Raw genomic sequence first — 55,733 nt, 5'->3', positions numbered from 1 at the left:
GGCCAGGATCTGGTCGCCGAGCTCAAGGCCGAGGTCTCACGCGAGATCAGCCCGATCGCCCGCCCCCGCGAGATCCACATCGTGCCAGAGCTTCCCAAGACGCGGTCGGGCAAGATCATGCGGCGCCTGCTGCGCGACATCGCCGAGGGCCGCGAACTCGGCGACACCTCGACCCTGGTGGATCCCAACGTCTTCGAGGCCATCCGCACCCAGAAGACGAACTGGTAGGCGACCACCGGTAGCCGACGAAAGCCCGGGCGCACACCCGCGCCCGGGCTCGATCCCACTCTCCGAGCCGCGCGAATACAGCTCGCGCGGCGCGTTGCCCACGTCGGTACTCGGCGCGGTCCCGTTCACCGCTAGCCTCTAACGGAAAGAACTCGCGCCGACGGATAACGTTGCCACCACAGGCCCGAGACAGGCCGCCGCGGTCACCAAATCACCGGCGGCCGAGCCGGACAGCACGGACAGGGAGAGGTCGAGCAATTGAGCACACAGGGCGGTAACGGGCAGGGCGCCGATCGCGGCCGGACCATTACCTCTATTCCGCTGTCCGAGGTCGACACGACCCGCAATGCCAGCGTCGGCGACCTGGTTCGCGATGCCACCGAGCAGATGTCGACCCTGGTCCGTGCGGAGGTCGCGCTGGCCAAGGCCGAGGTCACCGGGGAAATCCGCAAGGGCCTGATGGGCAGCGTCTACTTCATCGCCGCGCTGGTCGTCCTGCTGTATTCCACGTTCTTCTTTTTCTTCTTCCTGGCCGAACTGCTGGATGTGTGGCTGTACCGCTGGGCCGCATTCCTGATCGTCTTCGGCATCATGCTCGCGGCGACCATCTTCCTGGCGCTGCTGGGATATCTGAAGGTGCGTAAGTTGCGGGCCCCGGCCAAGACCATCGAATCGCTGAAATCGGCGCGCACGGTGCTGCCGCAGGGGCTGGGGTCGCACGCCGCGCCGGAGGACGTCGACATGGTCGACAAGTCCGCCAGCTGATCGGCCAACTACGCTTTCGGGCGTGTCGTTGAACCCGAGTCCGGATCCGTCGAGCGTGCGCTACGACGGACCATGGACCCACAAGGACGTGCATGCCAACGGCATTCGATTCCACGTCGCCGAGGCCGCACCCGAATCCGGCGTGGCCCCGGACGCGCCGTTGGTGCTGTTGTTGCACGGATTCGGCGACTTCTGGTGGTCGTGGCGGCATCAACTGACCGGCCTGGCCGCGCTGGGCCTGCGCGCGGTCGCGGTCGACCTGCGCGGCTACGGTGACTCGGACAAGCCCCCGCGCGGCTACGACGGCTGGACCCTGGCCGGCGACGTCGCCGGGCTGATTCGCGCACTGGGACACACCGATGCCGTCCTGGTCGGTCATGCCGAGGGTGGGCTGGTGTGCTGGGCGACCGCCGTGCTGCATCCGCGGCTGGTGCGTTCGATCGCGGTGGTGAGCTCCCCGCACCCGGTGGCGCTGAAGCGGGCGGTGCTCCGCGATCGGCGCCAGCGCCGTGCCTGGCTGCCGAACTTCCTGCGCTACCAGCCGCCCCGCACCGGCGAGCGCCTGCTGACCCGGCGCGACGGTTTCGAGGTGGAACGGCTGCTGCGGCAGCGAGCCGGTGGACAGTGGACCGGCTCTGCCGAATTCGTCGACACGGCCAACCGGATGCGCGCGGCGATCCGGATCTCCGGCACCGCGCACTGCGCGCTGGAATATCAGCGCTGGGCATTCCGCAGCCAGTGGCGCCCCGACGGTCACCGGTTCATGGCGATGATGCGCGAGCCGGTCCGCATCCCGGTGCTCTGCCTGCACGGCGAGCAGGATGCCTACATCCTGGCCTCGACCGTGCGCCAGGGGCGGCATCTCTCCCCCGGCCGCCGACTCGTATCCATCCCGGACGCCGGACATTTCGCGCATCAGGAGAATCCCTCGGCCGTGACCGCCGAGATCGCCACGCTGATCGGCTAGGAAGAGCAGTAGATGCGGGTGACGATCAAGTGGCCACCGTCGATCATTTCGTTCGCGCCGAAGTTGCGCCGACCGTACTTCGTCTCAATCCACCCCTGGTGCGTACCTGTGGAAATCTCGACAACTGGTTCGGGCTGGGGGTAGATCATGACCTGGTTTCCTGCAGGACTACACCGCGTGTCGTCGGTGTAGGTGATACAGAGCGGAGCGTCGTCGGCGCTTGCGGTTGCCATATGCCCTGTGATTACTGATGCGCCGAGTGCCGTCGCAGCAGCCATCGCACCGACAATGAACAGTCTTCTCATCGTGTCCCCTCCCCGATTGTCCCCAGATGACTTCCTGGGAAGTCACAATCACGAGGAGCTCACGGTAGCAAGGAATTTCGCTCATTGTCGACGGTCTAGCTCAGCACGCACCCCCCGGTCGGCACCGCGTTGGTCGACCCCGTCGCCGCGTTGAGATCCGACTGCACCTCCGCGAGGGTCAGCACATACCCCGTGTCATCGTCCGTAACGGCCGCGCCGAAGACCACGCCGAGCACCTCGCCCTTCGTATCCACCAGCGGCCCACCGGAATTGCCCGCCCGCACCTGCCCGCGCACGGTATAGACCTCGCGCTCGACGGTCGCGCTCTTGTAGATGTTCGGACCGGTCAGGTCCAGGGTTTCGCGCACGCGGGCGGCACTGGCGGTGTACTTACCGCCGCCGGGATAGCCGAGCACGATCGAGCTCTCGCCCGATTTGGCCGCGCCGGGTGCGAGCGCCACCACCGGCGCCTGAAGACCCGGAACGGCAAGTATCGCAATGTCTTTGGACGGATCGAAGAGCACCACGGTGGCATCCAGCGGCCCCCGGGGAGTATCGACCTGCAGGCTGTTGGTGCCCGCGACCACATGCGCGTTGGTCATGATCCGCTCGGGTGCGACCACGAAGCCCGACCCCTCCAGCATGCGCTGGCAGCTCGACGCGACACCGCGGATGCGCAGCACGCTGTGCTGCAGGTTCAACGCGACGGGGCTGTCCAGCACGCTCGGATCCGGCGGCGCCACCGCGGCGATCGGCGCGCGGCTGAACGGCCCGATGACGTCCGGCAGCCCGGAGGTGTTGAGCAGCTTGGAGAATTCGTTGGGCACCCGGCGCAGCCAGCTCGGCGCGACCTTGTTGACGTTCGAGAGCACCCGCGAGCCGTTCACCGCCGCGGCGATACCGGGCTGCGAGGAGGAGGCCAGCGGCAGCGCCAGCAGCCACGCGGTGGCCAGCACTGCGACCGCCTGCAGGCCCGCGCCCACGACGCTGTCGACACTGCGGACGAAGGGATTTCGCATGCCGCTGCGCGCCGCGCGCCCCAGCACCATGCCGGCCACCTCGCCGACGATGACCAGCGCCACGATCAGCACCACGCCGACCAGGACGCGTTTGCGGCCCTCGCTGATGTGAACCAGGATGTGCGGCGCGATCAGGATCCCGGCGACCGCGCCCAGGATCACGCCCAGAAACGCCAGGGCCGAGGCGACCGCGCCCTGCCGCCATCCCGAGGATGCGGCCAGCAGCGCGATGATCACGACGGCGATGTCGAGCCAGTCCGATGCGGTCACGACTGCACCTCGCTGGCGCTCGGCTCCGTCGTGCCCGAGAAGGGCTGTGTCATGGTTCCCTCGCTGCGCTCGGTCACGACTGCACCTCGCTGGCGCTCGGCTCCGTCGTGCCCGAGAAGGGCTGTGTCATGGTTCCCTCGCTGCGCTCGGTCACGACTGCACCTCGCCGGCGCTCGGCTCCGTCGTGCCTTCGGCGGGCCGGCCTATTGGCTCACTCCGCTTCGCTCCGTTCACAGCGTCATCCCCACGGCCGCCAGCGAAGACTGCAGATCACGCACATCGTGGTAGTCCCACTCCCGTTCCCAGCCCGAGACCGCAAGCAGCCCGGCCAGCACGCCCGCGGTGAAACCCCACACGAGCATGCCGTCGACCGCGAACGCCGGGCCCATGTATCCCAGCGGATGCCGGACCACGAACCGATTGGCCGGGTCGATCAGATCCGCGAGCGGCACCCGCGCCACGCGCGCCGCCTCGGCCTCGCTGACCACTCGCACCGAGCCGGGGGTGCGCCAATACGCGACCACCGGCGTCACATCGAAGCGCGAGGGCGGCACGAAGATCTTGGGCAGCACCGCGATCGGATCGACGCCCGCGCGCTCGAGGCCGGTCTCCTCCCAGGCCTCGCGCAGCGCCGTGTCGATGGGTCCGTGATCGCCCGGCTCCACTCCACCGCCGGGAAATGCGACCTGCCCGCGGTGTTCGCGTAGCGTGGCCGCGCGCTGGGTGAGCAGCACGTCCGCATCGCGCGGCAGCCCGCCCGGCGCGCCCGGATCGGATGCGACGGCGCCGCCGAACAGTACGAGCACCGCGGCCTGACGGGGCCGCAGCGCCGCCGCGGCAACCTGCTTCATAGCGGTTCGGTTCAGCACCGGGTTGATCCCGTCGGGATCGGCGGGCTTGCGCTCGACGACGCCGCGTAGCCATTGCGGGATGCCCTCGGTTACCAGGCCCGGTCTGGCCCGGAACCCGTCGTGGCCCTCGCCCTCACGCACACTGCCTCCTTGCGGCCTCGTCGCCGTATTCGCTACCGACGGCGCGGCATTCACCACCCCCGGTCGAGCCGCCGGGCGTGCGTACACCGGACCGCTCGTTTGCACGGTAATCGCAACCCCGGCCGAGCGCTCGGCGACGACTCGGATCTCGACCAGTAGTCATACCCGGACCCCGAGGTCCGCCGCGACGGTTTCGGCGATATCGCCCGCATTGCCGAACGGTCGCACGATCACCTTGGCGATCGAACCATCGGCGCGGACCAGCACCGAAACCGGGAGCACCGAGGGCGCGCCGACCGCGGTGCGGACCTTCGCCGCGCCGTCCTGCACGCCCGGCAGGTGCACATCCAGGTCGTGCAGGCGCGCCAGGGCCTTCGCCTCGGCCGGATCGCTGTGCACGGTCAGCACGGTGACCGCCGGCCCGGCCCGGTCGGCGAACTGCTGCAGGGCCGGCAGCTCCTGTGCGCACGGCTGGCACCAGTACGCCCACAGATTCACCAGCGCGGGCCGCCCGGCCAGCGCGGCGGCCAGGTCGACCGGGTGGCCGTCGTTCAGGCAGTCGAGGGTGATCCCGGCCAGCGAACCCGCCGCCGCGGCGCCCGTGGGCCGCGGGCAGTCCGCCAGCGCGGCCGCCGCGCGCTCGGCAGCCGTGACGCCGGAATCGGACTGTTGCGCCGATGCCGTCGGCGAGGCGGCGGGGCCGGGTCGCTGCGCGCGCGGCCACAGCGCGACCGCCAGCGCGACGACCGCGATCAGCCCGACGAAGGTCCAGCGCCAGGCCGCGGGAATCGACCTCACCGGCCGGCCAATTCGAGCAGATGTTCGGCCTCGGGTCCCTTGATCAGCGCGGCCGCGGCGGCCGGATCGGTCGGGCCCTCCCCGAAGGAGGGGCAGTCCTTGGCCAGCAGGCACGCGCCGCAGGCGGGTTTGCGGGCATGACACACCCGGCGGCCGTGGAAGATCACCCGATGCGAGAGCATCGTCCAGTCCTTGCGCTCGATCAGCTCGCCCACCGCGTGCTCGACCTTGACCGGATCTTCTTCTGTAGTCCAGCCCCAGCGGCGCACCAGCCGCCCGAAATGGGTGTCGACTGTGATACCCGGCACATCGAACGCATTACCGAGGATAACGTTGGCGGTCTTACGGCCGATTCCCGGCAGCGTGACCAATTCCTCCAGGCTGCCGGGCAATTCTCCGTCGTACCGCTCCAGCAGCGCCTGGCCCAGCCCGATGAGCGAGTTGGTCTTGTTGCGGTAGAAACCGGTCGGGCGGATGTATTCCTCGAGTTCGGTGCGATCGGCCTCGGCATAGGCGCGGGCGTCGCGGTAGCGGGCGAACAGCGCGGGGGTGGTCAAATTCACGCGGACATCGGTGCACTGCGCGGAAAGAATTGTCGCCACGGCCAATTCGAGCGGGGTGGTGAAATCCAGTTCGCAGTGCGCATCCGGGAACGCCAGGGTCAGCGTGCGATTCATGCGGCGCGCGCGGCGCACCAGGCTCAGGCGCGTTTCGGCGGCGAACTTGGCCGCACGCACGGCGGATGCGTTCCGCCGCCGCGGAGTTTCGACGGTTTTCGACGCGGCCCCGTCGCTCCCGGGCGCGGCGCTGAGTCTGGGTTCAGGCACGAGTCCACCTTACGGATACACACCGACACCGAGCCCCCGTCGGGGCCGTCGCGGACCCGAAGACGCCACCGGGTGTGATCCCCCCGGATGACCTCCCGTGTTCCATCCGAGACCTTCTCAGTGTTTACTCCTCCGTATGCAAGGACTCGCTGTGGTGCTCTTCCCGGTGGTGCTGATGCTGTTCGCGCTGTTCATGGAACGCGTCGAAAATCGGCTTCGCAAACTGCTCGAACCGGAAGAAGAGGTCCAGCAATACCTCGACCGCGCCAGCAATGCAGAGGTGAACGAGCTGGCCAAACTCGGCGTGCCCGCCGCCGCGACCCGGATGGGTCCGCGCCGCACACGCGGCGACGAATTGGACGTCGCCCAGGCCAGCTGACACAGCGTTCGATACGGTGTTGGCCGATACCCGCGAACGGGGTTGGTGAGTCGGCGGAGCCGACGGGGTGGGACAACGCTGCGATCGCGGGAACTTTTCGGACATCGCGGTCGTTTCACCAACCGCACATAACGTGGTGTCGGTCACTACGCTGCCCGAATGCAAAGTAGACTGCACTGTCGGCCGTTCGCTTCGGTCCGGCCAGGACCCGGGGCGACAGCGACGGGCCCGCAAGCGGCAGCTTGCGTCGTCACCACGTTGTGGCCCGCTGCCGCTAGTACACCGTCAATCCCATAAGGAGCACATTCGTGGACGAGGCCCTCGCCAGAGCAGGCATCTTCCAAGGCGTCGAGCCCACCGCGGTGGCCGCTCTCGCCAAACAACTACAGCCTGTCGACTTTCCTCGCGGTCACATCATCTTCAACGAGGGTGAGCCGGGCGACCGGCTGTACATCATCACATCGGGCAAGGTGAAGATCGGCCGCCGCTCCCCCGATGGCCGGGAGAACCTGCTGACCATCATGGGCCCGTCGGACATGTTCGGCGAGCTGTCGATCTTCGACCCGGGCCCGCGCACCTCCACGGCCACCACCGTGACCGAGGTCCGCGCCGTGACGATGGACCGCGATGCGCTCAAGTCGTGGATCGATCAGCGCCCGGAGATCGCCGAGCAGCTGCTGCGCGTGCTGGCCCGCCGCCTGCGCCGCACCAACAACAACCTGGCCGACCTCATCTTCACCGACGTCCCCGGCCGCGTTGCCAAGGCGCTGCTGACGCTGGCCCAGCGGTTCGGCACCCAGGAGGCCGGCGCGCTGCGCGTCACGCACGACCTCACCCAGGAGGAGATCGCCCAGCTGGTCGGCGCCTCCCGCGAGACCGTGAACAAGGCCCTGGCCGACTTCGCGCACCGCGGCTGGCTGCGGCTCGAGGGCAAGAGCGTGCTGATCTCCGACTCGGAGCGTCTAGCCCGCCGCGCTCGCTGAGCCGCGCCACCACAACCGAACTCGTCATCCCGGCGTGCTCGTGGCCGGGATCCAGCGTATGGATCCCGGCCAATTGCATGCCGGGATGACGTGTCCCGGCGGCAGTTTCGTCTAGTTCTGGCTGCGCAGATACGCCAGCTGCGCCTGCACCGAGCTGCGCGCGGCGGGCCAGAGCTTCTTGTCGACGTCGGCGTAGACCTTCGCGACGATCTGCAAAGGCTTGGCGTCGGGGCCCAGTTCCCGCAGCGCCGCGCGCACCTGCTCCAACCGCTCCTGGCGATGCTGGATGTAATACCGGATGACGGGCTCGGCCTCGGGGTGATCGGGTCCGTGCGCGGGCAGCAGGGCCCTGCCCGGGGCCACCGCGGCCAGCGTGTCCATCGAGGCCAGGTAGTCGCCCAGCGCGCCGTCGCGTGATTCCAGCACCGTGGTGCCGCTGCCGAGCACGGTGTCACCGGTCAGCACGGCATCCTCGAGCACGAAGCTGACCGAGTCCTGTGTGTGCCCGGGGGTTGCCAGCACCGTGATGCGCACCCCCGCCGCCTCGATGACCTCGCCGTCGGCCAACGGCGTGACCGAACCCCGCAGGAACTCGCGCTCCACCGCACGCACGGACGTGCCGGTCAGCTTCGTCAGCCGGTCGATGCCGCCGGTGTGGTCGTGATGGTGGTGCGTGATCAGGGTGAGGGCGATATTTCCGTTGGTCTCGCGCGCGATCGCCTCGCTGTGCGCGCGGTCCTTGGGCCCCGGGTCGATCACGACGCAGTCGGACCGGCCCGGGGCGCGCAGAATCCAGGTGTTGGTGCCCTGCAGGGTCATCTGGTTCGGATTGTCCGCCAGCAGTACCGATGCGGTAGGTGTGACCGGCCGCAATTGCCCGTACGCGGGATGGGTGAGGGTCATGACAGTGTCCTAACGCGCAGTGCGGTAACAGGTTCCACGACCCACCACCAACTTCCAGATTTACGCGATCTCGGCGATGATCTCCACCTCGACCGGGGTGTTCCGGGGCAGCTCGAAGACGCCGACCGCGGAACGCGCGTGCTTGCCGGCGTCGCCGAACACCTCGCCGAGCAATTCCGAGGCGCCGTTGATCACCAGCGGCTGATCGTTGAATCCCGGTGCGGAGGCCACGAATCCGACGACCTTCACGATCCGCACGACCGCATCGAGTCCGGCCACGTCGTGGACCGCGGCGAGCGCGTTGAGCGCGCACAGCTTGGCGGCCTCCTTGGCCTGCTCCGGGGTGACCTCCGCGCCGACCTTGCCCTCGGCGAACAGCTTGCCGTCCACGAACGGCAGCTGACCGGAGGTGTACACCAGCTGGCCGCTGCGCAGCGCCGGAATGTAGGCGCCCGCCGGGGCAGCCACGCCGGGCAGCTCCAGGCCGAGCCGCTCGAGGTTCTTGCGCCAGATCTCGCTCATCAGCCCTTCACCCGCTTCAGGTAGGCGACGTGCTGTTCGCCGGTCGGCCCGGGCAGGACGGTCACCAGTTCCCAGCCGTCGGCGCCCCACTGGTCCAGAATCTGCTTGGTCGCATGCGTCAGCAACGGGACTGTCGCGTATTCCCATAGGGTCAGATCACTCATGTGCCCGAGCGTATCGGGGTTACGCAGTCTTGCGAACCGTTGGGCTCGACCGGATCCGCATGTGGCCTAGCAGACAGTCGGCGTATCCCGTGCCGGGGTTTTCGCAATGGGTTATAGGCTCGCGAACGTGGGAGTACCGATAGCGGCGCCCGTTTCCACCGAGGAGGGGCCGGAGCTGGGATGGCCGGAGCGGGCGGACAAGGCCCGGCTGCACTACGTCTCCGGGAAGGGCGGCACCGGAAAGTCCACGGTCGCCGCGGCTTTGGCCCTGGCCCTGGCCGCGGGCGGGCGACGGGTGCTGCTGGTCGAGGTGGAGGGGCGTCAATCGATCGCGCAGCTGTTCGATCTGCCGCCGCTGCCTCCGACCGAGACGAAGATCGCCACCGCCGACGGCGGCGGCGAGGTGATGGCACTGGCCCTGGACATCGAGTACGCGTTCCTCGAATACCTGGACATGTTCTACAACCTCGGCTTCGCCGGGCGGGCGATGCGCCGGATGGGCGCCATCGAGTTCGTCACCACGATCGCGCCGGGCCTGAAGGACGTCATCCTCACCGGCAAGATCAAGGAATGCGTTGTGCGGACCGAGAAATCAGGTGGTGTGACCCGTCCGGTCTATGACGAGATCGTGGTGGACGCGCCGCCGACCGGCCGCATCGCCGGATTCCTGGACGTCACCAAGGCGATGGCCGACGTCGCCAAGGGCGGGCCGATCGCCTCGCAGGCCGTGGGCGTGTCGAATCTGCTGCATTCCGAGCAGACCATCGTGCACCTAGTGACCCTGCTCGAGGCGCTGCCGGTGCAGGAGACCGCCGATGCTGTCGCGGAGCTGACCGAGGCCGACTTCCGCATCGGAACGGTGATCGTCAACCGGGCCACCGAGGGGTTCCTGCCCGCGTCGCTGCGCCGGCGGGCCGTGGGCGGCGACATCGATGCCGACGCCCTGCGCACCGGACTGGGTGCTGCGGGAATCGACCTGTCCGACAACGATTTCCAGGGCCTGCTCGAGGAGACCATGCAGCACAGCGCCATCCTGCAGGCCCAGGACGACAGCGCGGCCGAACTGGCCAAGGTCGACATCAACCGGCTGTACCTGCCGACCCTGCCCGACGGCATGGACCTGGGCGGACTCTATGAGCTATCCGAACATCTGAGCGCACAGGGAGTTCGCTGATGACCGTTCCGACCACCGCTTTCCCGCTGGATATCTCGGCGATTCTGTCCGATCCGGCGGCGCGGGTGGTGGTCTGCTGCGGCAGCGGCGGCGTCGGGAAGACGACCACGGCGGCGGCGCTCGCGCTGCGCGCCGCCGAGGCGGGGCGCAAGGTGGTCGTGCTGACCATCGACCCGGCGCGGCGGCTGGCGCAGTCGCTGGGCGTCAGCGATCTGGGCAATACCCCGCAGCGGGTGCCGCTGGGTCCCGAGACCCGGGGCGAGCTGTACGCGATGATGCTGAACATGCGCCGCACCTTCGACGATATGGTGCTCGAGCACACCACGCCGGACAAGGCCGAGCAGATCTTCGCCAACCCCTTCTATCAGACGGTCGCCTCCTCCTTCGGCGGGACGCAGGAGTACATGGCGATGGAGAAGCTGGGGCAGCTGGTCGGGAAGAAGCAGTGGGACCTGGTCATCGTGGACACCCCGCCCTCGCGCAACGCGCTGGACTTCCTCGACGCGCCGAAACGACTCGGCACCTTCCTGAACGGCCGCATGATTCGCGTCATCATGGCGCCGGGCCGGGGCGTGGGCCGCTTGGTGACGGGCGCGATGAGTCTGGCTGTGCGCGGGGTGTCGACGATCGTGGGCGGCCAGATGCTCAAGGACGCCTCGCTGTTCCTGCAGTCGCTCGAATCCATGTTCGGCGGCTTCCAGGATCGGGCCGATCGCACCTACGCGATGCTGTCCCGGCCGGGCACGCACTTCCTCGTGGTGGCCGCCGCCGAACCGGATGCGCTGCGTGAGGCGTCGTTCTTCGTGGACCGGCTCTCCACCGACAACATGCCGCTGGCCGGGCTGGTGCTCAACCGCACCCACCCGGTGCTGTGCGCGCTGTCCCCGGAGCAGTCCACCGCGGCCGCGGACCGCCTGGTTCCGGACGGCTCGACCCAGGATCCCGAGTCCGACCCGCTGGCGTTGGCGGCGGAGGTGCTGCGCATCCACGCGCACCGGGCCACCACCGCCCGGCGCGAGGAGCATCTGCTGCACCGCTTCACCGGCGCGCATCCGCGGGTACCGATCGTCGCGGTGACGGCGCTGCCGTTCGAGGTGTCGGATCTGGACGCGCTGCGCGCGGTCGCCGATCAGCTGACCGGGTCGCCCGCCGCTACCCCCATCGCCTGACAAGCCCCCTTGGCGGACGGGAATAATCGGCGAGGAACCGAAAACGGCCCGAGCCCGCGTCTAGCCGGACTCGGACCGCCGTCGGTTATCGACTCAGATCGCCACCTTCTGGTTCCGCTGGGCGCGGAAGAACTCCGCCCACGAGGTCACCTCGGGATGTTGTTTCAGCAGCGCACGCCGCTGGCGCTCGGTCATACCACCCCACACACCGAACTCGACTCGATTGTCCAGGGCGTCGGCGCCGCACTCCATCAGCACGGGGCAGTGCCGGCATATCGTCGCCGCCTTGCGCTGGGCGGCGCCGCGGACGAACAGCTGGTCGGGGTCCACTTCCTTGCATCGGGCCTGGGAGACCCAGGCGATCCTTGCTTCGGCCTGCTCCACGTCCAATCGAGCGATGGGGGTAGTCATATGCATTTGGTGTGCCCCTTTGCAGTCCGAACACCGGGTCAACGGCGCTCCGGAATCACGAGCAGTCCGCAGCAACCCAACCCCGCTGCGGCCTGCACCACATTCCACTTTGAGTGTTAGCTCTATCACACTGGGTTCTCAATCTAGGTAAAGGTATGGGGCCAGCGCAAGACCGTCTCGAGATTTTCTGGTACGCCCGTCCATGCAAATGCGACAAAAAACCGGGCAGTCTGAACCAAACGGCCGACACGCCCGGGTTTCTATGACAGGACCCGCCGAGATGTGATGGTTCCCACGTCCGGACCGTACACGCAATTCGAGTGTCGCACCGCGACCGCCCGCGCGCGAGGGCTGCCTTTAGTCTGGTGGCGTGCCGATCTCACAAACGCTCGCCAGACTGGCCGGGGCGTGCATCCTGGCGGCCGCCCTCATCGCCGGGCTGTTGTTCCCGCTCGCCGGTGGTTTCGGGTACGTGTCGAACCGCGCCGCCGATGCCGTCGACAACGTCTCCGCCGAAGTGTTGGAGGGCACCGTACCGGCGGTGTCCACCATGGTCGATGCGACCGGGGCACCGATCGCCTACCTATACCAGCAGCGGCGCTTCGAGGTGCCGAGCGACAAGATCTCCAACGACATGAAGCTGGCGCAGATCTCCATCGAGGACCGCCGCTTCCTGAACCATCACGGCGTCGACTGGCAGGGCACCTTCCGCGCGTTCCTGCGCAACACCTCGAGCGGCGAGGTGCAGCAGGGTGGCTCGACCATCGACCAGCAGTATGTGAAGAACTTCCAGCTGCTGGTCGTCGCCAAGACCGACGCCGAGCGCCGGGCCGCGATCGAGACCACCCCCGCGCGCAAGCTGCGCGAGATCCGCCTGGCCCTGACGCTGGACAAGCAACTCTCCAAGGACGAGATCCTCACCCGCTACCTCAACCTGGTGTACTTCGGAAACGGCGCCTACGGCATCCAGGACGCCGCCCAGACCTACTTCAAGGTCGACGCCAAGGACCTGAACGTCCAGCAGGCCGCGATGCTGGCCGGCATGGTGCAGAGCACCTCCAAGTTCAACCCGTACACCAACCCGAAGGCCGTGCTCGACCGCCGGAACATCGTGCTGGACACCATGGTGCAGAACATCCCGAGCCGCGCGGCCGAATTCCAGGCGGCCAAGGCCACCCCGCTCAATGTGCAGCCCGAGCCGCAGGGCCTGTCCAACGGCTGCATCGCAGCCATCGACCGCGGCTACTTCTGCGACTACGCCCTGCAGTACCTGAACGACGCGGGACTGAGCACCGATCAGATCAACAAGGGCGGCTACCTGATCCGCACCACCCTGGACCCGACGGTGCAGAACTCGATGAAGGCCGCGGTCAACGCGATGACGCCGGCCAATCTGGACGACATCGCCGAGGTGTCGAGCATCATCGCGCCCGGCCAGGACTCCCACAACGTGCTGGCGATGGTGTCCAGCCGCACCTACGGCCTGGACGCGAGCATCCACCAGACGGTACAGCCGCAGCCGTTCTCGATGGTCGGCGACGGCGCCGGCTCGATCTTCAAGATCTTCACCACGGCCGCGGCGATGGAGAAGGGCCTGGGCACCAGCGCCAATCTCGACGTGCCGTCGTTCTACGCGGCCAAGGGCATGGGCTCGAGCGGCACTCCCGGCTGCCCGGAGATGACCTACTGCGTCAAGAACGCCGGTAACTACCGCTCGCCGATGTCGGTGACCGAGGCGCTCGCGCAGTCGCCGAACACCGCGTTCGTCAAGCTCATTCAGGCTGTCGGGGTGACCCCGACCGTCGACATGGCGATCCGGCTGGGCCTGCGGTCCTACACCAAGCCCGGCACCTCCGGACACGGCAACACGAGCATGGCCGACATGTTCAAGCAGCAGAACCTGGGTTCGTTCACCCTCGGCCCGGTCGCGGTCAACCCCCTGGAGCTGTCGAACGTGGCGGCGACCCTTGCCTCGGGCGGCAAGTGGTGCCCGCCCTCCCCGATCAAGCAGGTGCTGGACCGCAACGGCAAGCCGGTCTCGCTGACCCAGCAGGCCTGCCAGCAGGTCATCGATCCCGGCCTGGCCAACACGCTGGCCAACGCGCTGAGCCAGGACGCCACCGGCGGCACCGCGGCCGGATCCGCACGTGCGGCCGGATGGCATGTCCCGGTGGCCTCGAAGACCGGAACCACCGAGACCAACCGGTCCTCGGCCTTCCTCGGCTTCACCAACTCGATGGCCGGCGCGGCCTACATCTACGGCGACTCGCCGACCCCGGACCAGATCTGCTCGTTCCCGCTGCGCAACTGCTCGAGCGGCAACCTGTTCGGTGGTAATGAACCCGCACGCAGCTGGTTCATGGGCATCAATCCGGTGCTGGGCAACTTCCCGCCCACCCAGCTACCGCCGTTGGACGACAAATACGTGCGCGGATCCAACAATTCACAGATTCCCGACGTGATCGGCAAGCCCCAGGCCGAGGCCACCGCGACCCTGGTGGGCGCGGGCTTCCAGGTGTCGGCGGTGACGCAGCCGGGCTCCGCGGCCAAGGGGACGGTGCAGGGCACCACGCCCAACGGGTCGGCCATCCCAGGCTCGGTGATCACGCTGTCCATCAGCGACGGCACCGTGCGCGATGCCCCGCTGCCGGACGCACCCCCGGTGAATCTGCCTGGCCTGCCGCAGATTCCGCGGCTGCCACCGATTCCCATACCGATACCGCTACCCCGCTAGACACACCGGAGCCCCGCTGGAGATGTAGTCCAGCGGGGCTCCGGCGTATCTGCGCCACGCTTGCGCGATTCGGCCAGGCAGCGGCCACAGGCGGGAATTCCTTGTCCGCCTGCGGATTCCGGACCGGGCTAGAGGCGGGCCTTCACCGCGGCCGAGATGCGCGAACCGTCGGCGCGGCCGTGGGCCAGGGTGGTGGCGATCTTCATGACCTGCCCCATCTGCCGCACGCCCGGGCGCTCACCGTTCTGCTCGGCGACCTGGGCGATGGCGGTGTCGACGAGGTCGGCCACCTCCGCATCGTTGAGCGGGGTGGGCAGGTACTCGTCGATGATCTCATTCTCGGCGCGCTCGTTGGCCGCGAGTTCGCCGCGGCCCGCCTGCTCGTAGACCACCGCCGCCTCGTTGCGCTTCTTGGCCTCCTTGGCCAGCACCGCGATCACGTCGGCATCGGACAGCTCGCGCGCCTGCGCCCCGGCCACCTCGGCGGTCTGGATGGCGGCCAGCAGCATGCGCAGGGTATTGGTGCGCAGCGCGTCCTTGGCCTTCATGGACGTGGTCAGATCGGCCCGCAGCTTCGATTTGAGTTCCGACATAATGCTCACGGTAACCGGTCCGGACGCCTTGCCCCAGTTGTTTTGCCCCCGCGCCGCACCCCGTCCCGTGCTCGCACGCTGGCGCGATCTGGACCTGTGCCGAATCACACTCGATGTTCGTCACATCCGTCGCCTATCCTGATCGAATGCCCGTACTCTCGTCTCCCGCAGTCCAACGAGCCGCGTTGGGCGCCGCCGGAGCCGCAGTGGCCGGTATCGGCTACGCCTCGCTGATCGAACGCAACGCGTTCGTCCTGCGTGAGGCGACCCTGCCGGTGCTACAGCCGGGGTCGGCGAGCCTGCGGGTGCTGCACCTGTCCGATCTGCACATGATGCCCGGGCAGAAGCTCAAGCAGAACTGGGTGCGGGAGCTGGCACGACTCGAACCGGATCTGGTGGTCGACACCGGTGACAATCTGGCCCATCCCAAGGCGGTGCCCGCGGTGGTGCAGGCGCTGTCGGGGCTGCTGTCGCGGCCGGGCCTGTTCGTCTTCGGCAGCAACGACTATTTCGCGCCGGTGCCGAAGAATCCGCTGAAGTACTTCAAGAAGGACCACAAGCGCGTCCACGGCGACCCGCTGCCCTGGCAGGATCTGCGGGCGGCGTTCTCCGAGCGCGGCTGGCACGACCTGACCCACGTGCGGCGCGACGTCGAGGTGGCCGGAATCAAGATCGCGACCGCCGGGGTCGACGATCCGCACCTGAAGCGCGACCGCTACGACACCATCGCCGGCGCCCCGAATCCGCTGGCGGAGCTGAGCATCGGCCTGACCCACTCCCCCGAGCCGCGCGTGCTCGACCGTTTCGCCACCGACGGCTACGACCTGGTGCTGGCGGGTCACACCCACGGCGGGCAGCTGTGCCTGCCGGGCTTCGGCGCGCTGGTCACCAACTGCGGCATCGACCGTTCCCGGGTGAAGGGGCCCTCGCGCTGGGGTGCACACACCCGGTTGCACGTCTCGGCCGGGCTCGGTACCTCGCCGTGGGCGCCGTACCGGTTCTGCTGTCGCCCGGAGGCGACCCTGCTGACGCTGGTCGCTGCCCCGCCGCAGCGCCCCGCTGCCGCCAGCGGCCACGGCGTGTCGGCGTCGGAGGTCGTGGCCCGGTAGGGGACGGTAGGCCGCGAGGTGGGTGAACACAGGGTCGCTCGCCGATCCGACACGTCAGGCAGGGGACGAGGGTGAGCAACGAGCCGATCAGCGGTGAATCCGGCGATCGGCCGGCCGCCGACAATCGATCGCGCCCGCACCACGCCGCGCATCTGCGCGGGTTGAACCTGCCACATCCGACCTCGCCAGCGGACACCACCGATACCGAGGCGATCGATTTTCGTCCGGCCGGGCCCGCCAGGACCGAGAAGATCCCGGTCGTGGATGCCGCGGTGCCCGCACGTCCGGATGCCTGGGCGCAGCAGGCCGCACCCACGGATCGGATTGCGCAGGTGAGCTTCGGGCAGGGTGGGTCCCCGTCTCAATCGGTGTCGGTCACACCCGATCTCGAGCACGCCGCGCGCGACGGGCGGACCGATCATCTCGGGCTCGTCGGCTCCGATCCGCGCACTAATCCTATTCCGCAGCAGGCAATTTCACCTGCGGCGCCGGCTGCGGCCGAGGGCCGCGCGCAGCCGGGAACCTCACCTCGCGGCGGTGCCCCCGATCCCGCTGCACAACAACAGCCCTCGAGTTCGAACGTGCCGAAGCCGGAGGAGGCATGGCAGCTCGGTGGGCCGGATCATGCAGCACTACAACAGAATTCGGATCAGTCGGCGAAATCGGTTGGCGTCCAGGGTGTATCGCGAACTGCACATGCCCCGGGCGCCTCTAGAGGCATAACGCCTTCACTGCCCGGCGCACCCTATCCCCCTGGGACGCCACAGCATCCGTCCGGGGCGCCGCAGCCGATGGGATCCGCCTCGGCCGAGATTCGCGATTCCGCCCAGACCTTCGGTGGCGCACAGCCGCACGACGCGCCGGCAGCGGCGCAGCCGTGGGACGCGCGGACCGCCGCCCATCCGGTGGACTCGGACCCGACGCCACCGGATGCGGGCCCGTACAAGTCCCGCCACAAGGATCGACCGCTGAGCGCCCGCGAGCGCAAGACCTGGCTCTTCGCCGGGATCGGGGCCGCGGTGGTGGTAGCGCTGGGCATCGGCGTGACTCTCCTCACGGTTGGTGGCTCCGGCAATTCCGCATCCTCGGCCGATTCCGGCTCCTTGGTCAGCGCGCTGACCTCGGCCAAGAGTTCGCCGCCCAGCGCCGCACCATCGACCACCGCGCCCGCCACGATCGCCAATCTGGCCCCACTGATCCCCGGCTACCAGGTGGTCCAGGTCCCGTCCCGCGGCGCAGCCTTCGACGTGCCCCGGAACTGGCAGGTGGACCCGGCGAGTTCCACCGTCTGGGGCACCGCGCCCGACACCGTCGAGATCGCCGGGCTCGCGCAGGACGGCAAGGGCTACTGCCCGAACTATGTGCGCACCAACGCCTTTCTGACCATGTCCGCGAAGCCGGACCCGACCGCGGCGGCTACGGACGTCGCCGCCCACCTGGCCAAGATCGGCTGGTCCACCGCCACCGGCACCACCCCGGGCAAGGCCGTACCGCTCACCTCCCTGGACGGCGAGCTACACGGCTCGTTCGCCGAGGTCGACGGCACCTTCCCACCCCCGGCCCCCGGCTGCGCCGGCTCCTTCGCCGTCTACACGTTCGCCTTCCCCGGCGAGAACGGCAATTTCGTCATGACCATCGCCGCCGACACCGGCGTGGACCGCGCCATCGACCGCCCCACCGCCCAGCGCATCCTCGCCAGCATCCGCCCCCTCCCGGACAAGTGACCTGCGGATTTAACTCCGGAGCCTCCCTTGTTGTAAGCTACTGCAGGTTCACATCACGGGGTGTGGCGCAGCTTGGTAGCGCGCTTCGTTCGGGACGAAGAGGTCGCAGGTTCAAATCCTGTCACCCCGACTCGTGTGTGGAGACACGACAGGGCCCCTGACCAGTACGTCTGGTTGGGGGCCTTACTCGTGGCAGCATCAGCTGGCGCCTGGGCTACGACATCCGCAACGCACGAGGCCGCGCTGTCACCACCGCCGTGATTAACCACATCCAGCGGCTCTCACCCATTCGGCTCGAGTTCCCGGATCGCGGCATCGGTGCGCACTCCGAGGATCCCCATGAGGATCGTCCGGCACGCGGTCATACCCGAGAGGTGCCCGCGCAACGTCAGCACCGCGCGCGCTTCGGTCCGACGACATTCCTGAACGAGCTCGACGAACGCCGGTGGCAATATCCCATGCTGGGGCGCGGGCTCATAGAACACGGTGCCCAGCGCGTATCCGAATGACTCGGCGGCTGCCCGCAGTCGGTCCGCGCCCGAATCCGGGTCGCGGTCACGGAGCATATCGGCGCGTAAGTATCCGTAGGCAAGAGGCAATAGGGGGGTCATCGAATGGTCCAATCTCGGTTGGCACATCTGCCGCTTGCCCTGCGATTCTCGTCCGCTGCGCGCGGTGGCCGGATCGGTAGATCTACACATTTCCCTACCCAGCCGGGTGGGTGAGTCGCCGGGACCCCGGTACATCGGCGCGGCTAGATTGGTCTTGTGCCGAGACGCAAGCCTGCTCGCGTGGCTGGCAACATGCCGTTCGCGATCACCAGCTTCGTCGGACGAGAACGGGATATCCGCGAAGTCCGGAAGCTACTCGCTACTGCCCGGCTGGTCACGCTCACCGGCGCGGGCGGAGTCGGAAAGACCCGCCTGGCCACCGAGGTCGCGGCCGCGGTCGGCCAGTTGTTTCCGGATGGGGTGTGGCTGGTGGATCTGGCCCGCGTCGGCGACGCGGATCTGGTGGCACGGGCGGTGATGACCGTACTGGGAATCAACGATATGTCGAACCGAAGCCCCGAGGAGCAGCTCGTCGACCACCTCACCGCCATGCGCACCCTGCTCGTGCTGGACAACTGCGAGCACCTGCTGGAAAGGTCTGGCGCGCTGTGCGAGCACCTACTGAAATCATGTGCCGAGCTGCAGATTCTGGCCACCAGCCGGGAGGCGCTCGGGCTGGTGGGCGAGCATGTATACCCGGTCCTGCCGCTGTCGATGCCCGCCGCGGGCACGGCGATCACACTGACGGCACTAACCGCTTTCGAAGCGCCTGCACTGCTACTGGAACGCGCCCGGGCAGTGCGTCCGGATTTCACTGTGACCGAAGGTGACACAGAAGCGATTACGCGGGTCTGCCACCGGCTGGACGGCATCCCGCTCGCCATCGAACTCGCCGCATCCCGGCTACGGTCACTGACGATGCAGGGCCTGCTGGAACGACTCGACGACCGGTTCACCCTGCTGAACATCGACGCGCGGGCCACAGTGCCGCGGCAGCGGACGCTGCGGGCGCTGATCGACTGGAGCTACGGGCTGAGCCGACCGGCGGAGCGGCTGCTGTGGGCGCGCCTGTCGGTTTTCGCCGGAGAATTCACCCTGGCCGCCGCGGAGGGCGTGTGCGCCGGTCCCGACCTGCCTCGCGAGGAGATTGTGGACCTGATCGACCACTTGATCTTGCAGTCGATCCTGGTGCTCGCCTCGACCGACGGCCCACCTCGGTACTGGATGCTGGAAACGATCCGGGAGTACGGGGGGCAGCGGCTGACCGAACTGGGTGAGACCGGCGCCCTCCGCAAGCGGCATTGCGATTTCTTCCGCGCGCTCGCCCAGCGGACCGCCGAGGTCTGGGACGGGCCCGGCCAGGCGGCCGGTCTGGCCGAGTTGCGCGCAGAACACGACAACCTGCAAGCGGCACTCGACTGGGCGACCAACGAGCCGGCCGCCGCACCCGAAGCCCTGACCCTCGTCATAGCGCTTCGCTACCACTGGTGCGCCGACACCTTCCTCGGCGACGGACGACGGTGGACCGAGCGAGCGCTGCACAACTCCGACCCGGACAGCCCCAAACGGATCCCGGCGCTGTGGGTCGCGGCCTGGATAATGGTGCTGCAAGGCGATCACGACCAGGCTGACCAGGCACTCGACGAGTGCACGGCCCGTGCGGCCGTCGCCGATCGCCGCGTCATCGCCTACGCGGACAGTCTCCGCGGCACTTCAGCGCTGTTCCGCGGCCGCCTCGCGGAAGCCATCGCGATCTTCGAGCGCGTCCTCGCGGATTCCCCCGACAACGACAACCTGGCCCGGCTGACCCTGTTCCAGCTCGCCATGGCGCAAGCACACGCCCGCGACGACAGAGCGGCGAAGACTGCCCGGGAGGCGATCGACCTGGCCGACAAGTGCGGCGAACAATGGAGCAAGTCGTTTGCCCTGTTAGCACTCGGCTTCGACCGGCACCTCCACGGCGAATACGACGAGGCCGTCACTAGTACCCGTGCCGCACTGGAGATCCAGACCGAGTTCAACGCCCGCGCGGCCACGGCACTAATGATCGAACTGCTGGCCTGGATCGCCGCCGCCCGCGGCGAACACCGGCATGCGGCGCGGCTGCTGGGAGCAGTCGGATCGGAATGGCAGCACATCAATACATCGATGACGGCATTCGGCCCCTACCTGGGAAAACTGCACGCCACCTGCGAGCGAACCATTGCCGCGGCGTTGCCCGAGGCGGTGCTGCGTTCGGAGCGCGCCCGCGGCGAAAGCCTCGATCACGACCAGGCGATCGCCTATGCACTCGATCGTCCCGAGCGTGCCACCGAACCCGCGCAGCAGCACGACACCGTGAAGCAGCACGACACCGTACTGACCGCGCGCGAGCAGCAGGTGGCCGAACTCGTCGCACAGGGCCTCAGCAACCGGCAGATCGCGCAACGGCTCGTGGTCTCGCCGCGCACCGTCGACCGGCACCTCGAAAACATCCTCGGCAAACTCGGCTTCTCGTCGCGGACGCAGGTCGCCGCCTGGACAGCGCGGTCGTCGTCGGTGCGGTAGCCCGACCGGCCCTGGTTCGCCGTTCCGGCTGCGGCGCCGACGTTTCCACACCGTCACGAACAGACCCACCTTCGCCGGCGTCAGCTTGCCCACCCGGAACCTGACCGACCCGCGACCCACGCGGGAGACGAACGCCCCGTACTCAGCGTTCTCCGTCTCCGGAACCGCATCCGAAAACTCCAAACCCAGACGGCGCACAAGATGCCTCGCCTCGGCGACATCGGGATGCTCACCAGCGGAAACCAATCCAACTCCTCACTGAACCGGCTCTCTCCTACAACATCCAACCAGTGCCTGAGGCTGGTTCAGTGCACGGAATCTTCGGTGACGACAGGCCCTGCGGCGGTTGACGCACATGGAAAATGACTGGTCAAGACCAGACTTGAACGACGTTCAAGCTCGAGGTAGGTTGCCGTGTTATGACGAGCGAATTGTTGAATCTCTTGGTAGACAAGGCGTTAGACGGTGCGGCTCCCTCGCGGGCGGAGGCGTTGGCGCTGCTGGCGGGTCCGGAGCCACTGATCGACGTGATCGCCGCGGGTTCGCGGGTGCGGCGTGAGTTCTTCGGGATGCGCGTCAAACTGAACACGATCGTGAACATGAAAAGTGGTTTGTGTCCGGAAGATTGCGGCTACTGCTCCCAGCGCCTCGGTTCGGAATCCGAGGTGCTCAAGTACTCGTGGATTTCACCGGACGAGGCAGCACGGATCGCTGAGGATGCGGTCCGCGCGGGCGCGAAGCGCGTTTGTCTCGTGGCCAGCGGGCGGGGGCCCGGCGAGCGTGACATCACTCGGATCGAAAACACCATCGCCGCAATCAAGGCCGACAATCCGAACGTCGAGATCTGCGCGTGCCTCGGCTTGCTGAACGAGGGGCAGGCCCAACGGCTCGCGGCGGCGGGCGCGCATGCCTACAGCCACAACCTCAATACAGCCGAAGCCCGCTACTCCGAAATCTGCACAACGCACACCTTCGCTGATCGCGTGGATACGCTCACACGCGCCGGCGCGGCCGGACTGTCTCCGTGCTCCGGGGCGATTTTCGGCATGGGCGAATCCGACGAGGATGTCGTCGATGTGGCGATCGCACTGCGCGAACTCGACCCGGACTCGGTGCCGGTGAATTTCCTGATTCCGTTCGAGGGAACCCCGCTGGGCAACCGGTGGGACCTCACCCCGCAGCGCTGCCTGCGCATCCTCGCGCTGTTCCGGTTCTTCTTCCCGGACGTCGAGGTCCGTCTCGCCGGGGGTCGCGAGATCCACCTGCGCAGTCTGCAACCCCTGGCGCTGCACCTGGCCAACTCGATCTTCCTGGGCGACTACCTGACCAGCGAGGGCCAGCCCGGCATCGACGACCACCAGATGATCACCGACGCCGGATTCACCGTCGAAGGCGCACACGAGCAAACACTTCCACAGCCCCGCCACGACCTCGTCGCACTGCGCCGGCGGGGCGCCGGAACGGATTTGCCTGCCAACGCCTGAAGACCGCTCACTGGTCACCGTGGTCGCCGGATACGTGCTGCGTTTGGGGGTTGTGGGCGACTACGCGTCCGGCCTGCATTTATGCGACTGCACCGTTATGAGAGCTGCGTCGCAATGGAGACGCGAAGACAACCGCCAACCATGGCCCCATGGGGAAAGGTTCCGACATGACCAGCATGTCCATCAGAACCCGATCGGCACCGCTTCGGACGATCCCCCGAAGGGGTCACCGGTAAATCGTCCCCGCACAAACTTCGACTCATCACCATCACGTGGAGGCGGCTTCAGAAATGTAATTCCCAGCAGTGGAAGGTCGGCCTGGTGGTATCAGCGCATAAACTCTTCGAATATGACGGTGGCAATGGATGCTTCATGGCGGAATTGGCTTCAGGAAAATCTCGCACGGGGCTGTTCTGTCGAATCGACAGTCGAATCGATGATCAGGGGCGGTTTCGACAAGGATGTGGCCTCGGCGGCGGTGCGCGCTGCGCTGGCGGGAGAGGTCCCAGGCTCCTCGCCCTACGAGTACGACACGTGTCCCGTTTCGCCGGATCGAATTATTCACGCGCACGACCACGAGATCTACTCCGTGTTGCGGGTGGAGCGGCCGCAGCTGATTCTGTTCGGCAATGTTCTCTCCGCCGAGGAATGCGATCAGGTGATCGAGCTGTCCGAAGGTAAATTGCAACGGTCCACAATCGTCGACCCCGAAACCGGGCGTGCGGAGACAATTAGGAATCGCTCCAGCGAAGGCACATATTTCAAGTTGTCCGAGAACCCATTGATCGACCGACTCGATCGGCGGATCTCCACCCTGATGAACTGGCCATTGGAAAATGGTGAGGGACTGCAAATTCTGCGGTACGGGGTCGGGGGCGAGTACCGTCCCCATTTCGACTACTTTCCGCCGGACCAACCCGGGCACGCCGCTCATACCGCTCGCGGCGGACAGCGCACGGCAACACTCGTGGTATATCTCAATGACGTCGAACGCGGCGGTGAAACTGTCTTTCCCGAGGCAGACATTTCGATTTCCCCGCGCAAAGGCCATGCCGTCTACTTCCGATACTTCAATAACCTCGGACAGCTCGACCCGATCACAAAGCACGCCGGAGCGCCGGTCCTCGCCGGCGAAAAATGGATCATGACCAAGTGGATGCGCCGCTACCCCTACTCTGGTTGAGATGCGGCTCGCCATGACACCGGCCGAGTGGGTGGCGTTCGTCCTGCATGATGTCTTCCGTGGTTTGCGGTGGCGAACCTGCACAGTCCGGATTTCCGAACATGTCCCAAATATTGCCAATTAGAGTGGTTAACTTTGCATACCAGGTTCATCGACGGCGTGTACATGAACTGGAACTGGGAGGAAGGCGACCGACAGATCATCCTCGACGCCGCCGGTTCCACCACGCCGTGAGCTTCGCCGGCATCTCCGGCCGCACCAGATCCGCATCCACAGGGGCTGCCGTTGTACGAGGAGGTGAGCAGTTGGAACATCTGCTACGCGGGTCCGGGGCGTATCCGGGCCGCGCGGAGCCATTCGTGGCAGAACGCTGACACGAGCACGGCCGCACTGCCGCCCAATGCGGCGTCGCAACTGGTCGGGCAGGTACGGTAACGACTACCGGGACGGTCTGCAGCTATCACCACGTTCGTCGACGAATCGGATCCACCACCATGGAAAACGATCTTCTCGAGCTCGCGATCTCCACGACCGGCGGCCGCGCGCTGTGGAACACCGTGCGGGGCCTGCGGATCGACATCTCTATCGGCGGCCCGATCTGGGCGCTGAAGGGCTGGCCGCCGGGACGCACTTTCGACCAGATTCTGACATTGGACACCCGGGCCGAACACATCGTGTTCACCCCGTTCACCCGCGACGACCAGCGCATGGTGTTCGACGCGGCCACCGACACCGTCCAGATGCAGACGCTGACGGGGGAATCGGTCCAGGAACTGTCCCCCGCCAGGGCCGGCTTCAAGGGAATGCTCCGCAACAGTGCTTGGGACGCAGCGCATCTGGGCTACTTCCTCGGTTACGCGTGCTGGAACTACTTCGTCACCCCATTCGTATTCGAATACCCGGGCGTGGAAGCCCGCGAGATCGAGCCGTGGGAGGAGGCGGGCCAACTCTGGCGCCGGCTGCTGGTGCGGTTTCCATCCACCATCACCACCCACAACCCCGAACAGATCTTCTATTTCGACGCCGAGGGACTGCAGCGACGCATGGACTACATCGTCGAGATCAACGGCAGCACCCTCGTCGGGCACTACACCAGCCGCTACCAATCCTTCGACGGATTGCGGATCGCCACCCGCCGACGCGTCTTCCGACGCAACCCCGACAACACCGTGAACCTCAATCTGCCATCGATCACCCTCGACATCCACGACGTGGAGTTGATCCACGGCGACGCCGGACAGGTACAGCCATGACCAACACACCCACCTCGATCGATCACCTCAGCCGACGGCTGGTGATCGCCTTGCCGCAGCCCTACGACGAAGCCCGCACGCGCTACGAAACCCTGGTTCCCGCAATCGATGCGGCACGGTTCGCGCAGATGGCGTCCTGGCAGGCCACCCTCGAACTCGCCGAGATCAACGCCCCGCACGGATTCATGCGCTATTACCGCAGCGACATCACCGCCGCCATGGCCGGCTCGGCGTCGATGTGGAAGACCACTCAATACCTCATGGGCAACCACACGATCGCCGAGCGAATGTTCCGCCACGACCCGGCGGTGATGCTGCACGCACCCCTGCGAACGGTGCTGTACGCCGACCCCGACGGCGACACGAAACTCGTTGTCGACCAACCCAGCCTGCTGTTCGCCAGCTACGCCGACCCCGGCATCGCCGAGGTCGGCCGGGAACTCGACGCGTTGCTGGCCGCACTCGTTACCACGCTCGGCGGGAAGGCACCCGCCGAGCTGTCGAACGGAGGAAAACCCTGACTATCCAGTATCTCGTGACCGGCGCCGCCGGCGGCGTCGCCGGCATCAGCAGGCTGGTCGTCGACAAGCTGCTCGGCCACGGTGCGTCGGTGCGGGCGATGGTCCACACCGACGACGCCCGTGCCGACGCCCTGCGCACACTCGGCGCCGACGTCGTCGTCGGTGACCTGACCAATCCCGCCGATGTGGCGACCGCCGCCGAATCGGCCGACCGGGTGTTCTTCAACATGAGCGTCTCCACCCAATACGTCGAGGCCACCGCGGTCGTGTGCTCGGTGCTGCGCATGAACCCGGACCTACAGGTACTGGTCAACATGTCCCAGATGACGGTGTCCCAGATGACTGCGACCAGCACCGACGAATCTCACCAGCAACGCCTGCAGTGGCTCGCCGAACAGGTCGTCGACTGGAGCACGCTGCCGGCGGTGCACATCAGGCCGACGATCCTGTTGGAGAACCCACTGTTCACGATGTTCGCCGCGCAGTCCGTCCGCGACCACGACACGCTGGCACTGCCATTCGGCAAGGGCAAGACGTCCCCGGTCGCCGCCGACGACGTCGCCGCGGTCGTCGCCACCGTGCTGCTCGACCCGAATCCGCACGTGGGCAAGGTGTATGAACTCACCGGCCCGGAAACACTGGACCTCGACCAGCTCGCCCAGCGCTATACGCGCGCCCTCGGCCGCACGATCGTGGCCGAAACCCCGTCCGAGAGTGAGTGGTCCGCGCGCATGGATGCCGAACCACTGCCGCCTCATGTGCGCCAGCACCTCGAGACGATGGCACGACTCCATCGCGACGACCGATACAACCGATCGACCGACACCGTCGAGCAACTCACCGGCCGCCGCGCCCAAACCGTCGACGACTACCTGCGCGCACACCGAGATATGTTCGAGGACAAGCGATGACATCGCAGCGTCGTCTAGCGTGAAGGTATAAGCCGGCCGCAGTCTCGACCGCGTCAACGAAGCCGTCGAGGCGCTGCCCGCCGGCGGCGCGACAGTTCGCGGGGGAACTGCTCGAGGTCGCCGACCCACACGCGGCGGGACGTCTTGCCGCGCAACCGACCGTACGCCACGGCGGCGTCGACGTCGTTTTCGGCAATGCGGTGATGCGCGTGGGACCCGACGACGATCCACGCACGATCGTGCGAGAGTACGCCGAGGTCAACAATTTCGGCACCACCCGCCTGCTGTGCGCGTTCGCACCCATCCTGCGCGACGGGGCACGGCTGCTGATCGTGGCCAGTTCGCCCGAGCGCCCCCCTTGACATCGGCCGGGCGTCGGTCGACTATGGAAACTATGGAAACCAGAAAAGTTTCCTCAGTTTCCGAAGATGGGCAGCGGGCAGAGGTGATCGTGGAGGCGGCCGGTCGGCTGTTCCTCGCGCCGGGTCCGGGGCGGGTGAGTATGGACGATCTCGCCCGTGCGCTGGGGATGAGCAAAAAGACGATCTACCGTCACTTTCCCGACAAGAACAGCCTGCTGACCGCGGTGCTGGACCGGCAATTCGACGTTGTCGAGCGCACGCTGAGCGCGGCGTTGGACAATGAGGAAGGCACGTCGTTCGGCGAGCGGATGCAGCGGTTCCTGCTCGCGGCGTGCGGTGAGTTCGAACGGATCGGCGCGGCTCAGCTCGCCACCGGGCGCGGCGAGGCGGTGCTGCGCCGGCATGTGGAGCAACGCATCGACACGATCGTCTACCAGCGGCTCGACGAGCTGTTCCGGGACGGGCATCGACGTGGTGTGCTGTCGGCGCCGCCCGAACTGCTCGGGGAGATCACTCGCGGCGCGGTGGAGCGGCTACTGAACTCGCGGCTACCGCGCGAACTCGACTACACCGCAGCCGATCTGCTCCGCGCGACCGTGGACACAGTGCTCTACGGGGCGATCTGCCCCGGCAGCGACAGGAAGGCTTACTCATGACCGAGACAACCGGCCGGGTCGCTCTGGTAACCGGTTCCAGCAGCGGAATCGGCGCGGCCACAGCACGACTGCTGGCCGCGCGCGGACTGCGCGTGGTGGTCAACTACCTGCACAGCGAGGCCGCCGCCGAAGAGGTGGTGGCGGACATCGAAGCCAGGGGCGGCCAGGCCATGGCCGCACAGGCCGACGTACGTGAAGTGGCGGCGGTCGATGCCCTCATCGAAAACGTCCGGGCGGCGTGGGGAGAGGTCGATGTGCTGGTGCACAACGCACTGACCCCGTACGCGATCAAACCGTTCCGGGAGATGACCTGGGCAGAGCTGGGCGGCAAGCTCGATGACGAGATGCGCGCGGCCTTCGTCGTCACCAAGGCCGTGCTGCCCGCGATGACCGATCAGGGCTGGGGACGACTGATCTACCTGGGCACCGGCCTGAGCAGCCGGCCCCGGGAAGGCATGATCGCGCTGGGTACGGCCAAGGCCGCGCTCACCCAGTTCGCCCGGTATCTGGCCCAGGAACTGGGCCCGGCGGGCATCACCGTGAACGTCGTCGAGCCCGGCCCCGTCGCCGAAACCAAGATCTCGCATGTACTCGACGAGGAGCAGACGCGGCGCCAGATTGCCGCCACACCGCTGGGCCGCTTGGCACTCCCGGCCGACGTCGCCCAGGTGGTCGCCTTCTACGCCGGCGAGGACAACTCCTTCATGACCGGCACCACCGCCGCGGTCAACGGCGGAATGGCCATGTACTGAACGAAGGTTCGAAAGGAAGGGTCATGCACACCATCGATCTCGCCTTCGTCGGGCGCGGCCTGCACGAGGAACTGGTCGCCTACATCGCCGACCAGGAGGATTTCTACGTCGACGAGAACGTACACGTCGCGCTGCGGGACGGGTGCGCCTGGGACGAGCAGCGGCTGCGTCGGGTCGCCACCATCGGGCTCGGCCGGGCGCTGTTGTCCCGGCTGACCGATGGCGTCCCCTGGGTCGCACTCACCGTCAACACCCAGCGCCCACTGTTCTGGTTCCTTGCCCGCCCGGACGTGAGCTCCCTGGCCGATCTGGCCGGGCGACGGCTCGCGGTACACGAACCACACACCGCGCCAGGATGTTTCGCCCGCATCGTGCTGCGCAGAGCCGGTCTCGACCCGGACCACGATGTCGATTGCGTCGTCCGGCCACCCGGCGACTACAGCATGGACCTGCGTCGATTGCGGGACGGCGAGATCGATGCCGCGTTCGTCGGCAGCACCATGGCCCCGGAGGCGATAGCCGCCGAGTACGGGTGGCAGGTGCCGGACTGGGTCGGCGACTACTTCCGGATACCCACCGTGGGCGTTGCCGTCGACCCCACCCACATCCGGCCGGACGACCCGGCGATCCAGGCCCTCGTACGAGCGCACCGACGGGCTCTGCACGTTATCCACGACGATCCCGACACCACGGTGCGGCACCTCCGGACTTTTCTCGGCCGGCACACCGCGGCTGAGGTCCGCACCCACTACGAGACGTTCATCGCACCATATTTCACGACCGACGGGCTGGCCGACCTCACCGTCGGGGACAGAGCAATCGAGGCCGTCGCCGCCGAACTCGGCGTGCCCGCGACCCTGACGGCAGCCGAGTTCTACCGCACCGCGCCCTGACAAGTCCGCCAGAATCCGCGAAATGGAAAGGGAAGGAACATCTTATGAAGATCTCTGTCTTTGGCACCGGACTCATCGGCTCGCAGGTGATCAGCGACCTGACCACTACCGGACACGACGCGACCGGGTACTCCCGCTCGACCGGTGTCGACCTGCTCACCGGCGACGGAATCGACGAGGCGGTGCGTGGCGCCGAGGTCGTGGTGAATGTGACCAACTCGCCCACCTTCGACGACGCTTCACTCGACTTCTTCCGCACCTCGGTGACCAACCTGCTGGCGGCCGCGCAGGCCGCAGGCGTGGGGCATATCGTGACGCTGTCGATCGTCGGCGTGGACCAGGTCCCCGACATGGCCTACTACCGGGCGAAGACGCTGCAGGAGGATCTGGTCAAGATCGGTCCGATCCCGTACTCGATCGTGCGCGCCACCCAGTTCATGGAATTCGTCGCGCCGACGATGGAATGGACCACCGACGGCGACGTCGTCCGCCTGCCCGCCACCCCGATCCAGCCCATCAGCTCCGCCGAGGTCGCCGCCGCAGTCGCCGACGTCGCCACAAATGCCCCGCTGCGTGGCACCCGCAACATCGCCGGCCCCGATGTCTTCACGCTCGACGAACTGGGCCGCATCACGCTGGAGGCCACCGGCGACCACCGCCACGTCGTCACTGACCCCACCGCTGGCCTGTTCGCCCTGGTCAAAGGTGACGTGCTCACCGCACCTGAAGGCACTCACCTGACCACCACCCACTACCGCGACTGGTTACGGTCACACTGACCCGCCCCGAGCGTCTTCGGTGATCCGGATGCGCCGGCTGCAACGACACCGGCCGCGTCAAGGGAAAGCGCCCCGGATATCAAGCCGCTCAGGATCTTTCGACCGCCGGAGGCGAGCCTCGTCCGGCACCCAACCGCATGTCCCGGCGTCAGCGCAGCTCAACCACCTCGTGGCGCGACGACCGTCAGGCGTTGGTCTCGACGGCCTCCTTCAGTTTGCGCAGGGTGGTCTGCATGCCGTCGGCCATGGCGACGTCGAAGTTGTCTTCACCGCCCAGCCAGTGTTCGACGATGGTGCGGGAGCCCCAGCTGGTGCCCTCCGGGGGGACGGTGCGGCGGTGAGTGACCGTTGATCCGGTGGGGATGGGGGTGATGCCGAAGGACCAGACGCTGTCGTTGCTGAGGGTGCGGAAGGCGAGGGTCTGGTCGGGGGCGAACTGTTCGATGCGCGAGATCGTCGGCCAGTACTTGTGCCCGTGACGGTTCATGTTGAGGGTGTGGCTGCCCATGCGCGGCGAGCCCAGGGGGCGCATGAGGCGGCACTGGGTGCTGAATTCCGGCATGCGGCGCAGGTCGGAGAGGACGCGCCAGACCCGGTCGGGTGCGGCGGCGATGTCGATGGTGGCGGACAGATTCTGCTTGGTCATGTTCGTCTCCTCGTCGAGCGGATCATGTAATCCGATGATTATTCTAGTAATCGATTGATGACAGGGTCAATGCGGAATCGAGCGGCGGGAGTCGAGATAATGGCTCAATGCCCCGCCGCTCCCCGTCGCCCGAGCGCCCCAACCCGCCGCGGGTAGCCGACGCCGAGACCGGCGGATCGACCCGCGAGCGGTTGCGCGATGCGGCGTTGAAGCTGTTCGCCGACAAGGGTTTTGCGGGCACCACGGTGGGTGATATCGAGGGTGAGGCGGGGCTGACCCCGCGCGCCGGCGGGTTCTACCGGCACTTCCAGTCGAAGGAGGAGGTGCTGGCCGCGGCGGTCGACGCGCATATTCGCGAGACCATGACCGGGCAGGCGGCCGTGCTGGGCCTGCTACCGCTGGGCGAGTTGCGTGCGGAGCTCAGGCTCGTGGGGCGCTGGCTGCTGGGTGCGCTGGACGAGCAGCGCGATCTGTTTCGCGTGGTCGAGCGCGACGGCGGCCGCTTCCCGGAGCTGCGCGAGTACTTCCGGACGCACCTGATCGAGGCCGCCCACCAGGCCGCGGTCGACTTCACCGCCCGCTGGGCGGCCGAGACCAGTCATTCCGCCAGGGACCCGCAGGCCTCGGCCGCGGTGATGATCGGCGCGGTACTCAACTACGCCCACGCGCGCCGGACCTACGGGCAGCCGCCGCTGGGCGTGGACCCGGACCGCTTCATCGACACCTGGGTGGACTACTGCCACGACCTGATGACCGGCACCGCGACCTCCACCTGAAGTCGAAATCGTGCCGTGAGAGAAGCCGAGTCACCCAGGCGCCCAGGGAGTTTCGGGCTCAGTACTCGCCCTTGATCACGAAGTAGGAACCGCGAATCACGCCCGCCAGCTTCGACTTCTGGCGCGCGAACTTGAACGCCGACAACTCTTCCGGGACTTCCATGCCCTCGGAGAGCTTGAAGCCCACCGCGCGCTTTCCGGCGTCCGCGATCGTGTACATCACGTTGATGGACAGGCCGGACCGGTAGAAGACGTACGCCATGCGGATGCCCTCGACCTCGAACGAGGTCACCTCGAGCGGCGGCGAGGCGATGACTATGCCGCGTTCATCGGACAGGATGCCAGTCACCCAGGCCAGGGCCTCGGGCTCCTCGGCCGCGGGGACGACCGTGAAGACGTGGTCGTACTTGTTCTTGAAGTAGCGCGCCTCGTTCGCCCGCAGGCCCGCGAGGGCGGCTGCGACCGGGGACGATTCCAAGCCGGCGGTGGAGACCTTGTCGAACTCGACGGCGTACGGCATAGACCCTCCTGATCACGGTGGATTTGCCCATCATCGCAGGCGAACGAGGCTCCCGCGGTGGTCGACACGGGAGCGTGCACCTCGGTTATTCGCGAGCCGGCGACTGCCCGAGGCCGACGAGTTTGGCCAGGAACCGGTCGAGCTGGTCTGCTGCGGGGGGCCAGGGCATGTCGGGTTCGTTGATGCGCTGGGAGAGCATGCCGTTCACGGCGGTGCGCAGGTCGATGGCGACCGTCGTCGCGTCGCCCGCGGGCGCGACGCCCGCATCCATGCAGCGCCGCACCGCATCGACGGTGCGCTCGACCATCACCTCCTTGAACGGCATGCCCAGCCGGCGGTGCACCGAGCTCTCGTGCAGCACCTTGTAGAGGCCGGGATGCTCTCGCGCCCAAGCCATCTGGGCCAGCATGCGCGCGCGCAGGCCGCGGCCCGGATCGGATTCGGCGGCGTCGGCAGCGTCGCCGCGGCCGACCAGTTCCCCGTGGAAGCGCCCGGCCACCGCGAGCACCAGCGAATCCCGGTCGGGGAAGTGCAGATACACCGAGGTGGCGGCGATGCCCACCGAGCGCGCGACCGCACGCAGCGACAGCGCCTCGTCGTCGGCAAGCTCGTCGAGCATCGCCATGGCGGTCTCGACGATCTCCTCGCGCAACACCTCACCGCGTCCGCGGGCGTTCGGGCGGCGGCGCGGGGCCGAAGTTTCCTCCATAACGGCATTGTAGGCGTACGGCCATTGCGCTACATTCATAGCGCTACAGCTGTAGCGCAACATATGTTCATAAGAACAGGAGTGGTCGCAATGACCGCAGTCACCCCGCCGTCTGGCGTCGATTTCGCCGCACTGGATCCGATGTTCGCGCAGATGGGCGCCGCGACCGCCCGGCACGCCAATGCCCTGCCGGGCCTTACCGATCGAGAGAAAGCGCTGCTGCGGCTCACCGCCGACGTCTGCGCCCAGGCGCTCGGACTCCCCTTCGAATTCCACCTGCGCACCGCCCTGCGCGCGGGCGTCACCACCGCGGACGTCCGCGCCCTGCTGTGCCTGATCGCGTACGACAGCGGTTACCACACGGCGCTGGCCGCATTCGACCGTCTCGCCGCACTGGAATCCGCCCTGGACCTACCGCGCCCGGACCGCACGGAGCTCCCCGCCGAATTACTGACCAGCGGACCGGACGCCCCATCCTCCCCGCTCCCGGCCCCGGTGCGCGACAGCCTCCGCGAGCTGGACCCACACTTCCTCGACTACTTCGACCTGCAGTCCCGCATGCGTTCCCCCTCAGGCCCGGACACCCTGTCTGTCCGCGAAAGAGCGTTCGCCACAATGAGTATCGACATCCACTACCAAACGCTCAGCGACACTTTCCGCATCCACATCCAACGGGCCCTGGGCGGCGGCGCGAGCCTGGACGATGTCCGGGATGTGTTGCGGTTCAATGCGCAATTCGGCGCGACGCGAGTCTGGCAGGCGTGGAAGGCATTTCACTCGCACGCCGCCGAGGCCGGATGGAATCTCGGTTGAGGGCCGCGGAATGCCTAGTGGCCGTGGGCGATCGGCACGCGTATCGGGCCTATTGCGGCCCGGTAGAGCGCTCGACCCATTCGGCGTAAGCGTCCGGGCACCATTCGATCGGCGTCGCGGTGATCTCGGGTCCGGTCCACGGATGCAATTGGGCGATGCGCGCCGCGAGCCGATCGCGGACCGCGGCGGTGGTGCGCATCGTCACTCGCCATTCCTTGCCCTCGCCGACCTCGCCGAGGTGCCAGAAGACCGATGTTGCGGGACCGGTGATTTCGGCCCCGGCCGCGAGCCGCTCGGCGACCACGGCGCGCGCGATCGTCCGCGCGTCGTCCTCGCCGGACGTCGTGGAGGTAACCGACCACACTCTCGCTGATGTCATTCAGCCACCATAATTGCGGTGACATGGCGGCGAGCGCGGCATCCCGATCGGCTCCCGGCGCGATGAACCGGGAGCCTCTCGACTACTTCTTACGACCGACACCCGCGGCAATGCACCTGCGGACATCCGCGAGAGGCTCGATAAATGGCCCGTTGGGCCACCATTCATCCGCGACGACCAGGCCGGGCTCGACCATTTCCAGGTTTCCGAACAGGGCCTGGATTTCGGCGCGGGTGCGGAATCGGCCGCTGCCCATGGGGCTGTGGATGAATTTCTCTTCCATCTTTTCGGCCAGGCTGGTGAGTTCCGGGGTTTCGGGATTGAGGAAGTGGCACAGGGCCACGTAGGAACCCGCGGGCAGGGCGTCGATGAAGTTCCGCATGATTTCGGCGACGTCCTCGCCCAGATAGTGATGCAGGGTGCCGTTGTGGATGAGGGCGATGGGACGGTCGAAATCGAGTTCGTCCCGGATCGCGGAATTCGTCAGGACCTCGAACGGCTGGAAGATATCCGAGCTGACGATGCTGGTCTGGAGATTGTCCCCGAGCAGCGCGCGGGCGTGGGCCAGCACCATCGGGTCGTTGTCCACATAGACCACCCGGGCATCGGGCACGATGCGCTGCACGACCTGGTGGGTGTTTTCGGCGGTCGGCAGGCCCGAACCGAGATCCAGGTACTGGTCGATGCCGGCGTGCCCGGCCAGGAAGCGGCAGGCTCTGATCAGGAACTCCCGGTTGGCCCAGGCTAATTCGGCTACCCCCGGTGCCACCGTGCGAACCTGGTCCAGCACCTCGCGATCGACCTCGAAGTTGTCCTTGCCGTTGAGGGCGGCATCGTAGACCCGCGCGATGCTGGCGCGAGCGGTGTCGACCCCGACCGGTACCGCGCTCGGGTAGGCAGCGGAGGGCTGAGACATCGTTGGACTCCCTGGCGTTGTGCGAATCGCTCCGATCACTGCCGAGTTTCCCGCATTTGCGCGGGTCCCGTGGTGGGTCGGTGCGATTTCATACGGGTGTAATCGGCAGGCGCAAGGCCGCGGGCGCGGTCGGTGGAACCGCCGGAGACCGCGGCGCGACGGGCGCGATCCGACGATACGGCTCGCCCGGTGCGGGCCGCGGATCGGGCTCACCCTTGTTGGGCCACAACGCGATTGCGCGCTCGGCCTGCGCGGTGATGGTCAGCGACGGGTTCACACCGAGGTTGGCGGAGATGGTGGAGCCGTCCACAACGTGCAGGCCCTCGTAGCCGTACAGCCGCTGATACGGATCGACCACCCCGGTCTCGGGCGAGTCGCCGATGGCGCAGCCACCGATGAAGTGTCCGGTGATGGGGATATTCGCCAGCTCGGTCCAACTCCCCTGTGCGACACCACCGATCTTCTCCGCAATGCGGCGCGTGACGTCGTTACCCTCGGGAATCCACGCCGGTGGGGCCTGGCCCGTGCCGGGCCTCGTGGTCATCCTGCGTCCCCGCAGCCCGCGTTTGGTATATGTGACAATCGAATTGTCCACATTCTGCATGACCAGCACGCCGACCATTCGCTCCGACCAGCGCCGCGGGTTGTGCAGAAAGAGCAGGTCCTGGCGGCGGCGCACCAGCTCCCGCAGCCCGAGCACCCAGCGCCTCCTGCCCTCCTCGCCGTCGACCATCACCGTCGTCAGCAGGCTCATGGCATTGCTGCCCTTGCCATAGCGCACCGGCTCGATATGCGTGTGGTCGTTGGGGTGGATCGACGAGGTGATCGCCACCCCCTTGGTGAAATCGGTGTCCTTGCGCCGGGACCGCGCCGCGAGCACCGCCTCGGAATTGGTGCGCGCCAGATGCCCGAGCCGGGGCGAAATATTCGGCAGCACACCGCGATCGCGCAGGCTGTGCAGGAGTTGCAGGGTACCCAGGGCGGCTGCGGAGAGGATCACCTGATCGGCGGTGAACCTCGTGCGTCCCTTGCGAATCCAGCGCCCGGTGCGGACGGTGTCGACCGCGTATCCGCCGCCGGGCAGCGGCCGCACCGTCACGGCTGTGGTCAGGGGATGCACTGTGGCGCCGGCCTTCTCGGCCAGGTACAGGTAGTTCTTGACCAGGGTATTCTTCGCCCCGTGCCGACATCCGGTCATGCATTCACCGCAGTGCGTGCACGTGCGCCGCTCGGGCCCCACCCCACCGAAGTAGGGATCGGATACCTCGCCGCCCGCCCGGGAATCCTTGTCCGCGAACAATACTCCTACCGGCGTGCGCCGATAGGTTTCGCCGATACTCATGTCTTCGGCGACCTCCCGCAGCACCCGGTCCGCGGGCGTCGTCGCCGGATTGTCCGCCACGCCGAGCATGCGCCTGGCCTGGTCGAAGTGCGGAGCCAGCTCGGCCCGCCAGTCGGTGATGTGCGCCCACTGCTTGTCCCGGTAGAACTGCTCGGGCGCCTCGTACAGCGTGTTGGCGTACACCAGCGACCCGCCGCCGACCCCGGACCCGCTCATGATGAAGGTGTCCTTCAGCAGCGTCATCCGCTGAATCCCGTAGCAGCCCAGCCTGGGTGCCCACAGATATTCGCGCAGATGCCAGGAGTTCTTCGCGAACTCGTTGTCGGCGAAGCGGCGTCCGGTCTCGAGCACGCCGACCCGATACCCCTTCTCGGTGAGCCGCAGCGCGCTCACGCTGCCACCGAATCCGGAGCCGACGATCAGCACGTCGTAATGCGTCATAGCTGATCACGGTAGGTATTCCGGCGCTGGGGCGAGAGAGCCTAGCGGCCAGAAAATCGAGATATCCGGCCAGCGCCGCCCCATGCATCGACGGATTCCCGCCCCGGACCACCGATGCTCCGGCGGACCCACCGGCCTGCGCACGGAATCCGCCGCGGCCGGACAGCGCTGCGGCCCCGCCCCGAAGGGCAGGGCCGCGGCGACGAAATCAACAGCGGGCGAATCGTTTACGCCCGCTCAGCGAATACCCAACTTCCGCATCATCCGCAGCGTCAGCAGCGTGGTCCGCAGCTGCTTGGCCCACGGCATCGCCGCCCGCGCCGCCATCACCTGCCGCTTCTGCACCCCGATGTGCACGGTGTCGGTGTATTTGAGCAGACCCGAATCTCCGTGCCGGCTGCCGACGCCGGACTGCTTGATCCCGCCCGACGGCGTCATCTTCGAGGAGTAGCTGACCACGAAGCCGTCGTTGACGTTGACGTTGCCCGCTTCGATCCGATCGGCAATCCGCTTGGCGTGGGCCAGATCCCGGCTCCATACGCTGGCGTTGAGGCCGTAGGTGGTGGCGTTGGCCTGCTCGACGGCGTCGTTCTCGTCGCTGAAGCGGTATACGGTGACCACGGGGCCGAAGGTCTCCATGGTCGCGTGCGTCATCTCGGGGGTCACCCCGGTCAGGATCGTCGGCTCGTAGAACGCCGGACCCAGATCCGGGCGGGCCTTGCCGCCGGTCAGCACGGTGGCGCCCTTCACGCGCGCGTCCTCGACGTGCGAGGCCACCTTCTCCATGTGATCGACCGAGACCAGCGAACCGATCTCCGGATCGGTGCCGTAGGAGGCCCCGGCGGTGGCGCCCAATTCCTCTGCGGCGGCGACGAATCGGCGCACGAACTCGTCGTATACCTTGTCGTGCACGTAGATCCGCTCGATGTGCATGCACGCCTGGCCGGTGTTGCCGAACACGGCGAAGACCGCGCCCGGGATCACGTCGTCGAGGTTGGCGTCGTCCAGCACCAGCATCGGATTCTTGCCGCCCAGCTCCAGGCTGCAGCCGATCAGGTTGCGCCCGGCCAGCTCGCCGATGGTGCGTCCGGTAGCGGTCGAGCCGGTGAACATGACGTAGTCGGAGCTCTCGATCAGGGTCGGCCCGACGTCGGGGCCGCCGCCGCACACGACCTGCATCAGCCCGCGCGGCAGGCCCGCCTGGTACAGCAGCTCGACGCCGAACAGCGTGCACAGCGCCGTCTTGTTGTCGGGCTTGAGCACCACGCCGTTGCCCGCGATCAGCGCCGGGGTCGAATCGGACATCGCGATCGCGAACGGGAAGTTCCACGGCGCGATCACCGCGACGACGCCCTTGGGCCGGTGCTGCTCGGTCGAGGCGGAGATGACCGGCATGTAGCCGCCGCGCTGCACCGGCTTCAGCACCCGCTTGGCGGTCTTGATGTAGTGGCTGGCCACCATCGCTGGGTCGCAGGCCTCCTCGATGGCCATGCGCCGGGCCTTGCCGCAGCCGATCTGGATGAGGTCGGCGATGGTCTCGATCTCGGTCAGCAGTAGCTCGTGCCAGCGCTGGAACACCGCCACGCGGCGATCCACCGACCAGGAGGCCCACTCGCGCTGCGCGGCGCGGGCTTGGGCGACGGCCGCGACGACGTCCTCGGGCGAGGACTGCGGTAGCTCGCCGACGACGCCTCCGGTGTACACCTCGATCATCTCGAAGGGCTCGCGCTTCTCGCCGGCGGTGCCCGCGGTCACCATCGCGGTCAGCCGGTCGATCAGCGTCTTCGTGATCCGCGGCGGCAGCGTGGTCGCGCCGCTCTGCGTGGTTGTCTCCATCGAGTCTCCCTAAGTTGCCGCCGCCGTGACGGCTGTCACCATCCTCTAAACTAGAACACGTTATTGTTGTGGACAACGGTCCGGGGTAACTTCCTTCCCGACACGCGAGTATCACCAGGAAAAGAGGGTCGGCGAATGACGACGGCAGCAACTGAAACGGGTAGCACCACCGAGCCCCACGCACTGGTCGAGCAGCGCGGCGCCACGCTCATCATCACCATGAATCGCCCCGCCGCCCGCAACGCGCTGACCGGCGAAATGATGGACATCATGGTCGAGGCGTGGAAGCGGGTCGACGAGGATCCCGAGATCCGCTCCTGCATCCTCACCGGCGCGGGCGGTGCGTTCTGCGCCGGCGCGGACCTCAAGGCGATGAGCCGCAACGACCCGAGCAAGAACATGGGCGAGGGCACCAAGTTCGACCCGACCCGCATCCCCGGCCTGCTCAAGGGCTACCGGGTGAGCAAGCCGCTGATCGCGGCGGTCGAGGGCGCGGCCATCGCCGGCGGCACCGAGATCCTGCAGGGCACCGATATCCGCGTCGCGGGCGAGAGCGCGAAATTCGGTGTGTCCGAGGCGCGTTGGAGCCTGTACCCGATGGGCGGCTCGGCCGTGCGGCTGCCGCGCCAGATCCCGCACACCGTCGCCATGGACATCCTGCTGACCGGCCGCCACATCACCGCGGCCGAGGCCAAGGAGATCGGACTGATCGGCCACGTCGTCCCGGACGGCACCGCGCTGGACAAGGCCCTCGAGCTGGCCGAAATGATCAACAACAACGGCCCACTGGCCGTGCAGGCGATCATGAAGACCATCCGCGACACCGAGGGCATGCACGAGGAGGAGGCCTTCAAGATCGACGCGAAGGTGGGCCTGGCGGTGTTCGCGAGCGAGGACGCCAAGGAGGGCCCGAAGGCGTTCGCGCAGAAGCGCAAGCCGGAGTTCAAGGGACGTTGAGCAGCCCTCGGCGCCGGCCACCCGGCGCCGAGGCGAGTCCCTACACGGTGGGCTTGATCAAGCGAGAGATCTGTTTGCGCAGCAGGTTCGGGACGAAGCGGCGAGCCAGCAGCAGCGGCAGCGCCTGCCCCGGGAAGATGAAGATCGGGTTCTTCGGCTTGGCCAGCGCCCGCTCCATGGCATCGAGGACCTTCTCCGGGGCCATGCCCTTCAGACCGGCGACGATCGCCGGGTCGGCGTCGCGAATCCCGGTCAGCAGTGGGGTTTCCACGTGCGGCGGGCAGATCGACAGGAACCGGATGCCGCTGCCGGCCAGTTCCTGGGCCAGCACGTCGGTGTAACCGACGACTGCGAATTTCGAGGCGGCATACGCGCCCAGCCCCGGCGAGGGCACCCAGCCCGCCACCGAGGCGAACAGCACCACCGTGCCCGATCCCGCCGCCTTCATGGCCGGAATCACGGCCTGGCACAGGTTGATCGTGCCCAGGTAGTTCACCTCCATGACCCTGCGCATCTCCGCGACGTCATGGGTGAGCGCCGAACCCACCCGGCACAGCGCCGCGGCGTGCACCAGGTGCTCGATCGGACCGAGCTCGGCGCGCACCTTCTCCACCACCGCGCCCACCGCGGCGGGATCGGAGACATCGCAGGTGTACGTGCTCATATTCGGTGAGTGCTGGGCGGTTTCGGCCAGGCCGGCCTCGTTGAGGTCGACCGCGGCCACCCGATATCCGGCAGCGGCCAGGCGCTGCGCGGCCATCCGGCCCATACCGCTCGCTGCGCCGGTCACCAGGGCTGTCTTGGTCATTTGATCTCCTCAGCATCCTCGAAAGTCATTCGCAGCGAGCCGATCTCGCTGGTGAACAGCGCCCGGCTCGGCAGTCCGAGCGTCCGCATCTGCCGGGCGATCGGATGGTCGCCGAGTTCGACCTTGCAGCCGCCCACCCGCATTCGCACATCGCCAGGATTCATCACCCACGGCGTGCTGCGCAGCATACCGTCGAGGTTGGTGTAGGCCGCGATCGAGGCGCCACCGAACCGCGACGGCGCGGGTATGCCGCCGCTGGTCTGCATGGTGACCACCACGCGCCCGTCCACCCGCACCTCGCAGCGCTTGCCGCGCCCGCGCCGGGTGATCCGGATGTCGGCGACCTCCTTGGGGAATCCCCAGATCTCGCGACCTGCCGCGCAGGTGAAACTCTGATTCACCGGCAGCCACGGGATGTAGACCCCGACACTGGACGGGTCGCCCGGCAGGCGCGCGAGCAGGGCGAAGGCGAATTCGTGATACGGGCCCAGATCGCCGTCGACGTACCGCACGAAGGCCAGCGAGCAGATCGCCCGGCCCGCGACGACTACGGCCTCCAATCCGGTGCCCGCCAGTATCTTTCGCGCGGCCTCCGCGTCCGCGAGAAACATGGCCGAGGCCGCGTCGGCGTCGCGGATCTCGACCGGCATCGTGACCTTTTCACCGAGGACAGTGTGCACGGCTGACATCTCCCAAGTAGAACATGTTCTTATTTGATTCGGAGGCGAAAATCGGGTGAGTGATCCCGGTGAGCGGGACGTCGCGCCCCGCGATCTCCGCCTCGTTCCGGTAGGCCCCATCGACTTCCGGGGCGCCTGCACCGCCTGGTCAGCGGACTTCGTGATCGGGCTCGCGACCTTCGGCGTACTCCTTCGCCCAGCGATAGTCGGGTTTACCACTGGGGGTGCGCCCGACCAATTCGGCCACCCAGATCCTGCGCGGCAGCTTGTAGCCCGCGAGATGGGTGCGCACATGCCGGGCCAGGTCCTCGAAGTCGATGCGACCGGGGCCGCTCGCGGAGACCACGGCCGCGACCTGCTGCCCCCAGCGCTCGTGCGGGACACCGATCACCACGACGTCGTAGACGCCGGCGTGCGCCTTCACGACCGCCTCCACCTCCTCGGTGAAGACCTTCTCGCCGCCGGTGTTGATCACCATGTTGCCCCGGCCCAGCAGCGTGACGGAGCCGTCGTCCTCGACGCGGGCGCGGTCGTCGGTGACGACCATGCGGGCACCGTCCACGGTCTGGAAGAGCTTGGCGGACTTGACCGGATCCTTGTAGTAGCCGATCGGCACGGATCCGGTCTTGGCGACCCATCCCTCCCGGCCGGGCCCGACCGGATGGCCCTCATCGTCCACCACCAGCGCACCGCGTCCGGTCTGCACCCGCGGGCCGCGCCCCGGATCGTCGTCCTTCTGGGCGAAACCGATGCCACCGAAACCGGTTTCGGAGGAGCCGATGGAGTCGGTGATGATGGTGTGCGGGAACAGTTCCAGCAGTTCGTTTTTCACCGGCTGCGACAGCAGCGCCGCGCCCGATCCGATGGCGATCATGGAGCCGGTGTCGACGGGCGCGGCCCGATAGGCGTCGATCAGCGGGCGGGCCATCGCATCCCCGGTGATGACCACGATCGCGGGCCGCACCTCCGCCAGCACCCGCCAGATCCGGGCGGCGTCGAAGCGCGGCTCGAACACCACACCGCTGCCGGACCACAGCGCGGTGAAGGTCGGCATCATCGCGGCGGCGTGGATCAGGGGCGGCAGCACGAACCACAGCGCCGGATCGCCCTGGGCGCCGGTGCGCGACTGCTGGAATTCGTCGGCAACCGGCTCACCGGAATAGAAGTCGATACCGCCACCCAGCACCCGCCACATGTCCTCCTGCCGCCACATGACGCCCTTGGGCAGCCCCGTGGTGCCACCGGTGTACATCATGAACAGATCGTCGGGGCTGCGCTCGCCGAAATCCCGTGCGGTCGAGGTATTCTCGAAGGCCACCTCGTAGGGCGTCGAAGTACTGGGCAGCTCGGCCCCGCCCTGATCGTCCTCGACGACGAGGGCGTAGCGGATCGAGGGCACCGACGCGCGAGCTTTCTCGATCGCCGCGGCATAGCAACGGTGATGTATCAGGGCCTCGAGATCGGCATTGTCGAAGATGTAGCGCAGTTCCTCGGGCCCGTAGCGATAGTTGATATTGATCGGCACCGCCCGCAACTTGAAGCAGGCGACGAGCGTCTCGAGGGTTTCGATGGAATTGTGCATCTGGAATCCGACGTGCGCCCCCGCACCGATCCCGGCCGTATTCAGATGGTGGGCCAGCTGATTGGCCCGGCGCTCCAGGTCCGCGAATGTGCTGCGGCGCTGGCCCTGCACCACGGCAATGCGGTCGGGCATGGCGTCGACGGAGTGCTCGAACAGGTCGGCGAAATTATTGGGCATATCCGCGCCTCTCGCAGAATTCGACCCCGCGGGTCTACACGACGGTCAGCGGCAGCGACCGCCGCTCGGTGAAGGTGAATTCCGCTCCGGTGCTGAAGCGGGTGATCGCCACCTCCGGCAGCTCGCGGAATGCGGTTGGCGCGGTAGCGATCTCGAACACGATCTCGGCCTCATCCGCGGCACGGACTCGGGCGTCGAAGCGCGGATTCACACCCCGTGCCATCGCATTGAGCGGCGCGAGGTGATCCGCGTCCAGCAGCGCGGGCCAGCCGCCGTCGCGCACGCCGGGACAGTCGCGCCGCAGCCGCAGCACGACGGTGTCGTGGTACGCGGTGATATCGATGTCGGTGTAGGGCAGCGGATTCCATGCCGGGTGGCAGCGCAGCACCCCGGCCAGCGCGGCCGGATCCGTCCCCAGTCCCAGGGCCCGGCGCAGCCGTTCGGAGGTCAGACCCGCGATGCCGGTGAACTGCTTCCGGGCGATCTCGACCGCCTGTGTCTCTGCGGCGGCCTCCCTCACCCTGGAAGCGTCCTTGGTCACTCCGGCGTGCTCGCGAACAGCAACCATGAAACCCAGCGTCAGCAGGTGTTGTTGCAGGCACACCTCGTCGGCGATGCGCACCAGCGCCGACTTCGAGAAGTCCTCGAACCGGATGTCGCTCAGCAGCGGCCCAGCATAGTCGCCCCGGCCTTCATCGCCGGAATCTATGGGCTCCAGCACGATTCGCGCCGCCTCGGATCCCTCGATCCGCGCCGCGTGCACCGGTACCGGCGGCGGCTCGTGCGAGGGATCGATGACCACGGTCCACGCACACACCGGGACTCGATCCGCCGGATGACGTGGCGGCCGGTGAATGGGCCGCACCTGTGCATGCACATTCGTCGCCAGCGCGGTCGCATCGAACGTCGGGTCCTCGATGGTGTGGCACATCGCGACCACGAAATCCTCGCCCATCGGCTCGACGTCGGCCAGGGCTCCGCAGTGGTCGAGCCAGAATTCGCCGTGGTCGTGATCGGTGACCCGGAATCGGAAGTCCATGAATTGCGGCGGCGCGCCGATATCGAGCTGCAGGCCCTTGAAGATGGTGTCCACACCGTCCCCCGCAATGCCCAGGGCCGTGCGCATGCGGCGGGTGTAGACCGGGCTGGCCAGCTGCCACTCCTCGATCGCGACCTGCGCCATCCCGTCGCGGCCGAACGCCGCGATGGAATGCGCCATCCCGGAGCGGTCGATCAGGTGCCCGCACAGCAGCAGCTCGGGCACCAGCGCCGCGAGCCGGTCCCGGGGCAACTCGTCGAATCGGCTGCCGGACAACGCATTCACCACAGCGAGACCGGGGACTCGCCGACCGGATACCACCCCGGCAACGGCTCGGCGGACATCGAGCGGGCGATCCTCTTCTGCATGCCGTCGGACAGCGCCTTGGCGGACATCATCTCCACGAAAAGCGCCGCCACATTGCCGAAGTCGAAAAAGTCGCGCTGCCAGGACCATTGGAAGTCGCCGCCGTAGCGGAACCAGCTGCCGCCGAGCCCCTCGGGGCTGTAGTTGCGCCCGTCGGGCCGGGTGGCCTCGTTGATCTGCTTCCAGAAGCCGATCACGCTGCCGCTGCGCTCGTCGACGACGAACTCCTGATAGGGATAGGTCCAGCCCTCCAGGCCGTCCATCTCCTGGCCCAGCGCCAGCTCGCGGATCTCCTCGCGCCCGACGGCCATGAATTCCTGCTGCGGACCGTAATTCCAGCCGTAGGTCGCGTCGGGGGTGTACATCTGGGCGAGGGGACGCCAATCCCCCTGGGCCTCACAGCGTTTGTTCTCTTCGACCCAGCGCTCGATCATCTCGTCGAGTTCGTCGCGGGAATATCCGGCCATTGTGAGATTCCTTCGCTATCAGGACTGTTGGCTGTCGGCGCTTTCGTCGTCGACGATCGAGAGCGCCCGGGTCGGGCAGTAGCGGACCGCGGCGCGGGCGGCCTCGAGATCCCCGCCGGGATCGGCCCGCTGGATCTGCACGGTGCCGTTCTTGGGCACCGTGAACAGCGCGGGCGCCTCGTCCTGGCAGACCGCATGCCCCTGGCACAGATCGGTGTCCACCACGATGCGCATCACCGGCCGCCCTTCGCATCCTCGGAAGCACCGGAATCCTTCGGCTCACGCTCGGCCAGTGGCGCTTCCGGCTGCACCTCGACCAGCACCAGATGCGCGCCGCGCGGCGCGCTGACCACCGCGACCACCGCGGCCGCGATATCGGAGGCCCGCAGGAAGTACGGGTGGCGGGCGAAACCCCAGCGGGCCCAGTCGTCCAGCAGCGGGCCCACCACCTCGGGCGAGGCGGTCATCCCCATCCCGGTCCGGGTGGGGCCCGGACGCACGACCGAAGCGCGAACCCCGGTGCCCTCCAACTCCATTCGCATCTGCCGGGCCATCGCCTCGAGCCCTGTCTTCGCGGCGTTGTACGCCCCCATGCGGGGGCGCGGACTGTCGGCGCAGTCCGAGCCGATGAAGACGAAATCGCCGCGGCGCCGGGAGACCATCGCGGGAATCACGCGATGCGCCAGGCGTTGCGCACCGACGAGATGCACCTGCACCTGCCGCAGGAACTGCTCCGAGTCCATCTCGTGCGCGAGGGCGAACTCGAGATCCCCGGCGCCGGACAACACGATCTCCGCGGGCCCGAGGGCCGCCTCGGCGGCGGTGACGAACTCCTCGACCGAGTCTGCCTCGGTCACGTCCAGGCGCAGCGCCACGGCCTCGCCACCATCGGCACGGATCTTCTCGGCGAGTTGTACACAGGTGTCCACACGCCGTGCCCCCAGCGCGACCGGATGCCCCAGCTCGGCCAGCGCGACCGCGGTGGCCGCTCCGATCCCGGAGGAGGCGCCGGCGATCAGCGCCGGTCGTCGCTGCGGATTGGGTTCGAATCTCGGCATCAGTCGGTCACCTCGGCAATCGTCGCAGTGTCTACCCGCCCCGTCGGCTCCGCACGCTCCGCCGCCTTGCCATCCCCGTGGTCGTGTGTCATCGAACACGCACCGTCACAGGGAGTTTGGCGAAGCCGCGGACGTTCGTGGAGTGCACGCGCTCGATGCCCGCGGTGTCGACGCCGTACTCGCGGACTCGATCGGCGAACTCCCGCAACACGATTCCGGCCTCCAGCCGCGCCAGGTGTGCACCGAGGCAGAAGTGCACGCCCCGGCCGAAGCTCACCAGCCCACCCTTGTCCGGGCGTTCGATGTCATAGATCTCCGGATCGGTGAATACGGCCTCGTCCCGGTTCGCGGACCCGATCAGCAGCAGCACCTTCGAGCCCGCGGGCACCGTGCCGCCGTGGTATTCGAGGTCGACCGCGGCGGTGCGGGCGAGGATCTGAGTCGAGGTGTCGTAGCGCAACGTCTCCTCGATCCAGTCGGGCACCAGCTCGGGATTCCCCGCCACCTTGGCGTACTGCGCGGGATCGCGTGCGCCCCAATACAGCGCATTGCCCAGCAGCTTGGTCGTCGTCTCGTTCCCGGCGATCACCATCAGGAACATGAAGCTGAGGATCTCCTCGTCGGACAGGTGGTCCCCGTCCGCCGCGGCGTCCAGCAGGGCGGAGGTGAGATCGCCGGTGCGGGCACGACGGCGCTGGGCGATCATGTCGGCGTAGTAGCCGACCAGCTCGAGCGTGGCATGCACCGCGCCCTCGGGCACGTCGAGCACGCCGTCCTCGCGGTGCACCACCAGATCGGCGAGCCGGCGGATCTCGGCGCGATCCGGCTCCGGCACGCCCATCAGTTCGGAGATGACGTCCATCGGCACGGTGCCCGCGACGGCCTCGATCCAGTCGAAACCGCCCTGCGCCAGTGCGGGTTCCAGCTTTCGCAGCGTCAATTCCCGGATGCGGTCGGCCATCTCGGTGACCCTGCGCGGGGTGAAGCCCTTGTAGACGAGCTGGCGCAGCCGCAGATGCCGCGGATCATCCAGTGCGAGAAAGGACATCATCTTGTGGGCGTGCGGCCCCCAGGCCGCCGGATCCAGCGAGACGCCGTTGGCGCTCGACAGGCGCACGTTGTCCCGGAATCCGGCGGTGACGTCGGCGTGCCGCGACAGCGCCCAGAACCCGAGCTCGGGATTGTGATAGAGCGGAGCCTCAGCGCGCAGCCGCCGGTACAGGGGGTAGGGATCGTCGTGGATGCCGTAGTCGTACGGATCGAAGGTGAGCGGTTCGAGGGAAGCGGTAGTCACCGTGTTCACCTCCGGTTCGAGAACGTGTTCAGTCTCCGAAGACGGCGCGCGGCCATCATGGAAGACACGTAGCTGGACATGTGTCTGGACCGTACCATCGCCCCGCGCGGCGGACAATGCATTCCTCCATTTTTGCAGGCGAGCTGGAGTTGGTCAGCGATTTCACGCCTGCTCGGGCAGGTTCTCCGGCACGACGGCCGCCCGCCGATGCCCACCCGGTCCGCCGCCGCGCCGTCGTCACGCCCGGATCCCCGCGGAAATCTCGACCCCACCGGGGACGGATCAGCCAACTGCAACAGGTTCTTGCGCTGGCAACGATCGCGAACATATAGTCCGTACACGTGTCCAGACAGCATGGGAGTTACTGATGAGCGCGCTCGTCACCCCCGACGGCTCACAACTGCTGATCGGCGGCAAGCTGGTCCCCGGCGGGGCCGGGACGTTCGCCACCGTCAACCCCGCGACCGAGGAGGTGCTCGGCCAGGCGGCCAACGGCGACGCGGCCGATATGGACGCCGCCATCGCCGCGGCCCGCACCGCCTTCGATGCCGGATCCTGGTCCGCCGATCCCGCCTTCCGGGCGCGCTGCCTGCGCCAGCTGCGCGACTCCCTACGCGGGCACATCGAGGAGCTGCGGGAGATCACCATCGCCGAGGCCGGCGCGCCCCGCATGCTGACGAGCGGACCGCAGCTCGAGGGCCCGATCGGCGACCTCGGATATTTTGCCGAGCTGGCCGAGAACTACGTCTGGGAAACGGATCTCGGCTCCGCCGCGCCCATGGGCATCAAGTCCGGGCGGACGCTGCGCCGCGAGCCGGTCGGGGTGGTCGGCGCGATCACCCCGTGGAATTTCCCGCATCAGATCAACTTCGCCAAGATCGGCCCGGCCCTGGCCGCCGGCGCGACCGTCGTGCTCAAGCCCGCGCCCGACACCCCGTGGTGCGCGGCGCTGGTCGGCAAGGTCATCGCGGAGGAGACCGACATCCCGGCGGGCGTGGTCAATATCGTCACCTCCGACGATCACGGCCTGGGCGCCCAACTGGTGACCGATCCGCGCGTGGACATGATCTCCTTCACCGGCTCCACGCAGACCGGGCGCGGCATCATGGCCGGCGCGGCGGCGAGCCTGAAGAAGGTATTCCTCGAACTCGGCGGCAAGTCGGCCTTCGTGGTGCTCGACGACGCGAATATCGCCGCCGCCAGCAGCTATGCGGCCTTCTCGGTCTGCGTGCACGCCGGACAGGGGTGTGCGCTCACGACCCGGTTGCTGGTGCCGCGCGAGTCCTACGACGAGGCGGTGCGGGCGGCGGCCAAGGCCATGTCGGGCATCGTCCCCGGTGATCCCGGAAATGCCGGAACTGTCTGCGGCCCACTGATTTCCGAACGGCAGCGCGCCCGGGTGGAACACTACCTCGACCTCGCTCGCGCCGAGGGCGGCACCGTCGTCACCGGCGGCGGGCGGCCCGAGGATGCCGCGCGCGGCTACTTCGTGCAGCCCACACTCATCACGGGCCTGCCCAACACCTCCACCGTGGCGCAGGAGGAGATCTTCGGACCGGTCCTGGTCGTGATTCCGCACGACGGCGACGAGGACGCTATCCGCATCGCCAACGAATCGCCCTACGGCCTGTCCGGCGCGGTCTGGGGCACCGACCCCGACCGGATCCGGCGCGTGGTGCAGGGCGTGCGCACCGGCACGCTGAGCGTGAACGGCGGAGTCTGGTACAGCGCCGACGCGCCCTTCGGGGGCTACAAGCAATCCGGGAACGGACGCGAGCTCGGCGTCCTCGGATTCGAGGAGTACCTGGAAGCCAAGCTGATCGCGACCGCTGAATAACCTTCCCGCAGAGGAGTTTTCATCATGGCACGCTTCACCGGACGATCCGCGATCGTCACCGGCGCCGCCCAGGGCATCGGCGAGGCCTACGCCAAGGCGCTGGCCGCCGAGGGCGCGAAGGTCGTCGTCGCGGACCTCAACGCCGAGAAGGGCGAGGAGGTCGCCAAGCAGATCACCGCCGACGGCGGCACCGCCGCGTTCCAGCGCGTCGACGTGTCGGATCCCGAATCCGCCACGGCCCTGGCCGAATTCACCATCGCCGAATTCGGCGGCATCGACCACCTGGTCAACAACGCGGCCATCTACGGCGAGATGAAGCTCGACCTGCTGCTCACCGTGCCGTGGGACTACTACAAGAAGTTCATGAGCGTGAACCTCGACGGCGCGCTGAACATGACCCGCGCGGTGTGGCAGCCGATGTCCAAGGGTGGTGGCGGTTCGATCGTGAATCAGTCCTCCACGGCGGCCTGGGTGTACTCCGGTTTCTACGGGCTGGCCAAGGTGGGCATCAACGGCCTGACCCAGCAGCTGGCTACCGAACTGGGCGGCTCCAAGATCCGGATCAATGCGATCGCCCCGGGCCCGATCGACACCGAGGCCACCAAGACCGTCACCCCCGGCACCATCGTGCAGGACATGGTGAAGCGACTTCCCCTGCAACGCATGGGAACTCCGCAGGATCTGGTCGGCGCCTGTCTGTATCTGCTCTCGGACGAGGCGAGCTGGGTGACCGGGCACATCCTCAATGTCGACGGCGGACAGATCTTCCGGTCATGAGCGAGCGCAGCGAGCGATCAATAGGCGCAGCCGACCCGTCGGGCATGACGGAGTCGAGCGCCGGCGAGGTGGAGTCATGAGCGAGCGCAGCGAGCGATCAATAGGCGCAGCCGACCCGTCGGGCATGACGGAGCCGAGCGCCAGCGAGGTGGAGTCATGACCGACACCGACACCCCCCTGGGCTTCATCGGATTGGGCAATATCGGCGCACCGATGGCCGAGCGGCTGCTGTCCTGGCCCGGCGGTCTGGTGGTCTGCGACATGCGGGCCGAGGCGATGGAGAAGTTCGTCGCCGCCGGGGCACAGCGCGCGGCATCGGCGGCCGAGGTCGCCGAGCGGGCGTCGGTGATTTCGATTGTGGTCGTCGACGACGCCCAGGTGCGCTCCGTGCTCACCGGGCCGGACGGGATTCTGCGCACCGCGAAGGCGGGCACCATCGTTGCCGTGCACTCGACCATCAGCGATGAGACCGCCGTCGCGCTCGCGGCCGAATGCGCCGAGCACGATGTGGAATTCGTCGATGCGCCGATCAGCGGCGGCGCGGGCGGGGCCAAGGAGGGGAGGCTCGCGATCATGGTCGGCGGCAGCAGCGACGCCTTCGAGAAAGTTCGCGAACCGTTCGGCCGATTTGCTGAAATGGTCGTGCACGCGGGCGATGTCGGCGCGGGCACGCGAATGAAGTTGGCGCGCAACCTCTTGCACTTCGTCGCCTTCACCGCGGCCGCCGAGGCACAGCGGCTGGCCGAGGCCGCGGGACTCGATATCACCGCGCTGGGCAAGGTGGTCCGCCATTCGGACGCGATCACCGGCGGCCCGGGCGCGATCATGCTGCGCGGCACCACCGCACCCGTCGCGCCCGACGATTTCTGGTTCCCGATCCTGAGCCACGTGCGCGATCTCGGCGAGAAGGATCTGGCGCTGGCACTGGGGGTGGGCGAACGCTTCGACGTTTCGCTACCGCTCGCGCGGCTCGCGCTGGATAACCTCGGTCCGGGGCTGGGCGTCGGGTCCGGCGACACCGCAAAGGAGCAGTCATGACCGACGAAACCGCAGCACAGCGCCGCGCCCGCGGGCTGGCCAAGATGAGCGAGGTGTACGGCTGGGAGTTCAGCGACGGCCCGGGCGAGCACTTCGCGGTCACCGCCGATCACCTGTTCGCCGACATCTGGTCCCGCCCGGGGCTGAGCCTGCGGGACCGGCGGTTGCTGCTACTCGGCGCGCTCACCGCGCAGGGGCTGTTCGATATCGCGGAGATCCAGATCGGCGCGGCCCTGGGCAACGAGGAACTCACCGAGGAGCAGCTGCACGAGATCGCGCTGTTCCTGTGCCACTACGTGGGCTGGCCCGCCGGCACCACACTGGACGGAGTGGTCGGCAAGGTGGCCTCGCAGCGCAGGAAGGCCACGCGAGCAGCAGCGAGTCCCACCGAGTGAACCGCGCAGGCGCCCGCCGCGCTCCCGCGAGCAACTATGAAACGGCCCCTACCGGCAGCGAACCAGACAGGAAACCGCAGACGATGACCGAAAACACCACAGTCCGACCGCAGCGCGCGAGCACGATCACCGAGTGGGATCTCGAGGCCGACGTCGTGATCGCCGGATACGGCGTCGCGGGCGCCTGCGCGGCCATCGAGGCCGCGCGCGGCGGCGCCGATGTGCTGGTGCTCGAGCGCACCGGCGGCTGGGGCGGGGCCGCGTCGATGTCGGGCGGATTCATCTACCTCGGCGGCGGCACCGCGCTGCAGCAGGCGCTGGGCTTCGAGGACACCCCGGAGAGCATGGAGAAGTTCATGGTGGCCGCGCTGGGCCCCGGCGTGGACGCCGCCAAGGTGCACGACTACTGCCAGGGCAGCGTCGAGCACTTCGATTGGCTTGTCGCCCAGGGTGTTCCGTTCAAGGAGGAGTTCTGGGGCGAGCCGGGCTGGGAGCCCGCGCACGACGAGGGCCTGATGTACTCCGGCGGCGAGAACTCCGCCCCCTTCAAGGACACCATCCCGCCCGCCCCGCGCGGGCACCTGCCGCAGATGCAGAACAAACGCACCGGCGAGCAGGGCGGCGGCTACATGCTGATGAAGCCGCTGAGCGACACCGCCGAAAGCCTCGGCGTGCGAGCCGAATACGACATTCGCATCCAGTGCCTGATTGTCGACGACGACGAGCGCGTCGTCGGGGTCGTCGCCAAACGCTATGGCAAGCAGGTGAATATCCGCGCCCGGCGCGGAGTTGTGCTGGCCACCGGCAGTTTCGCGTACAACCAGGAGATGATCGAGACGTACGTGCCGCGGCTGCTGAACCGCCCGGCCGCCTCGATCGAGCAGCACGACGGCATCGGCATCCGAGTGGCCCAGGCCCTCGGCGCGCAGGTCGCCCATATGGACGCCGCCGAGGTGGCGTTCTTCGCCGACCCGCAGATGGTCGCGCGCGGCATCCTGGTCAACGGGCGCGGTCAGCGCTACATCAACGAGGACACCTACTGCGGCCGCGTCGGGCAGGCGACCCTGAATCAGCAGGACAACAAGGCCTTCCTGATCATGGACGAGCCCGCCATCGACGCGGCGAACGCCACCGAGAGCACCGTCAGCTTCTTCCGCCAGCCGCCCAAGTGGGTGGCCGAGACGGTCGAGGAGCTCGAATCCGAGATGGGCCTGCCCGCGGGCGCGCTGCAGACCACCCTCGAGGTCTACAACCGCCACGCCGAGCATGGCCGGGATCCGCTGCTGGGCAAGCAGTCCGAGTGGGTCAAGCCGATCGCGACCCCGCTGGCGGGCTTCGATCTGCGCGAGATGACCGGCGGTTTCACCCTCGGCGGGCTGAAGACCGATCTCGACTCGCGGGTGCTGCACGTGTCCGGGGAGCCGATCGCGGGGCTGTACGCCGCGGGCCGGTGCACCTCGGGCGTGTGCACCGGCGGCTACGCCAGCGGCACCTCGCTCGGCGACGGCAGCTTCTACGGACGGCGCGCGGGTAAGGCCGCGGCCGCCAACGACTGAAAGGAAGACTCGCGCATGCGTTTCGGCATCGTCCTGTTCACCAGTGATCGCGGCATCACCCCCGCCACGGCGGCAAAGGCCGCGGAGGACCGCGGCTTCGCGTCGTTCTTCGTGCCCGAACACACCCATATTCCGGTGAAACGCGAAGCGGCACATCCGCTGACGGGCGATGCCAGCCTGCCCGACGACCGCTACATGCGCACCCTGGATCCCTGGGTATCTCTCGGCATGGCCGCGGCGGTCACCGAGCGCATCGAATTGTCCACGGCGGTGGCACTTCCCACCGAGCACGACCCGATCACGCTGGCCAAGACCATCGCCTCGCTCGATCACCTCTCGGGCGGGCGGGTCAGCCTCGGTGCCGGATTCGGCTGGAACACCGATGAACTCGCCGACCACGGTATTCCCGGTAAGCGGCGCCGCACCGCGCTGCGCGAGTATCTCGAGGCCATGCGGGCGTTGTGGAACCAGGAGGAGGCCTCCTACGACGGCGAATTCGTGAAGTTCGGGCCCAGCTGGGCCTGGCCCAAGCCCGCCCACGAGGTGCCGGTGCTCATCGGCACCGCGGGGACCGACCAGGGTTTCCGCTGGATCGCGAAGTCGGCCGACGGCTGGATCACCACCCCTTACGAGACGCATACGCTGCTCGAGCGTCTGCAGCTGCTGCGCAAGGTGTGGCAGGAGGAGGGCCGCGAGGGCGCGCCGCGGGTAGTGGCGCTGGCAGGCAAGCCGGATCCACAGCAGCTCTCCGACTGGGACGCGGCGGGGGTGACCGATGTGCTGTTCGGGCTGCCGGACAAGCCGGAGGCCGATGTGCTGGCCTATCTGGACCGGCTTGCGGTCAAGATCGGTCTGCGTTCCTGACTCATCCTGTCCCCCAATGTTGTTCGACCACTCGAGAGTGAGCCGAGAACGTGCGTATCGCCCTGCTGTCCTACCGCAGTAAGACCCACTGTGGGGGGCAGGGGGTGTACGTCCGCTATCTCAGCGCCGGGCTGGCCGAGCTGGGGCACGAGGTGGAAGTGCTGTCGGGCCAGCCGTATCCGGAGCTGCTGGACCCGCGCGTGCGGCTGACCGAGGTGCCCAGCCTGGACCTGTACCGGGACGAGGATCCGTTCCGGACGCCGCGGCCCGGGGAGATCCGCGACCGGATCGATCTGCTGGAGCTGGGCACGATGTGGACCGCGGGCTTTCCCGAGCCGCGCACCTTCAGCCTGCGGGCGGCGCGGTTGTTGCGCGCGCGTGCGGCGGATTTCGATGTGGTGCACGACAACCAGTGCCTGGGCTACGGGCTGCTGGACATCGCCCGGCGGCTGCCGTTGGTCGCGACCATCCACCATCCGATCACCCGGGATCGCGCGGTCGATCTGGCGGCCGCGCCGTGGCGGCGGCGGCCGTTCGTGCGCCGCTGGTACGGATTCCTGGGGATGCAGAAGAAGGTGGCCCGGACCATTCCGGATCTGATCACGGTGTCCTCGTCGTCGGCCACCGATATCGCCGAGGACTTCGGCGTTGCGCCGGAACAGCTTCGGGTGGTGCCGCTGGGCGTCGATACGGAGCTGTTCCGTCAGCGCGGGGAGCGGGTGCCGGGCCGGATCGTCGCGGTGGCCAGCGCCGACAAGCCGCTCAAGGGCATCTCGCATCTGCTGCACGCCGTTGCGCGGCTGCGACTTTCGGGTGGACCACTGGAACTGCGACTGGTCGCCAAGCTCGAGCCAAACGGCCCCACCGAGAAGCTGATCGCCGAGCTCGGCCTGTCCGATATCGTCACCGCCAGTGGCGGTCTGAGCGATGCCGAGCTGGCCGAGTTGCTGGCCTCGGCGCAGATCGCCTGCATTCCCTCGATGTACGAGGGCTTCTCGCTCCCGGCGGTGGAGGCGATGGCCAGCGGAACCGCGCTGGTCGCCAGCCGTGCGGGGGCCCTGCCCGAGGTCGTCGCCGACTGCGCGCACCTCGTCGAGCCCGGCAATGTCGACGAACTGACCACTGCGCTGCGGCGGCTGCTGGACACCCCCGCGCTGCGGCGAGAGCTCGAGACCGCCGGGCGTGGACGGGCACTGTCGGTCTACAGCTGGGAAGCCGTTGCCGCACAGACTGTTTCGGTATACGAGCGGGCCATCCACCGGCATGCGGCGGATTCGGGAGTGCCGCAGGGCGTGCGGGGACAACGCCACGCGAGCTTCTCCCGCGCCCTCGAGTGGTCAGCCGAAGGCCCGGCCGCACACCGCGAGGTGGGCTGACCACCGCACTTAGCAGGGCCGAGCAGAACAGGCGGCCGGGCGATCCACAACAGATGGCGCACAATACGAGGAGATTCACACATGTTGACAGTCGACTTCGACCGCCTGGGCGTCGGTCCCGGCACCCGCGTGATCGACGTGGGCTGCGGCCTCGGGCGGCACTCGTTCGAGGCCTACCGCCGCGGCGCGGATGTCGTCGCGTTCGACCAGAATGCCGACGATCTGGCGCAGGTCAAGATCATGTTCGGCGCGATGGCCGAGGCGGGTGAGGCGCCCGGGCATGCCACCGCCGAGGCCGTGCAGGGCGATGCGCTCGCGCTGCCGTATCGGGACGGCGAATTCGACGTCGTCATCGCCTCGGAAATCCTCGAGCACATTCCCTCCGACGAGCGCGCGATTGCCGAGCTGGTACGGATAACCGCGCCGGGCGGCGCGCTGGTGGTGACCGTGCCGCGCTGGCTGCCCGAGCGGATCTGCTGGCTGCTCTCGGACGAATACCACGCCAACGAGGGCGGGCACGTGCGGATCTACCAGGCCGATGCGCTGCGCACCAAGATCGCCGGGCGGGGCATGCGATTCGTGCGCAGCGCGCACGCCCACGCGCTGCATTCTCCGTACTGGTGGCTCAAGTGCCTGGTCGGCGTCTCGAACGAGAACCACCCCGTGGTGTCGGGATATCACCGAATGCTGGTGTGGGACATGATGAAGCGGCCCTGGCTCACCCGATTCGCGGAATCCGCGCTGGATCCGCTGATCGGCAAAAGCGTGGCGCTGTACTTCACCAAGCCCGCGGTGCGGCGTGCGGCATTCTGAACTGCCCTCGGTGCCTGGTGCGGTGAGTGCGGCGCAGATCCGGCGGACCGCTGAATCCATTGCCGCACAGCAGGAATCCGATGGTGCGCTGCCCTGGTTCGCCGGCGGGCACACCGATCCGTGGGATCACATCGAGAATGCGATGGCGCTGACGGTTGCGGGCCTGTACGAGCAGGCGCGCGCGGCCTATTCCTGGTCGGCGCGCACCCAGCGGCGGGATGGTTCCTGGCCCAAGCAGTTTCGTTCGGGTGTGATCGAACATCCCGAGACCGACACCAACTTCTGCGCCTACATCGCCACCGGCGTCTGGCATTACGTGTGCAGCACCGGTGATCGCGCCTTC

General features: G+C 67.7%; 59 protein-coding genes, 1 tRNA gene and 1 pseudogene (2 of these 61 running past the window's edge). 34 read left to right on the top strand and 27 right to left on the bottom strand.

The window, feature by feature from the left end; translation table 11 throughout:
• From acs to KO481_RS03315, 3 genes are all read left to right on the top strand, one after another.
• Positions 1 to 228 carry the 3' end of an acetate--CoA ligase gene (acs, locus tag KO481_RS03325; protein WP_215915404.1) on the top strand. 1,725 nt of this gene lie to the left of the window's left edge, so the window shows 228 of its 1,953 coding nt (coding positions 1,726-1,953); its start codon lies off the left edge, out of view; the stop codon is at positions 226 to 228.
• Positions 229 to 486: 258 nt separating this feature from the next.
• Positions 487 to 993, top strand: a complete 507-nt coding sequence (locus KO481_RS03320) for a phage holin family protein (RefSeq protein WP_245400246.1) — start codon at positions 487 to 489, stop codon at positions 991 to 993.
• 22 nt (positions 994 to 1,015) lie between these two features.
• Positions 1,016 to 1,960: an alpha/beta fold hydrolase gene (locus KO481_RS03315; protein WP_215915403.1), complete on the top strand. Its 945-nt coding sequence runs from the start codon at positions 1,016 to 1,018 to the stop codon at positions 1,958 to 1,960.
• Here the strand turns inward: KO481_RS03315 and KO481_RS03310 are convergent.
• The 5 genes from KO481_RS03310 to nth all read right to left on the bottom strand — a co-directional run bounded on the left by KO481_RS03310 (position 1,957) and on the right by nth (position 6,021).
• Positions 1,957 to 2,265: a hypothetical protein gene (locus tag KO481_RS03310; RefSeq protein ID WP_215915402.1), complete on the bottom strand. Its 309-nt coding sequence runs from the start codon at positions 2,263 to 2,265 to the stop codon at positions 1,957 to 1,959. The two genes, KO481_RS03315 and KO481_RS03310, sit on opposite strands and share 4 nt — an antisense overlap.
• Before the next feature lie 95 nt (positions 2,266 to 2,360).
• On the bottom strand, positions 2,361 to 3,554 hold the full coding sequence (locus KO481_RS03305; RefSeq protein WP_215915401.1) for a MarP family serine protease: 1,194 nt from the start codon (positions 3,552 to 3,554) through the stop codon (positions 2,361 to 2,363).
• 230 nt (positions 3,555 to 3,784) lie between these two features.
• Complete coding sequence (locus tag KO481_RS03300) at positions 3,785 to 4,546, bottom strand: NUDIX hydrolase (protein ID WP_372451890.1); 762 nt, start codon at positions 4,544 to 4,546, stop codon at positions 3,785 to 3,787.
• A gap of 159 nt (positions 4,547 to 4,705) precedes the next feature.
• Complete coding sequence (locus KO481_RS03295) at positions 4,706 to 5,344, bottom strand: TlpA family protein disulfide reductase (protein ID WP_372451888.1); 639 nt, start codon at positions 5,342 to 5,344, stop codon at positions 4,706 to 4,708.
• Entirely contained in the window at positions 5,341 to 6,021 is a 681-nt protein-coding gene (gene nth / locus KO481_RS03290) for an endonuclease III (RefSeq protein ID WP_215915907.1), read from the bottom strand. The genes KO481_RS03295 and nth overlap by 4 nt, the downstream gene beginning before the upstream one ends.
• Positions 6,022 to 6,307: 286 nt before the next feature.
• Here nth and KO481_RS03285 point away from each other — a divergent pair, with 286 nt between their 5' ends.
• Positions 6,308 to 6,550 carry a hypothetical protein gene (locus tag KO481_RS03285; RefSeq protein WP_245400245.1) on the top strand — a complete coding sequence of 81 codons (243 nt, stop codon included), beginning with the start codon at positions 6,308 to 6,310 and terminating at the stop codon, positions 6,548 to 6,550.
• Positions 6,551 to 6,858: 308 nt separating this feature from the next.
• On the top strand, positions 6,859 to 7,533 hold the full coding sequence (locus tag KO481_RS03280; RefSeq protein ID WP_215915400.1) for a Crp/Fnr family transcriptional regulator: 675 nt from the start codon (positions 6,859 to 6,861) through the stop codon (positions 7,531 to 7,533).
• Between the two features lie 111 nt (positions 7,534 to 7,644).
• Here KO481_RS03280 and KO481_RS03275 read toward each other — a convergent pair whose 3' ends face one another.
• From KO481_RS03275 to sp36, 3 genes are read right to left on the bottom strand one after another with little or no spacing between them, the layout of a single operon-like run.
• Positions 7,645 to 8,436 (bottom strand): MBL fold metallo-hydrolase, encoded by a 792-nt coding sequence (locus KO481_RS03275; RefSeq protein ID WP_215915399.1) that lies wholly within the window; start codon positions 8,434 to 8,436, stop codon positions 7,645 to 7,647.
• A 60-nt stretch (positions 8,437 to 8,496) separates the two neighbouring features.
• Positions 8,497 to 8,958: a RidA family protein gene (locus KO481_RS03270; RefSeq protein WP_215915398.1), complete on the bottom strand. Its 462-nt coding sequence runs from the start codon at positions 8,956 to 8,958 to the stop codon at positions 8,497 to 8,499.
• Complete coding sequence (gene sp36 / locus KO481_RS03265) at positions 8,958 to 9,122, bottom strand: Sp36 family protein (RefSeq protein ID WP_215915397.1); 165 nt, start codon at positions 9,120 to 9,122, stop codon at positions 8,958 to 8,960. Before sp36 ends, KO481_RS03270 begins: the two co-directional genes overlap by 1 nt.
• A gap of 127 nt (positions 9,123 to 9,249) precedes the next feature.
• Between sp36 and bagA the strand changes: the two genes are divergently transcribed.
• Both bagA and bagB read left to right on the top strand, forming a co-directional pair.
• Entirely contained in the window at positions 9,250 to 10,296 is a 1,047-nt protein-coding gene (gene bagA, locus KO481_RS03260; protein ID WP_308166279.1) for an ATPase BagA, read from the top strand.
• Positions 10,296 to 11,465: an ATPase BagB gene (bagB, locus tag KO481_RS03255; protein ID WP_215915395.1), complete on the top strand. Its 1,170-nt coding sequence runs from the start codon at positions 10,296 to 10,298 to the stop codon at positions 11,463 to 11,465. Before bagA ends, bagB begins: the two co-directional genes overlap by 1 nt.
• Positions 11,466 to 11,558: 93 nt before the next feature.
• Here bagB and KO481_RS03250 read toward each other — a convergent pair whose 3' ends face one another.
• A complete protein-coding gene (locus KO481_RS03250) occupies positions 11,559 to 11,882 on the bottom strand; it encodes a WhiB family transcriptional regulator (RefSeq protein WP_153408015.1) in 324 nt (107 codons plus the stop codon).
• A 364-nt stretch (positions 11,883 to 12,246) separates the two neighbouring features.
• Between KO481_RS03250 and KO481_RS03245 the strand changes: the two genes are divergently transcribed.
• Complete coding sequence (locus KO481_RS03245) at positions 12,247 to 14,610, top strand: penicillin-binding protein (RefSeq protein ID WP_215915394.1); 2,364 nt, start codon at positions 12,247 to 12,249, stop codon at positions 14,608 to 14,610.
• A gap of 128 nt (positions 14,611 to 14,738) precedes the next feature.
• Here the strand turns inward: KO481_RS03245 and KO481_RS03240 are convergent, their stop codons facing one another.
• Positions 14,739 to 15,203, bottom strand: a complete 465-nt coding sequence (locus KO481_RS03240; protein ID WP_215915393.1) for a GatB/YqeY domain-containing protein — start codon at positions 15,201 to 15,203, stop codon at positions 14,739 to 14,741.
• A 146-nt stretch (positions 15,204 to 15,349) separates the two neighbouring features.
• Between KO481_RS03240 and KO481_RS03235 the strand changes: the two genes are divergently transcribed.
• The 3 genes from KO481_RS03235 to KO481_RS03225 all read left to right on the top strand — a co-directional run bounded on the left by KO481_RS03235 (position 15,350) and on the right by KO481_RS03225 (position 18,166).
• On the top strand, positions 15,350 to 16,312 hold the full coding sequence (locus KO481_RS03235) for a metallophosphoesterase (RefSeq protein WP_215915392.1): 963 nt from the start codon (positions 15,350 to 15,352) through the stop codon (positions 16,310 to 16,312).
• A gap of 791 nt (positions 16,313 to 17,103) precedes the next feature.
• Positions 17,104 to 18,036: a DUF8017 domain-containing protein gene (locus tag KO481_RS03230; protein ID WP_215915391.1), complete on the top strand. Its 933-nt coding sequence runs from the start codon at positions 17,104 to 17,106 to the stop codon at positions 18,034 to 18,036.
• A 56-nt stretch (positions 18,037 to 18,092) separates the two neighbouring features.
• Positions 18,093 to 18,166 (top strand) — tRNA-Pro (locus KO481_RS03225).
• A 151-nt stretch (positions 18,167 to 18,317) separates the two neighbouring features.
• Here the strand turns inward: KO481_RS03225 and KO481_RS03220 are convergent.
• A complete protein-coding gene (locus KO481_RS03220) occupies positions 18,318 to 18,647 on the bottom strand; it encodes a hypothetical protein (RefSeq protein WP_215915390.1) in 330 nt (109 codons plus the stop codon).
• A 180-nt stretch (positions 18,648 to 18,827) separates the two neighbouring features.
• Between KO481_RS03220 and KO481_RS03215 the strand changes: the two genes are divergently transcribed.
• Complete coding sequence (locus KO481_RS03215; protein ID WP_215915389.1) at positions 18,828 to 21,134, top strand: ATP-binding protein; 2,307 nt, start codon at positions 18,828 to 18,830, stop codon at positions 21,132 to 21,134.
• 39 nt (positions 21,135 to 21,173) lie between these two features.
• Here the strand turns inward: KO481_RS03215 and KO481_RS44650 are convergent.
• Positions 21,174 to 21,332 (bottom strand): annotated as a pseudogene (locus KO481_RS44650) (MepB family protein); the annotation flags it as partial.
• A 221-nt stretch (positions 21,333 to 21,553) separates the two neighbouring features.
• On the opposite strand from KO481_RS44650, the gene bioB reads away from it, so the two are divergent.
• The 10 genes from bioB to KO481_RS03160 all read left to right on the top strand — a co-directional run bounded on the left by bioB (position 21,554) and on the right by KO481_RS03160 (position 29,928).
• A complete protein-coding gene (gene bioB, locus KO481_RS03205; protein ID WP_215915388.1) occupies positions 21,554 to 22,618 on the top strand; it encodes a biotin synthase BioB in 1,065 nt (354 codons plus the stop codon).
• A 349-nt stretch (positions 22,619 to 22,967) separates the two neighbouring features.
• Positions 22,968 to 23,801: a 2OG-Fe(II) oxygenase gene (locus KO481_RS03200; RefSeq protein WP_215915387.1), complete on the top strand. Its 834-nt coding sequence runs from the start codon at positions 22,968 to 22,970 to the stop codon at positions 23,799 to 23,801.
• Positions 23,802 to 24,295: 494 nt separating this feature from the next.
• Complete coding sequence (locus KO481_RS03195; protein ID WP_215915386.1) at positions 24,296 to 25,054, top strand: hypothetical protein; 759 nt, start codon at positions 24,296 to 24,298, stop codon at positions 25,052 to 25,054.
• A complete protein-coding gene (locus KO481_RS03190; RefSeq protein ID WP_215915385.1) occupies positions 25,051 to 25,575 on the top strand; it encodes a DUF302 domain-containing protein in 525 nt (174 codons plus the stop codon). The genes KO481_RS03195 and KO481_RS03190 overlap by 4 nt, the downstream gene beginning before the upstream one ends.
• A gap of 14 nt (positions 25,576 to 25,589) precedes the next feature.
• Complete coding sequence (locus tag KO481_RS03185; protein ID WP_308166277.1) at positions 25,590 to 26,486, top strand: NAD(P)H-binding protein; 897 nt, start codon at positions 25,590 to 25,592, stop codon at positions 26,484 to 26,486.
• Positions 26,487 to 26,689: 203 nt separating this feature from the next.
• The gene (locus KO481_RS03180; RefSeq protein ID WP_215915384.1) at positions 26,690 to 26,848 is read left to right on the top strand and encodes a hypothetical protein; all 159 of its coding nucleotides are present in this window, start codon (positions 26,690 to 26,692) and stop codon (positions 26,846 to 26,848) included.
• 32 nt (positions 26,849 to 26,880) lie between these two features.
• Complete coding sequence (locus KO481_RS03175) at positions 26,881 to 27,504, top strand: TetR/AcrR family transcriptional regulator (RefSeq protein ID WP_215915383.1); 624 nt, start codon at positions 26,881 to 26,883, stop codon at positions 27,502 to 27,504.
• A complete protein-coding gene (locus tag KO481_RS03170; protein WP_215915382.1) occupies positions 27,501 to 28,256 on the top strand; it encodes an SDR family NAD(P)-dependent oxidoreductase in 756 nt (251 codons plus the stop codon). Before KO481_RS03175 ends, KO481_RS03170 begins: the two co-directional genes overlap by 4 nt.
• Positions 28,257 to 28,279: 23 nt before the next feature.
• Positions 28,280 to 29,149, top strand: coding sequence for an ABC transporter substrate-binding protein (locus tag KO481_RS03165; RefSeq protein WP_215915381.1), 870 nt, complete (start codon positions 28,280 to 28,282; stop codon positions 29,147 to 29,149).
• Between the two features lie 44 nt (positions 29,150 to 29,193).
• A complete protein-coding gene (locus tag KO481_RS03160; RefSeq protein WP_215915380.1) occupies positions 29,194 to 29,928 on the top strand; it encodes an SDR family oxidoreductase in 735 nt (244 codons plus the stop codon).
• 184 nt (positions 29,929 to 30,112) lie between these two features.
• Here the strand turns inward: KO481_RS03160 and KO481_RS03155 are convergent, their stop codons facing one another.
• Positions 30,113 to 30,574, bottom strand: coding sequence for an SRPBCC family protein (locus KO481_RS03155; protein ID WP_215915379.1), 462 nt, complete (start codon positions 30,572 to 30,574; stop codon positions 30,113 to 30,115).
• Positions 30,575 to 30,681: 107 nt separating this feature from the next.
• Here KO481_RS03155 and KO481_RS03150 point away from each other — a divergent pair, with 107 nt between their 5' ends.
• Positions 30,682 to 31,350 (top strand): TetR/AcrR family transcriptional regulator, encoded by a 669-nt coding sequence (locus tag KO481_RS03150; RefSeq protein ID WP_215915378.1) that lies wholly within the window; start codon positions 30,682 to 30,684, stop codon positions 31,348 to 31,350.
• Between the two features lie 58 nt (positions 31,351 to 31,408).
• On the opposite strand, the gene KO481_RS03145 is transcribed toward KO481_RS03150, so the two are convergent.
• On the bottom strand, positions 31,409 to 31,870 hold the full coding sequence (locus KO481_RS03145) for a DUF8821 family protein (protein ID WP_215915377.1): 462 nt from the start codon (positions 31,868 to 31,870) through the stop codon (positions 31,409 to 31,411).
• Between the two features lie 85 nt (positions 31,871 to 31,955).
• Entirely contained in the window at positions 31,956 to 32,579 is a 624-nt protein-coding gene (locus tag KO481_RS03140; protein WP_245400244.1) for a TetR/AcrR family transcriptional regulator, read from the bottom strand.
• Between the two features lie 90 nt (positions 32,580 to 32,669).
• Here KO481_RS03140 and KO481_RS03135 point away from each other — a divergent pair, with 90 nt between their 5' ends.
• Positions 32,670 to 33,392 (top strand): carboxymuconolactone decarboxylase family protein, encoded by a 723-nt coding sequence (locus KO481_RS03135; protein WP_215915375.1) that lies wholly within the window; start codon positions 32,670 to 32,672, stop codon positions 33,390 to 33,392.
• Between the two features lie 49 nt (positions 33,393 to 33,441).
• Here the strand turns inward: KO481_RS03135 and cutA are convergent, their stop codons facing one another.
• The 4 genes from cutA to KO481_RS03115 form a co-directional block, all read right to left on the bottom strand.
• Entirely contained in the window at positions 33,442 to 33,771 is a 330-nt protein-coding gene (gene cutA, locus KO481_RS03130; protein WP_215915374.1) for a divalent-cation tolerance protein CutA, read from the bottom strand.
• An 82-nt stretch (positions 33,772 to 33,853) separates the two neighbouring features.
• Positions 33,854 to 34,687 (bottom strand): SAM-dependent methyltransferase, encoded by an 834-nt coding sequence (locus KO481_RS03125; RefSeq protein WP_215915373.1) that lies wholly within the window; start codon positions 34,685 to 34,687, stop codon positions 33,854 to 33,856.
• A gap of 88 nt (positions 34,688 to 34,775) precedes the next feature.
• Positions 34,776 to 36,470, bottom strand: a complete 1,695-nt coding sequence (locus tag KO481_RS03120) for an FAD-dependent oxidoreductase (RefSeq protein WP_215915372.1) — start codon at positions 36,468 to 36,470, stop codon at positions 34,776 to 34,778.
• Positions 36,471 to 36,707: 237 nt separating this feature from the next.
• The gene (locus KO481_RS03115; protein WP_215915371.1) at positions 36,708 to 38,306 is read right to left on the bottom strand and encodes a succinic semialdehyde dehydrogenase; all 1,599 of its coding nucleotides are present in this window, start codon (positions 38,304 to 38,306) and stop codon (positions 36,708 to 36,710) included.
• Between the two features lie 135 nt (positions 38,307 to 38,441).
• Between KO481_RS03115 and KO481_RS03110 the strand changes: the two genes are divergently transcribed.
• On the top strand, positions 38,442 to 39,263 hold the full coding sequence (locus tag KO481_RS03110) for a crotonase/enoyl-CoA hydratase family protein (protein WP_215915370.1): 822 nt from the start codon (positions 38,442 to 38,444) through the stop codon (positions 39,261 to 39,263).
• A 40-nt stretch (positions 39,264 to 39,303) separates the two neighbouring features.
• On the opposite strand, the gene KO481_RS03105 is transcribed toward KO481_RS03110, so the two are convergent.
• From KO481_RS03105 to KO481_RS03070, 8 genes are all read right to left on the bottom strand, one after another.
• Complete coding sequence (locus KO481_RS03105) at positions 39,304 to 40,071, bottom strand: SDR family NAD(P)-dependent oxidoreductase (RefSeq protein WP_215915369.1); 768 nt, start codon at positions 40,069 to 40,071, stop codon at positions 39,304 to 39,306.
• Positions 40,068 to 40,760, bottom strand: coding sequence for an acetoacetate decarboxylase family protein (locus tag KO481_RS03100; protein WP_215915368.1), 693 nt, complete (start codon positions 40,758 to 40,760; stop codon positions 40,068 to 40,070). The genes KO481_RS03105 and KO481_RS03100 overlap by 4 nt, the downstream gene beginning before the upstream one ends.
• 139 nt (positions 40,761 to 40,899) lie before the next feature.
• The gene (locus tag KO481_RS03095) at positions 40,900 to 42,510 is read right to left on the bottom strand and encodes an acyl-CoA synthetase (RefSeq protein WP_215915367.1); all 1,611 of its coding nucleotides are present in this window, start codon (positions 42,508 to 42,510) and stop codon (positions 40,900 to 40,902) included.
• A gap of 34 nt (positions 42,511 to 42,544) precedes the next feature.
• The gene (locus KO481_RS03090; protein ID WP_372451886.1) at positions 42,545 to 43,837 is read right to left on the bottom strand and encodes a hypothetical protein; all 1,293 of its coding nucleotides are present in this window, start codon (positions 43,835 to 43,837) and stop codon (positions 42,545 to 42,547) included.
• Entirely contained in the window at positions 43,831 to 44,382 is a 552-nt protein-coding gene (locus tag KO481_RS03085) for a Cif family virulence factor (RefSeq protein WP_215915366.1), read from the bottom strand. Before KO481_RS03085 ends, KO481_RS03090 begins: the two co-directional genes overlap by 7 nt.
• 18 nt (positions 44,383 to 44,400) lie before the next feature.
• Complete coding sequence (locus KO481_RS03080; RefSeq protein ID WP_215915365.1) at positions 44,401 to 44,616, bottom strand: ferredoxin; 216 nt, start codon at positions 44,614 to 44,616, stop codon at positions 44,401 to 44,403.
• Positions 44,616 to 45,440 (bottom strand): SDR family oxidoreductase, encoded by an 825-nt coding sequence (locus KO481_RS03075; RefSeq protein WP_215915364.1) that lies wholly within the window; start codon positions 45,438 to 45,440, stop codon positions 44,616 to 44,618. The genes KO481_RS03080 and KO481_RS03075 overlap by 1 nt, the downstream gene beginning before the upstream one ends.
• A gap of 88 nt (positions 45,441 to 45,528) precedes the next feature.
• A complete protein-coding gene (locus tag KO481_RS03070; RefSeq protein WP_215915363.1) occupies positions 45,529 to 46,734 on the bottom strand; it encodes a cytochrome P450 in 1,206 nt (401 codons plus the stop codon).
• A 367-nt stretch (positions 46,735 to 47,101) separates the two neighbouring features.
• Between KO481_RS03070 and KO481_RS03065 the strand changes: the two genes are divergently transcribed.
• The 9 genes from KO481_RS03065 to KO481_RS03025 all read left to right on the top strand — a co-directional run.
• Positions 47,102 to 48,571, top strand: a complete 1,470-nt coding sequence (locus KO481_RS03065) for an aldehyde dehydrogenase (RefSeq protein ID WP_215915362.1) — start codon at positions 47,102 to 47,104, stop codon at positions 48,569 to 48,571.
• Between the two features lie 24 nt (positions 48,572 to 48,595).
• Positions 48,596 to 49,348 carry an SDR family oxidoreductase gene (locus KO481_RS03060; protein WP_215915361.1) on the top strand — a complete coding sequence of 251 codons (753 nt, stop codon included), beginning with the start codon at positions 48,596 to 48,598 and terminating at the stop codon, positions 49,346 to 49,348.
• Between the two features lie 156 nt (positions 49,349 to 49,504).
• A complete protein-coding gene (locus KO481_RS03055; RefSeq protein ID WP_215915360.1) occupies positions 49,505 to 50,386 on the top strand; it encodes an NAD(P)-dependent oxidoreductase in 882 nt (293 codons plus the stop codon).
• Positions 50,383 to 50,781, top strand: a complete 399-nt coding sequence (locus tag KO481_RS03050; RefSeq protein WP_215915359.1) for a carboxymuconolactone decarboxylase family protein — start codon at positions 50,383 to 50,385, stop codon at positions 50,779 to 50,781. Before KO481_RS03055 ends, KO481_RS03050 begins: the two co-directional genes overlap by 4 nt.
• Positions 50,782 to 50,864: 83 nt before the next feature.
• Complete coding sequence (locus KO481_RS03045) at positions 50,865 to 52,337, top strand: FAD-dependent oxidoreductase (RefSeq protein WP_215915358.1); 1,473 nt, start codon at positions 50,865 to 50,867, stop codon at positions 52,335 to 52,337.
• A 15-nt stretch (positions 52,338 to 52,352) separates the two neighbouring features.
• Complete coding sequence (locus KO481_RS03040; protein ID WP_215915357.1) at positions 52,353 to 53,201, top strand: LLM class F420-dependent oxidoreductase; 849 nt, start codon at positions 52,353 to 52,355, stop codon at positions 53,199 to 53,201.
• A gap of 50 nt (positions 53,202 to 53,251) precedes the next feature.
• Positions 53,252 to 54,577 (top strand): glycosyltransferase family 4 protein, encoded by a 1,326-nt coding sequence (locus tag KO481_RS03035; protein WP_215915356.1) that lies wholly within the window; start codon positions 53,252 to 53,254, stop codon positions 54,575 to 54,577.
• Positions 54,578 to 54,658: 81 nt separating this feature from the next.
• Positions 54,659 to 55,390, top strand: a complete 732-nt coding sequence (locus KO481_RS03030) for a class I SAM-dependent methyltransferase (RefSeq protein ID WP_215915355.1) — start codon at positions 54,659 to 54,661, stop codon at positions 55,388 to 55,390.
• Positions 55,377 to 55,733, top strand: partial view of a glucosidase family protein gene (locus KO481_RS03025; RefSeq protein WP_215915354.1) — the beginning only. The gene runs 717 nt beyond the window's last position; only the first 357 of its 1,074 coding nucleotides appear in the window; the start codon lies at positions 55,377 to 55,379; its stop codon lies beyond the right edge, outside the window. Before KO481_RS03030 ends, KO481_RS03025 begins: the two co-directional genes overlap by 14 nt.

It is taken from the genome of Nocardia albiluteola (assembly GCF_018860155.1).
Lineage (GTDB): Bacteria > Actinomycetota > Actinomycetes > Mycobacteriales > Mycobacteriaceae > Nocardia > Nocardia albiluteola.
Note: the sequence above shows the minus strand (reverse complement) of the source record. Positions and strands in the feature narration are given on the sequence as shown.

Excerpts from the sequence above, each read along its gene's own strand:
- KO481_RS03060 (WP_215915361.1), top strand. The coding sequence starts at position 48,596 with ATGGCACGCTTCACCGGACGATCCGCGATCGTCACCGGCGCCGCCCAG.
- KO481_RS03275 (WP_215915399.1), bottom strand. The coding sequence starts at position 8,436 with ATGACCCTCACCCATCCCGCGTACGGGCAATTGCGGCCGGTCACACCT.
- KO481_RS03040 (WP_215915357.1), top strand. The coding sequence starts at position 52,353 with ATGCGTTTCGGCATCGTCCTGTTCACCAGTGATCGCGGCATCACCCCC.
- KO481_RS03065 (WP_215915362.1), top strand. The coding sequence starts at position 47,102 with ATGAGCGCGCTCGTCACCCCCGACGGCTCACAACTGCTGATCGGCGGC.
- KO481_RS03170 (WP_215915382.1), top strand. The coding sequence starts at position 27,501 with ATGACCGAGACAACCGGCCGGGTCGCTCTGGTAACCGGTTCCAGCAGC.
- KO481_RS03115 (WP_215915371.1), bottom strand. The coding sequence starts at position 38,306 with ATGGAGACAACCACGCAGAGCGGCGCGACCACGCTGCCGCCGCGGATC.
- KO481_RS03050 (WP_215915359.1), top strand. The coding sequence starts at position 50,383 with ATGACCGACGAAACCGCAGCACAGCGCCGCGCCCGCGGGCTGGCCAAG.
- KO481_RS03175 (WP_215915383.1), top strand. The coding sequence starts at position 26,881 with ATGGAAACCAGAAAAGTTTCCTCAGTTTCCGAAGATGGGCAGCGGGCA.
- KO481_RS03030 (WP_215915355.1), top strand. The coding sequence starts at position 54,659 with ATGTTGACAGTCGACTTCGACCGCCTGGGCGTCGGTCCCGGCACCCGC.
- KO481_RS03085 (WP_215915366.1), bottom strand. The coding sequence starts at position 44,382 with ATGGCCGGATATTCCCGCGACGAACTCGACGAGATGATCGAGCGCTGG.
- KO481_RS03075 (WP_215915364.1), bottom strand. The coding sequence starts at position 45,440 with ATGCCGAGATTCGAACCCAATCCGCAGCGACGACCGGCGCTGATCGCC.
- KO481_RS03045 (WP_215915358.1), top strand. The coding sequence starts at position 50,865 with ATGACCGAAAACACCACAGTCCGACCGCAGCGCGCGAGCACGATCACC.
- KO481_RS03055 (WP_215915360.1), top strand. The coding sequence starts at position 49,505 with ATGACCGACACCGACACCCCCCTGGGCTTCATCGGATTGGGCAATATC.
- KO481_RS03135 (WP_215915375.1), top strand. The coding sequence starts at position 32,670 with ATGACCGCAGTCACCCCGCCGTCTGGCGTCGATTTCGCCGCACTGGAT.
- KO481_RS03120 (WP_215915372.1), bottom strand. The coding sequence starts at position 36,470 with ATGACGCATTACGACGTGCTGATCGTCGGCTCCGGATTCGGTGGCAGC.
- bioB (WP_215915388.1), top strand. The coding sequence starts at position 21,554 with ATGACGAGCGAATTGTTGAATCTCTTGGTAGACAAGGCGTTAGACGGT.
- KO481_RS03140 (WP_245400244.1), bottom strand. The coding sequence starts at position 32,579 with ATGGAGGAAACTTCGGCCCCGCGCCGCCGCCCGAACGCCCGCGGACGC.
- KO481_RS03080 (WP_215915365.1), bottom strand. The coding sequence starts at position 44,616 with ATGCGCATCGTGGTGGACACCGATCTGTGCCAGGGGCATGCGGTCTGC.
- KO481_RS03190 (WP_215915385.1), top strand. The coding sequence starts at position 25,051 with ATGACCAACACACCCACCTCGATCGATCACCTCAGCCGACGGCTGGTG.
- KO481_RS03180 (WP_215915384.1), top strand. The coding sequence starts at position 26,690 with ATGCGCGTGGGACCCGACGACGATCCACGCACGATCGTGCGAGAGTAC.
- KO481_RS03310 (WP_215915402.1), bottom strand. The coding sequence starts at position 2,265 with ATGAGAAGACTGTTCATTGTCGGTGCGATGGCTGCTGCGACGGCACTC.
- KO481_RS03150 (WP_215915378.1), top strand. The coding sequence starts at position 30,682 with ATGCCCCGCCGCTCCCCGTCGCCCGAGCGCCCCAACCCGCCGCGGGTA.
- KO481_RS03155 (WP_215915379.1), bottom strand. The coding sequence starts at position 30,574 with ATGACCAAGCAGAATCTGTCCGCCACCATCGACATCGCCGCCGCACCC.
- nth (WP_215915907.1), bottom strand. The coding sequence starts at position 6,021 with ATGAATCGCACGCTGACCCTGGCGTTCCCGGATGCGCACTGCGAACTG.
- KO481_RS03230 (WP_215915391.1), top strand. The coding sequence starts at position 17,104 with ATGGGATCCGCCTCGGCCGAGATTCGCGATTCCGCCCAGACCTTCGGT.
- KO481_RS03200 (WP_215915387.1), top strand. The coding sequence starts at position 22,968 with ATGACGGTGGCAATGGATGCTTCATGGCGGAATTGGCTTCAGGAAAAT.
- KO481_RS03240 (WP_215915393.1), bottom strand. The coding sequence starts at position 15,203 with ATGTCGGAACTCAAATCGAAGCTGCGGGCCGATCTGACCACGTCCATG.
- KO481_RS03105 (WP_215915369.1), bottom strand. The coding sequence starts at position 40,071 with ATGACCAAGACAGCCCTGGTGACCGGCGCAGCGAGCGGTATGGGCCGG.
- KO481_RS03095 (WP_215915367.1), bottom strand. The coding sequence starts at position 42,510 with ATGCCCAATAATTTCGCCGACCTGTTCGAGCACTCCGTCGACGCCATG.
- KO481_RS03100 (WP_215915368.1), bottom strand. The coding sequence starts at position 40,760 with ATGTCAGCCGTGCACACTGTCCTCGGTGAAAAGGTCACGATGCCGGTC.
- bagB (WP_215915395.1), top strand. The coding sequence starts at position 10,296 with ATGACCGTTCCGACCACCGCTTTCCCGCTGGATATCTCGGCGATTCTG.
- cutA (WP_215915374.1), bottom strand. The coding sequence starts at position 33,771 with ATGACATCAGCGAGAGTGTGGTCGGTTACCTCCACGACGTCCGGCGAG.
- KO481_RS03270 (WP_215915398.1), bottom strand. The coding sequence starts at position 8,958 with ATGAGCGAGATCTGGCGCAAGAACCTCGAGCGGCTCGGCCTGGAGCTG.
- KO481_RS03110 (WP_215915370.1), top strand. The coding sequence starts at position 38,442 with ATGACGACGGCAGCAACTGAAACGGGTAGCACCACCGAGCCCCACGCA.
- KO481_RS03220 (WP_215915390.1), bottom strand. The coding sequence starts at position 18,647 with ATGACCCCCCTATTGCCTCTTGCCTACGGATACTTACGCGCCGATATG.
- KO481_RS03250 (WP_153408015.1), bottom strand. The coding sequence starts at position 11,882 with ATGCATATGACTACCCCCATCGCTCGATTGGACGTGGAGCAGGCCGAA.
- KO481_RS03285 (WP_245400245.1), top strand. The coding sequence starts at position 6,308 with ATGCAAGGACTCGCTGTGGTGCTCTTCCCGGTGGTGCTGATGCTGTTC.
- sp36 (WP_215915397.1), bottom strand. The coding sequence starts at position 9,122 with ATGAGTGATCTGACCCTATGGGAATACGCGACAGTCCCGTTGCTGACG.
- KO481_RS03160 (WP_215915380.1), top strand. The coding sequence starts at position 29,194 with ATGAAGATCTCTGTCTTTGGCACCGGACTCATCGGCTCGCAGGTGATC.
- KO481_RS03165 (WP_215915381.1), top strand. The coding sequence starts at position 28,280 with ATGCACACCATCGATCTCGCCTTCGTCGGGCGCGGCCTGCACGAGGAA.
- KO481_RS03235 (WP_215915392.1), top strand. The coding sequence starts at position 15,350 with ATGCCCGTACTCTCGTCTCCCGCAGTCCAACGAGCCGCGTTGGGCGCC.
- KO481_RS03125 (WP_215915373.1), bottom strand. The coding sequence starts at position 34,687 with ATGTCTCAGCCCTCCGCTGCCTACCCGAGCGCGGTACCGGTCGGGGTC.
- KO481_RS03195 (WP_215915386.1), top strand. The coding sequence starts at position 24,296 with ATGGAAAACGATCTTCTCGAGCTCGCGATCTCCACGACCGGCGGCCGC.
- KO481_RS03145 (WP_215915377.1), bottom strand. The coding sequence starts at position 31,870 with ATGCCGTACGCCGTCGAGTTCGACAAGGTCTCCACCGCCGGCTTGGAA.